The 53,768-nt window shown below is 64.8% G+C and carries 44 protein-coding genes (1 of these 44 running past the window's edge); 36 read left to right on the top strand and 8 right to left on the bottom strand.

Features of this window, described 5'->3' with window-relative positions:
• Positions 1–166 precede the first annotated feature (166 nt).
• The 9 genes from GT613_RS09605 (at position 167) to GT613_RS09565 (ending at position 10,212) form a co-directional block, all read left to right on the top strand.
• Positions 167–592, top strand: coding sequence for a 6-carboxytetrahydropterin synthase (locus tag GT613_RS09605; RefSeq protein WP_009305907.1), 426 nt, complete (start codon positions 167–169; stop codon positions 590–592).
• Positions 589–1,209, top strand: a complete 621-nt coding sequence (locus tag GT613_RS09600) for an NAD(P)H-dependent oxidoreductase (protein ID WP_009305909.1) — start codon at positions 589–591, stop codon at positions 1,207–1,209. The genes GT613_RS09605 and GT613_RS09600 overlap by 4 nt, the downstream gene beginning before the upstream one ends.
• Positions 1,210–1,280: 71 nt before the next feature.
• On the top strand, positions 1,281–1,919 hold the full coding sequence (locus GT613_RS09595; protein ID WP_009608046.1) for an MptD family putative ECF transporter S component: 639 nt from the start codon (positions 1,281–1,283) through the stop codon (positions 1,917–1,919).
• Positions 1,919–2,647, top strand: a complete 729-nt coding sequence (locus GT613_RS09590) for an energy-coupling factor transporter transmembrane component T (RefSeq protein WP_009305913.1) — start codon at positions 1,919–1,921, stop codon at positions 2,645–2,647. The genes GT613_RS09595 and GT613_RS09590 overlap by 1 nt, the downstream gene beginning before the upstream one ends.
• Positions 2,647–4,128 (top strand): ABC transporter ATP-binding protein, encoded by a 1,482-nt coding sequence (locus tag GT613_RS09585; RefSeq protein ID WP_009608148.1) that lies wholly within the window; start codon positions 2,647–2,649, stop codon positions 4,126–4,128. Before GT613_RS09590 ends, GT613_RS09585 begins: the two co-directional genes overlap by 1 nt.
• A gap of 3 nt (positions 4,129–4,131) precedes the next feature.
• Positions 4,132–5,106 (top strand): AraC family transcriptional regulator, encoded by a 975-nt coding sequence (locus tag GT613_RS09580; protein WP_009305916.1) that lies wholly within the window; start codon positions 4,132–4,134, stop codon positions 5,104–5,106.
• Positions 5,107–5,205: 99 nt separating this feature from the next.
• Complete coding sequence (locus tag GT613_RS09575) at positions 5,206–6,489, top strand: ATP-binding protein (RefSeq protein WP_009305917.1); 1,284 nt, start codon at positions 5,206–5,208, stop codon at positions 6,487–6,489.
• 125 nt (positions 6,490–6,614) lie between these two features.
• The gene (locus tag GT613_RS09570; RefSeq protein ID WP_009305919.1) at positions 6,615–8,402 is read left to right on the top strand and encodes an ABC transporter ATP-binding protein; all 1,788 of its coding nucleotides are present in this window, start codon (positions 6,615–6,617) and stop codon (positions 8,400–8,402) included.
• A complete protein-coding gene (locus GT613_RS09565) occupies positions 8,395–10,212 on the top strand; it encodes an ABC transporter ATP-binding protein (protein ID WP_009305920.1) in 1,818 nt (605 codons plus the stop codon). The genes GT613_RS09570 and GT613_RS09565 overlap by 8 nt, the downstream gene beginning before the upstream one ends.
• Before the next feature lie 26 nt (positions 10,213–10,238).
• On the opposite strand, the gene GT613_RS09560 is transcribed toward GT613_RS09565, so the two are convergent.
• Positions 10,239–11,210 carry a helix-turn-helix domain-containing protein gene (locus GT613_RS09560; protein ID WP_009305923.1) on the bottom strand — a complete coding sequence of 324 codons (972 nt, stop codon included), beginning with the start codon at positions 11,208–11,210 and terminating at the stop codon, positions 10,239–10,241.
• Positions 11,211–11,431: 221 nt separating this feature from the next.
• Between GT613_RS09560 and GT613_RS09555 the strand changes: the two genes are divergently transcribed.
• The 3 genes from GT613_RS09555 to GT613_RS09545 are packed head-to-tail and all read left to right on the top strand — an operon-like array spanning position 11,432 to position 14,260.
• Complete coding sequence (locus GT613_RS09555; protein WP_009305925.1) at positions 11,432–12,043, top strand: MptD family putative ECF transporter S component; 612 nt, start codon at positions 11,432–11,434, stop codon at positions 12,041–12,043.
• Positions 12,040–12,756: an energy-coupling factor transporter transmembrane component T gene (locus GT613_RS09550; protein WP_009305927.1), complete on the top strand. Its 717-nt coding sequence runs from the start codon at positions 12,040–12,042 to the stop codon at positions 12,754–12,756. Before GT613_RS09555 ends, GT613_RS09550 begins: the two co-directional genes overlap by 4 nt.
• Positions 12,757–12,766: 10 nt before the next feature.
• On the top strand, positions 12,767–14,260 hold the full coding sequence (locus GT613_RS09545) for an ABC transporter ATP-binding protein (protein ID WP_009608063.1): 1,494 nt from the start codon (positions 12,767–12,769) through the stop codon (positions 14,258–14,260).
• A 54-nt stretch (positions 14,261–14,314) separates the two neighbouring features.
• Here GT613_RS09545 and GT613_RS09540 read toward each other — a convergent pair whose 3' ends face one another.
• The 6 genes from GT613_RS09540 to GT613_RS09515 form a co-directional block, all read right to left on the bottom strand.
• On the bottom strand, positions 14,315–16,048 hold the full coding sequence (locus GT613_RS09540; protein WP_009607971.1) for an ABC transporter ATP-binding protein: 1,734 nt from the start codon (positions 16,046–16,048) through the stop codon (positions 14,315–14,317).
• Positions 16,045–17,853: an ABC transporter ATP-binding protein gene (locus GT613_RS09535; protein ID WP_015759917.1), complete on the bottom strand. Its 1,809-nt coding sequence runs from the start codon at positions 17,851–17,853 to the stop codon at positions 16,045–16,047. Before GT613_RS09535 ends, GT613_RS09540 begins: the two co-directional genes overlap by 4 nt.
• A gap of 52 nt (positions 17,854–17,905) precedes the next feature.
• Positions 17,906–19,396, bottom strand: a complete 1,491-nt coding sequence (locus GT613_RS09530; protein WP_161172603.1) for an ABC transporter ATP-binding protein — start codon at positions 19,394–19,396, stop codon at positions 17,906–17,908.
• 5 nt (positions 19,397–19,401) lie between these two features.
• The gene (locus GT613_RS09525) at positions 19,402–20,163 is read right to left on the bottom strand and encodes an energy-coupling factor transporter transmembrane component T (protein ID WP_009608071.1); all 762 of its coding nucleotides are present in this window, start codon (positions 20,161–20,163) and stop codon (positions 19,402–19,404) included.
• A complete protein-coding gene (locus tag GT613_RS09520; protein ID WP_009305933.1) occupies positions 20,160–20,810 on the bottom strand; it encodes an MptD family putative ECF transporter S component in 651 nt (216 codons plus the stop codon). Before GT613_RS09520 ends, GT613_RS09525 begins: the two co-directional genes overlap by 4 nt.
• 137 nt (positions 20,811–20,947) lie before the next feature.
• Positions 20,948–21,562, bottom strand: a complete 615-nt coding sequence (locus GT613_RS09515; protein ID WP_009305934.1) for a TetR/AcrR family transcriptional regulator — start codon at positions 21,560–21,562, stop codon at positions 20,948–20,950.
• Positions 21,563–21,823: 261 nt separating this feature from the next.
• On the opposite strand from GT613_RS09515, the gene GT613_RS09510 reads away from it, so the two are divergent.
• The 3 genes from GT613_RS09510 to GT613_RS09500 all read left to right on the top strand — a co-directional run bounded on the left by GT613_RS09510 (position 21,824) and on the right by GT613_RS09500 (position 28,620).
• A complete protein-coding gene (locus tag GT613_RS09510; RefSeq protein ID WP_009607981.1) occupies positions 21,824–25,408 on the top strand; it encodes an ABC transporter ATP-binding protein in 3,585 nt (1,194 codons plus the stop codon).
• Positions 25,409–25,580: 172 nt separating this feature from the next.
• Complete coding sequence (locus tag GT613_RS09505) at positions 25,581–27,245, top strand: MDR family MFS transporter (protein ID WP_015759920.1); 1,665 nt, start codon at positions 25,581–25,583, stop codon at positions 27,243–27,245.
• A gap of 139 nt (positions 27,246–27,384) precedes the next feature.
• Positions 27,385–28,620 (top strand): sensor domain-containing diguanylate cyclase, encoded by a 1,236-nt coding sequence (locus GT613_RS09500; RefSeq protein ID WP_227101023.1) that lies wholly within the window; start codon positions 27,385–27,387, stop codon positions 28,618–28,620.
• Positions 28,621–28,629: 9 nt separating this feature from the next.
• Here GT613_RS09500 and GT613_RS09495 read toward each other — a convergent pair whose 3' ends face one another.
• A complete protein-coding gene (locus GT613_RS09495) occupies positions 28,630–30,066 on the bottom strand; it encodes a response regulator transcription factor (RefSeq protein WP_161172602.1) in 1,437 nt (478 codons plus the stop codon).
• A 217-nt stretch (positions 30,067–30,283) separates the two neighbouring features.
• Here GT613_RS09495 and GT613_RS09490 point away from each other — a divergent pair, with 217 nt between their 5' ends.
• The 21 genes from GT613_RS09490 to GT613_RS09390 all read left to right on the top strand — a co-directional run.
• Positions 30,284–31,954, top strand: a complete 1,671-nt coding sequence (locus GT613_RS09490) for an FAD-dependent oxidoreductase (RefSeq protein WP_114519687.1) — start codon at positions 30,284–30,286, stop codon at positions 31,952–31,954.
• 469 nt (positions 31,955–32,423) lie between these two features.
• Complete coding sequence (rplM, locus tag GT613_RS09485) at positions 32,424–32,858, top strand: 50S ribosomal protein L13 (protein ID WP_009305940.1); 435 nt, start codon at positions 32,424–32,426, stop codon at positions 32,856–32,858.
• A 3-nt stretch (positions 32,859–32,861) separates the two neighbouring features.
• Positions 32,862–33,254 (top strand): 30S ribosomal protein S9, encoded by a 393-nt coding sequence (gene rpsI / locus GT613_RS09480; RefSeq protein ID WP_009305941.1) that lies wholly within the window; start codon positions 32,862–32,864, stop codon positions 33,252–33,254.
• A gap of 277 nt (positions 33,255–33,531) precedes the next feature.
• Entirely contained in the window at positions 33,532–34,014 is a 483-nt protein-coding gene (locus GT613_RS09475) for a protease inhibitor I42 family protein (protein ID WP_009305942.1), read from the top strand.
• Positions 34,015–34,217: 203 nt separating this feature from the next.
• The gene (locus tag GT613_RS09470) at positions 34,218–35,087 is read left to right on the top strand and encodes a PASTA domain-containing protein (protein WP_370516125.1); all 870 of its coding nucleotides are present in this window, start codon (positions 34,218–34,220) and stop codon (positions 35,085–35,087) included.
• A gap of 171 nt (positions 35,088–35,258) precedes the next feature.
• Entirely contained in the window at positions 35,259–37,070 is a 1,812-nt protein-coding gene (locus GT613_RS09465) for a sensor histidine kinase (protein WP_181870455.1), read from the top strand.
• A complete protein-coding gene (locus GT613_RS09460; RefSeq protein WP_009305945.1) occupies positions 37,067–37,861 on the top strand; it encodes a response regulator in 795 nt (264 codons plus the stop codon). The genes GT613_RS09465 and GT613_RS09460 overlap by 4 nt, the downstream gene beginning before the upstream one ends.
• 93 nt (positions 37,862–37,954) lie before the next feature.
• A complete protein-coding gene (locus GT613_RS09455; protein WP_114519688.1) occupies positions 37,955–38,491 on the top strand; it encodes an N-acetyltransferase in 537 nt (178 codons plus the stop codon).
• A gap of 395 nt (positions 38,492–38,886) precedes the next feature.
• The gene (locus GT613_RS09450; RefSeq protein ID WP_009305947.1) at positions 38,887–39,393 is read left to right on the top strand and encodes a helix-turn-helix domain-containing protein; all 507 of its coding nucleotides are present in this window, start codon (positions 38,887–38,889) and stop codon (positions 39,391–39,393) included.
• A 237-nt stretch (positions 39,394–39,630) separates the two neighbouring features.
• Positions 39,631–40,332, top strand: a complete 702-nt coding sequence (locus GT613_RS09445) for an EthD domain-containing protein (protein ID WP_009305948.1) — start codon at positions 39,631–39,633, stop codon at positions 40,330–40,332.
• Between the two features lie 203 nt (positions 40,333–40,535).
• On the top strand, positions 40,536–41,837 hold the full coding sequence (locus GT613_RS09440) for an MFS transporter (protein ID WP_009305949.1): 1,302 nt from the start codon (positions 40,536–40,538) through the stop codon (positions 41,835–41,837).
• Positions 41,838–41,904: 67 nt separating this feature from the next.
• The gene (locus tag GT613_RS09435) at positions 41,905–43,287 is read left to right on the top strand and encodes a C4-dicarboxylate ABC transporter (RefSeq protein ID WP_114519690.1); all 1,383 of its coding nucleotides are present in this window, start codon (positions 41,905–41,907) and stop codon (positions 43,285–43,287) included.
• A gap of 271 nt (positions 43,288–43,558) precedes the next feature.
• Positions 43,559–44,260 carry an EthD family reductase gene (locus GT613_RS09430; protein ID WP_015759933.1) on the top strand — a complete coding sequence of 234 codons (702 nt, stop codon included), beginning with the start codon at positions 43,559–43,561 and terminating at the stop codon, positions 44,258–44,260.
• A gap of 70 nt (positions 44,261–44,330) precedes the next feature.
• The gene (locus tag GT613_RS09425; RefSeq protein ID WP_009305952.1) at positions 44,331–46,430 is read left to right on the top strand and encodes an FAD-dependent oxidoreductase; all 2,100 of its coding nucleotides are present in this window, start codon (positions 44,331–44,333) and stop codon (positions 46,428–46,430) included.
• Between the two features lie 28 nt (positions 46,431–46,458).
• Positions 46,459–48,519 carry an FAD-dependent oxidoreductase gene (locus GT613_RS09420; RefSeq protein WP_009305953.1) on the top strand — a complete coding sequence of 687 codons (2,061 nt, stop codon included), beginning with the start codon at positions 46,459–46,461 and terminating at the stop codon, positions 48,517–48,519.
• Between the two features lie 184 nt (positions 48,520–48,703).
• Entirely contained in the window at positions 48,704–49,939 is a 1,236-nt protein-coding gene (locus GT613_RS09415) for an OFA family MFS transporter (RefSeq protein WP_009305954.1), read from the top strand.
• Between the two features lie 127 nt (positions 49,940–50,066).
• Positions 50,067–50,765: an EthD domain-containing protein gene (locus GT613_RS09410; protein WP_009305955.1), complete on the top strand. Its 699-nt coding sequence runs from the start codon at positions 50,067–50,069 to the stop codon at positions 50,763–50,765.
• A 64-nt stretch (positions 50,766–50,829) separates the two neighbouring features.
• Positions 50,830–51,726, top strand: a complete 897-nt coding sequence (locus GT613_RS09405; RefSeq protein WP_161172601.1) for an SDR family NAD(P)-dependent oxidoreductase — start codon at positions 50,830–50,832, stop codon at positions 51,724–51,726.
• A gap of 100 nt (positions 51,727–51,826) precedes the next feature.
• Positions 51,827–52,582 (top strand): SDR family NAD(P)-dependent oxidoreductase, encoded by a 756-nt coding sequence (locus GT613_RS09400; RefSeq protein WP_009305957.1) that lies wholly within the window; start codon positions 51,827–51,829, stop codon positions 52,580–52,582.
• Positions 52,583–52,608: 26 nt separating this feature from the next.
• Positions 52,609–53,358, top strand: a complete 750-nt coding sequence (locus tag GT613_RS09395) for an SDR family NAD(P)-dependent oxidoreductase (protein ID WP_009305958.1) — start codon at positions 52,609–52,611, stop codon at positions 53,356–53,358.
• Between the two features lie 12 nt (positions 53,359–53,370).
• Positions 53,371–53,768, top strand: partial view of a nuclear transport factor 2 family protein gene (locus tag GT613_RS09390; protein WP_009305959.1) — the 5' portion only. It continues 94 nt past the right edge of the window; the window shows 398 of its 492 coding nt (coding positions 1–398); its start codon is at positions 53,371–53,373; the stop codon falls past the right edge of the window.

The following is a 53,768-nucleotide window of genomic DNA, read 5'->3' as shown; positions in this document are numbered from 1 at the left end:
GGCCCGCTCCCGGCCCCCTGCCCCCCCACCGCGCCCGCCACCGCGGACGCCCGGCCCCTTTCCCGATGTTTCACGTGAAACATTCGTTCTATGCGCACAGGTGGGGTGCGACCGTGGGAGTGTGCTATCATGACGGCGAACACAGCGGCCATGCAAAGGAGCCATCATGTACGGATTGAAAACCGAGGCCAGCTTCGACTCGGCCCACTTCCTGACCGATTACTACGGCAAGTGCGAGAACCTGCACGGCCACCGGTGGAGAGCGGTGGTGTACCTCGAGGTCGCCGACCTGCAAGCCGACGGCACGATGAAGGACATGGTGGTTGATTTCGGCGTGTTCAAGCGCGCGGTGCGCGACCTGGCCGAAGAGCTGGACCACACCTTCCTCGTGGAAGAGGGCTCGCTGGCCGCGACGACGCTGGCCGCCCTCGAGGCCGAGGGCTTCAGCCTGACCGTCCTGCCCTTCCGCACCACCGCCGAAAACCTGGCGCGCTACGTCTGCGACCGGCTGACGGAGCAGGGTTTCCCCGTGTCCCAGGTGGACCTGTACGAAACCCCCAACAACTGCGCCATCTACCGGAGGACGGCATGAACGTTTCGGTCATCCTGGGGCATCCCTACGACGGCAGCTTCAACGCGGCCATCGCCCAGACCGTGGTGCAAACGCTGGAGGAGGACGGCCATGCGGTGGCGTTCCACGATTTGCACGCGGAGGGCTTCAACCCGGTGATTCCCCCGTCCGAGCTGGTCAGCGATGTGCCGGCCGACGATCTGACGGCCCTGCACCAACGCGAGATCAAGGAGGCCGACGGCATCGTCGTCGTGCATCCCAACTGGTGGGGACAGCCGCCCGCCATCCTCAAGGGATGGGTCGACCGCGTGCTGCGGGAGGGCGTGGCCTACGGGTTCGCCGAGGGCGATTCCGGCGGCGGCCTGCCCATCGGCCTGCTGAAAGCCCGCGCGGTGCTCGTGTTCAACACGTCGAACACGCCGGAAGCGCGCGAGCTCGAAGCTTTCGGCGATCCGCTGCAGCGGCTGTGGCGCGACTGCATCTGCGACTTCTGCGGCGTGACCACGTTCGATCGGGTTATGTTCCGCGTCGTTGCCGACAGCACGCCGGCCGACCGCCGCACGTGGCTTGAGCAGGCGCGCACCATGACGCGCGAAAGTTTCCCGTCCGAATGGAACAGCGCTGCCCGATCGGACTAGAACCGTCTGCCCCGTTGCCGCATACTGTCTCCGATATAAGTAACCCTTGGCTAACAAGTAAGGAGACCTTCATGGCAAGCAGCGTCGCATCGACGGCGAGCCCGGCACCTTCCCCGAGCGAGGGGAAGGTGCTCAAGGGCCGCGACCTCATCAACATCGGCATCTTCACGGCCATCTACTTCGTCATCCAGTTCGTGTTCATGCTGTGCGGTGGCATCCATCCGGCGCTGTGGGTGTTCATGCCGGCGCTCGACGGGTTGTTCGCGGGCATCCCGTTCATGCTCATGTGCGCGAAGGTGCAAAAGCCCGGCGCCGTCGTCATCATGGGGCTCATCGTGGCGCTCATCTACTTCGCGACGGGCATGTTCACGCCGCTCATCCTGGCCATGATGGCGGCATCTTGCGTTGTCGCCGAGGTCATCCGCGCGGTTGCGCGCTACCGCAGCTTCCTCGGCAACGCGGTGGCGTACGCGGTGTTCGGCCTGGGCATGTGCGGAAGCCCCCTGCCGCTGTGGGTGTTCCACGACTCGTTCGTCTCCCAGATCGCCGAGCAGGGTATGGGCGCCGACTACCTGGCGTCGCTTGACGCGCTGTCCACGACGCCGATGCTGATCGCCATGTTCGCCGTCACCATCGTGGCGGGCCTCGCGGGCGCGTATATCGCGCGCTGCCTGTTCAAGAAGCACTTCGAGAAGGCGGGGCTCGTCTAATGCAGGCCACCTACGCGCTCGAGGATCGTCGCGTGCTGGGCCGGGCGCCGCGCTCCGGCGTGCTCGACCTCGACCCGCGCACCATCATGGGCGTGCTGCTGGCGGCGTCGGTGGTGGCCTTCATGTCGAAGAGCCTCACGGTTGAGCTGGGCCTCGTGCTGGGCGTGGCGCTGCTGCAGGCGCTGACGGGGCACGTGAGGATGGCGCTTGCGTTCGCGGGCGGCTACGCGGTGCTGTGGGCGGTGCTCAACCTCGTGTTCCCGCACGTCGGAGGCGTTGCAGCCACCATGTTCACCATCAGCTTCACGTTCTCGCGCAAGATCTTCCTGTGCCTCATGGTGGGCTCGCTGCTGGTGGCCGAATGCTCGGTGCACCGTCTGACGGCCGCGCTCGAGCGCCTGCGCGTGCCGCAGGTGGTGCTCATCCCGCTCACGGTGACCATGCGCTACTTCCCGGCGCTCAAAGACGAGATGGCGCACATCCGCGACGCCATGCGCCTGCGCGACATCCCCGCTTCCGAGCGGCTGGAATGCTTCGTGGTGCCGCTCATCATGTCGGCCACCACCACGGCCGACGAGCTGTCGCGCGCCGCGACCTGCCGGGGCATCGAGAACCCGGTGCGCTCTACCGACACCGAGCGGCTGCGCATGCACGCCGCCGATTGGGCGGTGCTCGCGGCGTCCGCGGCGGCGGTCGTGGTCGTGGCGCTGTGGGGAGGGGCGTACTGATGGCGGCGGCTCGGCAGTGCGCTGAGGCGCGCGGCGGCGGGCGCGCCGCGGCGCGCGGCGACGAGGCGCCGGTCGTCGTCCGCCTGCGCGATGCGTCCTGCCGCGGGGCCGGCGACGCGCTCATCCTGGACGGCGTGGACCTCACCGTGCGCCGTGGCGAATGCGTGCTGCTGTGCGGGCGCTCGGGCATGGGAAAGACCACGGTGACGAAGCTGATCAACGGCCTCATCCCGCAATTCGAGCCCGGGGTCGAGCGCACGGGCGAGGTGGAGGTGTGCGGCTTCGATCCGGCGCGCTGCGCCATGCACGAGCTCGCGCGGCACGTGGGCAGCGTGTTCCAGAACCCGAAATCGCAGTTCTTCAACCTCACCTCCAACGATGAGCTGGCGTTCGGCCTGGAGGCGGCGGGGGTCGACGCCGACGCGATCGAGGAGCGCATCCGGGCGACGGTGGGGGCGCTGCACGTCGAGCACCTGCTCGACCGCGGCGTGACGAAGATGTCGGGCGGCGAGAAGCAGAGCCTCGTGTTCGCCTCGGTGGACGTGATGGACCCCGACGTGTACGTGCTGGACGAGCCCACCGCGAACCTCGACGCGCGCGCGATCCGCGTGCTGCACGACCAGATCGCCGCCATCCTCGCGCGCGGCAAGACGGTGATCGTCGCCGAGCACCGGCTGTACTTCGTGGCCGATCTCATCGATCGCGCGGTGCTCATCGAAGGGGGCCGCGTCGCGCGCGAGTTCTCGCCCGAGGACTTGCGCGCGCTGTCGGAGGAGGAGCGCGCCCGCCTGGGCCTGCGCGCAGTCGACCCCGCCGTCGCGATGGCCGTGACGTGCCCGGCGGCCCCCGCGTGCGCGACGGGTGCGCTCGAGCGCGGGCTGTCGCTGCGCGGTTTCGCCAGCCTGCGCAAGAAGCGACGCGTGTTCGCCCCGGTCAGCTTCGACGTCCCGCGCGGCGCGGTGGTGGGCGTGACGGGCGCGAACGGCGTGGGGAAGTCGACGCTCGTGCGCGCGATGGCGGGCCTCGAGCGCGCGACGGAGGGGGAGCTGCGCTTCGACGGCGCACCGCTCGATGCCCGCGCGCGCCGCCGCCGGTGCTCGCTCGTCATGCAGGACGTGAACCATCAGCTGTTCAGCGACAGCGTGCGCGGGGAGTGCGAGCTGTCGGCGGGCGGCGTCGACGCGGCTCGCGTGGACGAAGTGCTGGCGGCCCTCGACCTGGAGCATCTGGAGGCGTGCCACCCCATGGCGCTGTCCGGCGGCCAGAAGCAGCGGCTGGCCGTGGCCTGCGCCCTGCTCGCCGGGCGGGAGGTGCTGCTGTTGGACGAGCCGACGAGCGGGCTTGACTTCGGGCATATGGTTGAGGTAAGCCGGTTGGTGAAAGGGCTGGCTGAACGGAACATCTGCATCGTCGTGGTCACGCACGACTGCGAATTCCTCAGCCGCAGCTGCGATTTCGCGTACGAATTGGAGGCGGGCTGATCGATGGGCGAGGCGGGCGATGTGCTGTCGTGCGTGATGGCGGGTGGCGAAGGCGTCGTGGAGGAGCGGCCGGGAGGGGCCGTGCTCCGTGTGAAGAACGACACGGGCGAGGGATCCATGGCCTTCTGCCAGGTGTTCGACGGCGTGGGACTCTCGTTCAACGACTTCCGGCTGGACGCGTACGATTCGGGGTTCGTGGCCGGCCCGGACATGCTGTGCATCGACCACTGCCGCGAGGGGCGCATCGAGCAGCCCGTCGCGGGCGGCGCTTACTCCTACGTGGCGTCCGGCGACCTCAAGATAGACGACCGCTCCCGCCATACCGGCATGTTCGTCCTGCCGCTGGGTCACTACCGCGGCATCACCGTGTCCTTCGACCTCGCCCGCGCCGAGCGCTCCATCGCCCAAGCGCTCGGCGGGTTCCCGGTTGATCTGCGCGCGCTGCGCGATCGCTTCTGCCGCGGCGGCGACCCCTTCATCATGCACGACGCACCGGGCGCGGAGCACATCTTCTGCGAGCTGTACTCCGTGCCCGACGAGATCCGCGCGACGTACTTCCAGCTCAAAGTGCTGGAGCTGCTGCTGTTCCTGCAGGTGCTCGATCCCGGCCCCGTGCGCGAGCGTCGGCCGTACTTCTACCGCGCGCAGGTGGAGAAGGTGAAGGCGGCGCGCGACTTCATGGTGTCCGACCTCACCGTCGAGCACACCATCGACGAGCTGGCCGACCGCTTCGATCTGCCGCCCACGGCGTTCAAGACCTGCTTCAAGGGGGTGTACGGCCTGCCGCCGTACGCGTACCTGCGCACCTTCCGGATGGAGCGCGCCGCCGCGCTTCTGCGCGAAACCGACCTGCGCGTGGCCGACATCGGCCTGGCCGTGGGCTACGACAGCCCCTCCAAGTTCACCGCCGCCTTCAAGGCCGTGATCGGCCAAACCCCCACCGTCCACCGCCGCGACCGCGCAAGGTACGTGCGATAGCGCGATAACAAGTTGCTTTTTGACTGATTTGTAACTTGCTATTTGTATGATATACTCATTGCGAAATACTTGATTGCCGTCGGTTTCGGAGGGATTTCCATGACGCTCACACCCACGGGGTATAGACCTCGCGTTATCGATGCAGAACTTGCGCGTTGCCTCAAGTTGTTCGGTGCCGTGGAGATACGTGGGCCGAAGTGGTGCGGCAAAACATGGGCAGGACTCAATCAGAGCGTCGACGAGGTGTACATCGCCGACCCCTCGGATGGCTACGTGACGCGTCGACTTGCTCGGCTCGATCCGGATTCCGTGCTGCAAGGCGACCATCCGCTCCTTGTGGATGAGTGGCAGGCTGCGCCAGGCGTATGGGATGCGGTACGCGCCTCGGTGGATCGTGCGCCCGAGCCTGGTCGGTATATCCTCACTGGTTCGGCGCAACCGCTTCTCAAGGACACCGTGCACAGCGGAACCGGGCGAATCGTCAGCATCGATATGCGGCCGATGACCCTGTTCGAGTCGGGCGACTCGACGGCCGAAGTGTCGCTCGAGGAGCTTTTCGACAATCCCGGGAAAAAGATACGAGGGCGCTCTTCCCATAAACTTGACGACATCATCGCATTGGCTGTTCGCGGTGGATGGCCCCGCGCCGTTGGCCTTGATCCGGGGGACGGTGCTCTCATCGCACGGCGATACATAAAAAGCATCGTCGGCGGCAAGGATGTGGAGTTTGAAGGCGTGCGGTACTCGCCTGCCAAGCTTGAGGTGCTGCTGCGCTCCTTATCTCGCAATACGGCCACCATGACGAGCATGTCCACCATTCAGAAAGACGTTTCGAGCGTCGATGCGAACGGATTGTCGCGATCGACAGTTCTCGCGTACGTTGATTATTTGCAGCGCATCTACATGATATGGGAGCAGCCTGCATGGCGGCCGGAATTGCGTTCGGCAACGCGCCTGCGAACCACGCCCAAACGCCACGTTACCGACCCCTCCCTTGCGGCTGCAAGCTTGAAGGCGGGGCCGAATAAGCTCAAGAGCGATTTGAACACGTTCGGGTTCGTTTTCGAGACCATGGCGGCGCGCGACTTGCATGTGTACGCGCAGAGCCTGGGGGGTCAGCTGTGCCATTATCGTGACAATTCGGGCTTGGAGATCGATTCGATAATCGAGCTCGACAACGGGGGCTATGCCGCTATCGAAGTGAAGCTCGGGGCCGATCAAGAGGATGAAGCGGCTGCGAACTTGATTCGTTTCGCTAGAAAGATGGAAGCGGGAGGTATCGATGCCCCCGCTTTCCTCGCTGTGGTGGTGGGTACTGGAGGGTTCGCTTACACGCGTTTGGACGGTGTGCATGTTGTGCCTATCGGATGTCTCGCGCCGTAGAGAGAGGTAAGTCTTAGATAACTTCCCACCTGATTGGAACAGGGCTGGCTTGATGGAGCGGAACGTGCCTGCTGGGAGCCGTATAGTCAGGAGCGTTCGCATTCCCAACTGAGAAGGTGGTTTTGGTGGCTCCTGTGACAGAAACGCCCGCGAAGGCATCGTGGCTGGCCGTGCTGCTTTCGTACGCCGGCCGCTGCCGGGGGAAGATGGCGGTCTCGCTGCTGTGCTCGGTGGCCAGCGTGGCGGCCGGGCTCGTGCCGTTCTACGCGGTGTACCGCATCATCGACGAGGTGATCGCCCCCGCGCCCGACGGCGGTGCCGTGCTGGCTTGGGTGGGCGCGGCCGCGGCGGGCTACGTGGCGTCGAAGGTGCTGTTCGGCGCATCGACGCTGCTCTCGCACGTGTCCGCGTACACCATCCTCGAATCGCTGCGCGACGACGTGGTGGAGAAGCTCATGAAGACCTCCCTCGGCACCGCGGCGTCGAAAAGCATCGGCCAGATCAAAAACGTGTTCGTCGATCGCATCGAGGGCGTGGAAGTGCCGCTGGCGCACATGATCCCCGAGCTTTCGGGCAACGTGCTGCTGGCGGCTGCCATCGCGGTGTGGATGGCACTCATCGACTGGCGCATCGCGCTTGCGTGCCTGGTCACCGTGCCCATCGGGCTGGTCGTGTTCGCAAGCGGCCTGGGGGCGTACAACAGGATGTACGCCGCCTACATGGCCGAGGGCAACCATGTGAACAGCGTGATGGTGGAGTACGTGGAGGGCATCCAGGTGATCAAGGCGTTCAACCAGGGTTCGAACTCCTACCAGAAGTACGCCAACGCCGTCCGCTCGTTCAAGGACTTCACCCTGGGCTGGTTCAAGGCCACCTGGGTCAGCATGAACCTCGCGTTCTCCATCCTGCCGACCACGCTGCTGGGCGTGCTGCCCGTCGGGCTGGCGCTGTACCTGGCGGGAGACGTCACCCCGGCCGAGCTGGGGTTGGAGTTCGTGCTGGCGCTGGCGGTGGTGGCGCCGCTCATGAAGCTGTCATCGTTCCTCAACGAGGCGAAGGCGATGGAGTACGCCGTGGCCGACGCGAGCGAGTTTCTCGACCTGCCCGAGCTGCCGGAGCCTGCGCAGCGCGCGGCCGTGCGCGACGAGGGCGTGGAGTTGGCGAACGTGTCGTTCTCCTACGAGAGCGGGGAGGAGGTGCTCCACGACGTGAGCCTGCGCGTGCCGCGCGGGTCGTTCTGCGCGCTCGTGGGGCCGTCGGGCTCGGGCAAGTCCACTCTGGCGCGCCTGATCGCGCGGCATTGGGATGTGGGCGCGGGCGCCGTGCGCGTGGGCGGCGTGGACGTGCGCGACATGCCGCTGGACCAGTTGTCGCAGCTCGTGAGCTTCGTGGCGCAGGACAACTACCTGTTCGACTGCTCGCTTCGCGAGAACATCCGCATGGGCAAGCCCGACGCCACCGACGACGAGGTGCTGGCCGCCGCGCGCGCCGCTTGCTGCGACGACTTCATCGGCCGCCTGCCGCATGGCTACGACACGCCGGCCGGCGAGGCGGGGCACGCGCTGTCGGGCGGCGAGCGCCAGCGCATCTCCATCGCCCGCGCCATCCTCAAGGACGCGCCCATCGTGGTGCTCGACGAGGCCACGGCCTTCACCGACCCGGAGAACGAGGAGCGCATCCAGCAATCCATCGCCCGGCTGACGCGCGGCAAGACCCTGCTGGTCATCGCGCACCGCCTGTCCACCGTGGCGGCGGCCGACGACATCGCGGTGGTGGATCACGGGCGCATCGTCGCGCACGGCACGCACGACCGGCTGCTTGCCGCCTGCCCGCTCTACGCGTCCATGTGGCAGGCTCACGTGTGCGCGAAGGCGTGGTCTGCCGTTTCCCGAAAGGAGGCCCTCGATGCTTAAAGCGCTCAAGCGCATCATCGCGTGGACGGGACCGTACCGGCGCAACCTGTACCTGGGCTGCGTGTGCTCGTTCTTCATGACGTGGGCCACGGCGGCCCCCGTGATGCTGGCCGCGTGGATGCTCGCGCAGGTGGTGGACGACGCGCGCGGCGTCTCGACGCTCGACCCGTCGGCGGTGTGGCTGTCGCTGGCGGCCATCGTCGCGTGCATCGCCGCCCGGTTCGCGTTCTCGTACGGCAAGAACCGTCTGCAGGAGAGCATCGGCTACGAGGTGGCGCCCGAGGTGCGCATCCGCATCGGCACCATCCTCAAGCGCGTGCCGCTGGGCTACTTCTCCCGCATGAAGACGGGCGACATCCTCGCGACCACCACCACCGAGCTGGGCATGCTCGAGCTGAACGGCATGAAGATGATCGACGCCGTGGTGAACGGCTACGTGTCGGTGGCGGCCGTCATCGCGTTTCTGGCCGTGATGGACTGGCGCTGCGCGCTGGCGGCGCTGGCGGGCGTGGGGCTGTCGGCGCTCGCGCTGGCGGGCATCAACCGACGCAGCCGGAAGCTCACGCCGGCCACGCACGAGGCTTCCGAGCGCCTGTCCGGCGCCATCGTGGAGTTCGCGCGCGGGCTGGGCACGGCGAAGTCGTACGGCCGCGGCAGCTCCGCGCTGCAGCCGATGTACGCGGCGTGCGCCCAGGCGAAGAAGGCCCGCGTCGACGTGGAGTTCGGCTTCACGCCGTTCAACGTGGCGCACCTCGTGGCGCTCAAGCTGGCCAGCGTGGCCCTCGTGGGCTTCGCGGCCTGGGCGTGCCTCGGCGGGACGCTGCCGCTGTGGATGTTCTTGGCCATCGCCCTGCTCTCGTTCACCATCTTCGGCGGCGTGGAGGGCGTGGCCGACTCGGCGCACATGCTGGGCGACCTGAACGACGTGCTGGACCGCCTCGACAAGATCGAGCAGGCGCGCTTCATCGACGAGGACGGGCGCGCGCTCGACCTCGACCGCTTCGACATCGCGTTCGAGGACGTGGCGTTCTCCTACGACGAAGGTCCCGAGGCGCGCACGGTGCTGCACGACGTGAGCTTCGCCATACCCGAGGGCACCACGTGCGCCATCGTGGGCCCGTCCGGCTCGGGCAAGACCACCATCGCGAACCTCATGGCGCGCTTCTGGGACGTGAGCGCCGGCAGCGTGCGGGTGGGCGGCCACGACGTGCGCGAGTTCACCTGCGACAGCCTGCTGGCGAACTTCTCGATGGTGTTCCAGAACGTGTACCTGTTCAACGACACGGTGGAGGCGAACATCGCGTTCGGCTGCCCCGGCGCCTCGCACGACGAGGTGGTGGCCGCCGCGAAGCGCGCGTGCTGCCACGGCTTCATCGAGGAGCTGCCGCAGGGCTACGACACCGTGGTGGGCGAGGGCGGCAGCAGCCTGTCGGGCGGCCAGAAGCAGCGCATCTCCATCGCGCGGGCGCTGCTGAAGGACGCGCCCATCGTCGTCCTCGACGAGGCCACCGCCAGCGTCGACCCGGAGAACGAGCAGCTCATCCAGCAGGCCATCGGCCAGCTGACGGCGGGCAAGACCGTCGTGGTGATCGCGCACCGCCTGGCCACGGTGGAAGCGTCCGACCAGATCCTCGTGGTGGACGGCGGCACGGTGGCGCAGCGGGGCACGCACGACCAGCTCATGGCCGAGGGCGGCACGTACCGCCGCTTCGTGGAGATCCGCCGGCGCGCCGAGGGCTGGCGGATCGCGAGCGACGACGCGGTCGCTCCTGCGCCCGCGGAGGACGCGCCCATGCCCGCGGCGTCCTAGCGGCTCCGCCCCGGCCGCCGCGCCTCCTACCGCTCCAGTCCCCGGCGGTACTCGCTGGGCAGCAGGCCGGTCTCGCGGCGGAACAGCTCGCTGAAACGGCTGGCGCACGTGTAGCCCACCGCGTGCGCCACCTGCTCGATCGACAGGTCGGGCATCCGCAGCAGCCCCTCGGACTGGCTGATGCGGCGGCTCTGCACGTAGCGCGTGAGCGTGGAGCCGGTCACCGCCTTGAAGCACTCCTTGAACTTTGTGGGGCTCATGCATGCGGCCCGCGCGAGGTCGTCCACCGTGAGCGCGCTCGCGCAGTGGTCGTCGATGTACAGCGCCACGGCCTGGATGCGCTCGCGGTCCTCGGGCGCGACGGCGCGTCCCGACGTGTCCCGGCGCGCTTTCGTGCGCTCGACGATGAGCCCCATGGCCTCGAACACCTTGCCCTCGTAATACAGCTGGCTGCGATGCTCGTCGCCCGGGCGGGGCCACAGCCCGGCCAGCAGCGCGCGCAGCTCGGGGGAGTCGCCGTCGTCGCTCAGCGAGGCGAACGCGTCGCGCACGCGCTCGAACTGCCCGTCGTACTCGCGCTCCAGGTACGCGCGCGACATCTCGGGCCGCACCTCGATGGACACGGCCTTCACGGGCACGCCGCCGTGCACGAGCCCGCGCCAGCCCCCGTCGCCGCTGTAGAATCCCCAGATGCTTTTCGCCCGCAGCCGCCGATACGGCGTGAACTCCTCTCCCGAAATGGACTCGTACCAGGCCACGCTCAGGTATTCGGGCAGCTCGAACTCCATGACGGTGTCGTGGAGCAGCGTGAAGTCGTGGATGGCGATCTGCCAGCGATCGGAGGGTGCGAGGATGTGGAAGCTGCCGGACGTTTCGCCTTCGCCCCGGTACGAGCGCCACAGGGGGCAGAAGCCCTCCGGCGGCTCATATTCCTCGAAGCCGATCTGCTCGAGCGACGGGGCGTGGATGATGTCGTGCGAGGGCGGGCGGTGCTCCATGGGTTCTGCTCCTTCATGCGGTTGCTCGCGGCGGCGCGGCGGTCGGCCGCAGGGACGTGCGCCGCAGGGGCGTGCCGCGTGCGACGATCGGACGCGGCGGTGCGACGTTCGGACGCGCGGGCGCGCATGCGCGACGTCGTTTCCGCCCCTCCGCGTATGATACACCATTGTTAACCGAGGCTATCTTTTCCGCATGAAAATGAATCAGAAGGAGGTCTGTCATGCGTTCAGCCATGCAATCCGACAAGAAGGGGCTCACCGCCCGCGACCTGGTGACGTGCGGCGTGTTCATCGCCCTGTACTTCGTGTTCATGATGGTGGGCAGCATGCTGTTCGCCCCGAACCCCGTGCTGACGTTCCTCATGCCGGCGGGTGCGGCCCTGCTCACCGGCCCCATCTACCTGCTGCTGGTGGCGAAGGTGCCCAAGCACGGCCCCATCATCATCCTGGGCGTGGTGGAGGGGCTCATCATGTTCGTGACGGGCATGTACTGGCTGTGGGCGGTAGCGCTCGTCGTGCTGGGCGTGGTGGCCGACCTCATCGCCGGCGCGGGCCGGTTCCGCAACAAGAACCTCAACCTCGTGAGCTTCCTCGTGTTCTCGCTCAACCCCATGGGGTCCTACCTCATGCTGTGGATCGATCCGTCGGGCTACACCTCCTACCTGGCCGGGAAGGGCACCGAGCAGGCGTACCTCGACACGATGGTGTCCACGGGCGCGGGCTGGGTGCTGCCGGGCATGATCGCGCTGACGCTGGTGTGCGCCCTGGTGAGCGCGCTGGTGGGTCGCCGTCTGCTGAAGAAGCAGTTCGAGAAGGCGGGCGTCACCGCATGATCGATCGCGCGTTCCGGCCCGATCCGCGGGCCAAGCTTGCGCTGCTTCTGCTGTGGGCCGTCGCGGTGTTCCTGTCGCCCGGGCTGTGGTTCGAGGCGCTCCTGATGCTGCTGAGCGTGGCGCTGGGCATCGCGCTGGGGAAGGGGCGGCTCGCGCTGGGCATGCTGGGGCTGTACGCGGTGATGATGGCGTGCATGCTGGCCACGGCGCAGCTGGACACCGGCGTGCTGAAAACGATGCTGTCGTCGTTCTTCATGCTGGTGCGCAAGGTGTTCCCGTGCGGGCTTCTGGCGGCCGTCATCGTGTCCACGACGCACGTGAACGAGTTCATGAGCGCGTTCTCGCGCATGCGCGTGCCACGCCAGGTGACCATCCCGCTGGCCGTGATGCTGCGCTACGTGCCGGCCATCCGCGAGGACTGGCGCTTCATCTCGGACGCCATGCGCATGCGCGGCGTGAACGCCAGCCTGGCCGGATTCCTGCGTCGACCGGGCATGACGGTGGAGTGCCTGTACGTGCCGCTCATGATGAGCGCGTCGAACGTGGCCGACGAGCTGTCGATGGCCTCGGTGGCGCGCGGCATCGAGAACCCGGCGCAGCGCACGTGCTACACGCATATCGAGTTCCGCGCGTCCGACGGGCTGCTGGTGGCCGCCGGCGTGGCCGTGGTCGTGGCGGCGCTTGCGTGCAGCCTGTTGGGCGTGGGGAAGTGAGGTCGAGACGATGATCGAGTTTGACGATGTGAGCTTCGCGTACCGCGCGCCTGCGGAAGGCGCGGGCGCGCCCGAGGGGGTGCGCGGCATCGACCTGCGCGTGGAGGCGGGCCGGTGCGTGCTCGTGTGCGGCGCGTCCGGCTGCGGCAAGACCACGGTGACGAGGCTGGCGAACGGGTTGGCGCCCTCGTTCTTCCCGGGGACGCTCGAGGGACGCGTGCTGGTGGACGGGCGCGACGTGGCCGACCTCGAAAGCTGGGAGGTGGCCGCATGCGTGGGCTCGGTGTTCCAGAACCCGCGCACGCAGTTCTTCAACGTGGATTCCACGGGCGAGGTGGCGTTTTCGCTGGAGAGCATGGCGTGGCCCGAGGAGCGCATACGCGAGCGCACGCACGATACCATCCGCCAGCTGGGGTTGGAGGAGCTGGCCGACCGCAGCATCTTTTCGCTGTCGGGCGGCGAGAAGCAGCGCATCGCGTACGCCAGCTCGTGGGCGCCCCATCCGGCGAACCTCGTGCTGGACGAGCCGACGTCGAACTTGGACGAAGCGGCCATCGCGGCGCTGCGGCGCTACCTGCTGGACGCGAAGGCGCAGGGCGCGGCCGTGCTCGTGGCCGAGCATCGCCTGTGGTGGCTGGCCGACGTGGCCGACGAGGTGGTGGTCATGGAGGAGGGGCGCATCGCGCGGCGCTTCGACGGCGCGACGTTTCGGGCGCTGCCGTCGTCGGAGGTGCGCGACCTGGGGCTGCGGGTGCGCGCTTTGGCCGACGAGCGGGCGCGCGAGCGGCGGGCGCCGGGCGATGCGCGCGAGCCGCGGGCGCCCCTCGTGCGCCTGCGCGGCGTGCACGCCTCGTACGGCAAGCGCGAGGTGCTGCACGGCGTCGACCTCGACCTGCGCGAGGGCGAAGTGGCGGCGCTCGTGGGCGCCAACGGCGCGGGGAAGTCCACCCTGTGCCGCACCATCGTGGGGCTGCATCGGGAAAGCGCGGGCACGACGACGATCGACGGTGAACCCGCAGGGCCCAAGCAACGCCTGCGCGCCTGCTCGATGGTGTTCCAGGACGTGAACTACCAGCTGTTCGCCGACAGCGTGCGCACCGAAGTGAGCTTCGGGCTGACGGACGCTGAGGCGCCCGACGCCGCGCGCGTGGACGAGGTGCTCGACGGCCTGGGGCTGGCGGCGTACGCCGAGCGCCACCCCGCCACGCTGTCGGGCGGCCAGAAGCAGCGCCTCGCCGTGGCGGCCTGCATCGCCACCGGCAAGCGCCTCCTCGTGTTCGACGAGCCCACGAGCGGGCTCGACCTGGGCAGCATGCGCACGGTGGCGGCGCTCGTGCGCCGGTTGGCCGACGAGGGCCGCGCCGTGCTCGTGGTCACCCATGACCTGGAGTTCATCGGCCAAGCCTGCGACAAGGCCGTTCGCGTGGAAGCCGGCCGCATAGCCGCCGAAGCCGTCGTGGAGGGCGACCTGCAAGCGGTGAGAGAGCTGTTGGCGAAGGGGTGATACGAGGGTTGCCGAGGGAGCGCGGCGCTTTGCCCCCCCGCTTTCCTGTGCTTCTTATGCCGTCCAGCTGCGGGCTTTTTCCTGTTCGGCGATGGCGTGGGCGTACCAGCCGCCCTGCGCGAGCAGCTCGTCGTGGGTGCCCCGCTCGCGTACGCGACCGTCGTCCAGCACCAGTATCTGATCGGCGCGCTCCACGGTGTCCAGGCGGTGGGCGATGACGATGACGGTCTTGTCCGCCATGAGCACGTCGAGCGCCCGGTTGATCTCGTGCTCGTTGTCGGCGTCCAGGCTCGAGGTCGACTCGTCCAACAGCACGATGGGAGCGTTCTTGATGAGCGCTCGCGCGATGGAGATGCGCTGCTTCTCGCCGCCGGAAAGCGTGGAACCGCCTTCGCCCACCAGGGTGTCGTAGCCCTGCGGCAGCGCCTCGATGAAGTCGTGGCAGTGCGCGGCGCGGGCGGCCGCTTCCACTTCCTCCTGCGTCGCATCCGGCTTGCCCACGCGGATGTTGTTCGCCACGGTATCGGCGAGCAGGTACACGTCTTGGAACACGACGGCCACCTGCTCGGCCAGCGCGTCGGGCGCGATATCGCGCACCTCGTGCCCGCCTACGCGCACGCTGCCGCTGCTCGCATCCCAGAACCGCGAGATCAAGCTGATGACGGTGGTCTTCCCGCTGCCCGAAGGCCCGACGAGCGCGGTGCGCGTCCCGGGCTGCGCCGTGAACGTCACCCCGTGCAGCACCTCCTTGCCGTCGGCGTATCCGAACCGCACATCGTCGAACCGCACGTCGAAGCTCGTGAAACGGGGGTTGCCGTCGCGGTACGCAAGGGGGCGTTCGGCCTGTATTCGCTCGATGCCCTCCGCCGCTTTGGCCAGGTAGTTCAGCTCGGGGTAGATCACGCCGAGCGTGGTCATCATGCTGGAGATGGATACGGCGATCATGACCGCCGCGATGAGGCGGGGCGCGTCGAGCTGGCCGTCCATGAACATGAGCGTGCCCGCCACGAGCCCGAGCGGAACGATGAGCGAGGTGGCCACGGAGAACAGCACCGAGAACGGCATGATGGACAGCTCCATGCGAATGGATTCGCGCTTCAAATCGGCGAAGCTGCGGTCGAGCCGCTCGAAGCGCCGGCCGGTGAGATTGTAGAGCTTGAACGTCTTGATGCCGTTGATGTACTCGATGATGCGGGATATGACCGCGTGGACGCTTTCGCGATAGCGGACGCCGCCCTTGCTTGCCGCGCGCCCGCCCAGGCGCGCAAGCGGCAGGGAGGCGACGACGATCGCGAGGATGATCAGCCCGTAGAGCCAGTTGATGGCGAAGGCGAACGCGCATGCGAGCACGCTGAAGCAGACGACCTTGAAGAAGCTCGCCAGCGAGGTGGTGATGGTCTGCTCGAAGTCGCTCACGTCGGTGGTGAGAACCGATGCGAGCTGGCCGATGCTGTTCTTGTCGAAGTACCCCAGGTTCAGCCTGCGCAGGTGGTTGCCGATCGAGAGTCTCAGGTCGGCGGTGATGTCCGCGCCCCGGAACTGCGTTTGGGCGTAGTTCGTCACGTACAGCGCGGCGCGCACGACGAACAGCACGACGAGCGCGCCGCTGTAGAACGCAAGCAGCTCGGCGTTGAACGCGCCGGCGACGAGGTTGATGATGGCTGCGATCATGACGGCGAACATGCCCATGTGCAAAAGCGAGTCCGCGCAGGAAAGCGCGATGGGCAGCACGAGGGTCTTGGCTTTGTCGCCCGCTACGGTTCGGACGGTTTTGATGAGCGTTATCATGCCAGCGACTCCTTCTTCTCCGTGCGGTGCGTGTAGGCGTCCCACATGCGGGCGTAGGCGCCGTCTTGCTTGATCAGGGAATCGTGCGTTCCTCGTTCTCGCAGGCGGCCGTGGTCGAACACGCATATCTGGTCCGCATGCACGATGGTGTGCAGGCGGTGGGCGATCATGATGCAGGTCTTGTTCGTCAGCAGGTGCGAGAGCGCAAGCTGGATCCGGTGCTCGTTCTCGATGTCGGTGAAGCTGGTGGCTTCGTCGAACACGATGATGGGCGCATCCTTCAAGATGGCGCGAGCGATGCACACGCGCTGCCGCTCGCCGCCGGACAGCTTGACGCCGTTCTCTCCCAGCAACGTGTCGTAGCCGTTCGGCAGGCCCTCGATCGTGTCGTGGATCTGCGCGGCCCGCGCGGCGGCCTCCACCTGCTCGCGCGTGGCGTTCGGTCGGCCGAGCCTGATGTTCTCGTACAGGGTGTCGTCGAGCATGAAGGCTTCTTGGAACACGAAGGACACCAGATCCATGAGGTTGTCGGTGCGCAGTTCGGACAGGGCATGCCCGTCGATGCGCACCGCGCCTTGGCGCGTTTCCCAGAACTTGGGGATGAGCTGGGCTGCGGTCGTCTTGCCGGCGCCCGAGGGGCCCACGAACGCGGTCAGGCTGCCGGCGGGCAGATCGAGGCTGACGTCGGTGAGCGCGTTGGTCTCGGCGGCGCCGTAGCCGAACGTGACGTGATCGAACGCCACCGCGTGCGGTTTCGCCGGATCGAGCGCGAGCGTGCCTTCGGAAGCCTCGGGCAGGTCCATGATGTCCTGTATGCGCTCCATGCCGCTCATGATCTGGTTGAACGTCATGGCGAACGTGAGCAGGTTCAGGAGGCTGGACAGGAACACCATGCTCATGATCATGAAGAACAGGTAGTCGGCGGCCGAAAGGGAGCCCTGCAGGTACAGCACGCCGCCCAAAGGCAGCACGAACAGGATGCCGCTTTCCACGATGGCCACGAACACGCCGTAGGAGTAGCCCTGGCTCTTGGTGCACTGCTTCCAGAACTCGTTGTACTCGGTGACGGCGTCGGCGTACTCGCGGTAGCCTTTCGCGTCCAGACGGTAGGCCTTCATCACGGGCATGCCGTTGATGAACTGCATGATGGCCGCATTGAGCTTGGCGAGCAGCCGGTGGTACGTGGGCATCTGCTTGCCGGTGGCCGCCATGGCGAACAGCTGCACGGCAACGCCCAGCACCACGGGGACCAGCATGCCCAGAGCCATGGGCACGTTCAAGGTGAGCAGGTAGCAGAACATGATGGCGGGCGTGCAGGCGGCGGCGACGATGTCGGGGATCTGGTGGGCGAGAAACTTCTCGATGCGCTCGACGTCCTCGATGATCACCTTTTTGAGAGCGCCCGAGGTCGTTTGATCGAAGAACCCGAGGTTGACCTTCGCGATGTGCCGGCTGATCTGCGCACGCACCTGGTACAGGGTGTTGAAGGCCCCGATGTGCGAGCACGCGCCCGAGGCGATGGCGAACGCGAACTTGCCCACGATGGCCACGGCGGCGATGATGCCGTACTGGAGCGCCGCGCCCGCGTCGGCGTTCCCCTCGATGAGGAACAGCAGCACCTGGTACACCATGACGAACGGCACGAAGGAGCACAGGGCGCTCATCACGCTGAACAGCGCAGACAGCGCCAGATGAAGGCGGTAGCGTCCTGCCAGGTGGAGCAGGTAGGCCATGCCGGAGCGCCGCTTGGCGGGTTGCTCGGCTTCGGGGCGTTTCTGGGTGCGGGCGTTCTCTTCCGGGTGCATGGTCGCACCCCCTTTCTCGATGGGGTAGGGGCGTTGGAATCGGATGGCGCGGTCACCGCATGGCGGCGAGCAGCTCTTCGGCGTCGCGGAGGGGGACGTCCTGCGCGACCCGCCCGTCGCGCAGGTGCAGGACGCGGTCGCACGTGGCAACCGCGCACTCCACGTCGTGCGTGATCATGAGGATGACGCGGCCCTCGTGCGCGAGCTTCTCGATCTGCCTGCCGACGGAGCGCATGCTCTTTCCGGCCAAACCGCTCGTGGGCTCGTCGAGCACGATGACGGAGGCGTCGTGCATGAGCGCGACGCCCAGGGCGAGCCGCTGCTTCTGCCCTCCCGAAAGCGTTGCCGGGTGGCGGTCGGCAAGCGCGCCCAGGCCCAGCGCATCGAGCACCTCGTCGGCGCGGGCCGTCCGCTCGGGCGTTGCCTTCTGCCCGCACAGCAGCTCGTCGCGCACGCTTTCGCCGAACAGCTGGCTGTCCAGATCCTGCATGATGTACCATATGCGTCCTCGGCGCCGTCCGGACGCGAGCTTCTTCCCCTCCACGCGCACGGTGCCGCCGTCCTCTTTCACGAGGCCGGCGAGCAGCTTTCCCAGCGTGCTCTTCCCGGTGGCATTGGGGCCCACCACGGCGACGATCTCGCCGGGGCGGCAGGCGAAGCTCACACCGTCGGCCACGATCCGCTCGCCGAAGGACTTGCGCAGCCCCTCGACTTCGAGCAGCGGCGGCACGTGCGGGGCCGCGCAGGTCCGTTTCCTGGCAGGTGCGGTCAGGCCCTCGAGGTTCGCGCTGCGCAGCCCGAGGGCCTCGATGCGCGCGGGGTCGAGGGCGACGAGTTCCGCAGGCGTGAACGAGTCGGCGATGCGGCCGTTGGCGAGGTAGACGATGCGGTCGGCGATGCCGCGCAGATAGTACAGGCGATGCTCGGCCAGGAGCACGGTCTTTCCCTGCTGCTTGAGCGCGCGTATCAGGTTGCCGAGCTGCTCGGTGGCCTCGTGGTCGAGGTTGGCGGAGGGCTCGTCCATGACGTAGAGGGGCGGGTCGATGGCCTTCGCGGAGGCGATGGCCACGCGCTGGCGCATGCCGTACGACAGCAGGCGCACCTTCTCCTCGAGCAAGGGGGCGATGTCCAGCTCGCTTGCCGCCCCGTGCACGCGCTCGACGATCAGCTCGTGATCGAGCCCGTAGTTCTCGCACCCGAACGCGATCTCGCCCGCCACCTCGTTCGCGAAGAACTGGCTGCGGGGGTCTTGGAACACGTTGCCCGCCGCGAGCCCGCGTTCCCACGAAGGGATGTCGTCGACCTCGCGCCCGAACAGGCGCACCGTCCCGGTCAGCTCGCCTTCGTAGAAGGACGGCACCAGGCCGTTGACCACGCGGGTCAGCGTGCTCTTGCCTCCGCCCGAGGGCCCGGTGAGCACCACCACCTCGCCGGGTTGGACGGTCAGGTTCACGTCCTCGAGCTGGGGAGCGGAGCCTTCGTAGGCGAAGGTCAGGTGCGCGAGTTCGATGGCCGGCGCCTGCGGGTCGTGGTTCGGCATCATGTCGCTCACCCCACCACGATCAAGATCGAGGCGATCGCGAACCCCGCCATGAGCGCTCCGTCGCCGATCCGCATGCCGTGCGCATAGTAGCTCTGCTTCGCGCAGGGGCTCTCGATGCCGCGCACGATGCAGGATGAAGCCAGCTCGTCGGCGATGGTGAGCGAGCGGAACACCATGGGCACCACGCCGAACTCGAGCGTTGCGAGCGGATGCGCCAAGACGTGCGCCGGCGAGCGGAGGAAGCCGCGGGTGCGCATGGCGTCGCGCACGTCGGCCAGCTCGGACAGCATGGTGGGCATGAAGCGCAGGATGACGATGACGGCGAGCAGCACGGGGGAGGGGATGGGCAGCTGGCGCAAGCTTGCCATCAGCTTTCCCGAGGGAGCTTGCACGAGCAGGTACACCGGCATGAGGAGGGGTAGCATCTCCAGGACGAAGGTGAACGCCATGGGCGAGGGGAACCCGATGTCGAAACGCACGTTGAGGGCGAGCCATGCGTGCGTCACCGCGAACGCGAGCAGAAACCCGGCGCCGGCCCTTGCGAAGCCCATCGCGGCCATGAGCACGAAAAGGGCGCAGGTGAACGCGACGTGCAGCATCGTGCTGGTGGACAGGAAGGTCACGGCGCACGTGCACACGATGATCGCGAGCAACGAGAGGACGTTGACCTCGCGGATGCGGGCGTGCTGCCGGGTTGCCCCGTCCCGACGGGTCGGCGCGCTCAGAGCGGCCTCGGCTGGCGCGGCAGGGTGCACGGCGCCGCTCATTTCACGATACCCGCCTTCTTGAAGTGCTTCCTGAGCAGGCGGTTGCCGAACAGGCATCCAAGCACGGCCAGCACGGCGGTGATGGCGCAGGCGCCCAGCAGGTGCAGCGGGTTCGACAGCAGGTCGAGCTGCATGGTCAGAACCGGGGCGGTGAAGCCGTCGGTCGTCGCTTTCGCCACGTAGGCGTCCCACGCAGCCCAGACGGGCACGGCATTGCCGATGACCATGCCGACCGCCCAGATGGTCCAGCCGACGGTGTTGCGCACGGGGCTGCGGTACGCATCCTTGCCGATCATGGCCAGCTCGCAGATCGCCGCGACGCCGGCGAAGTAGGGAAGCAGGAACACGTAGCCTGAAAGCGCGAGCACCGTGCCGTACACGATGCCCCACACGAGGAAGACGCCATGCTTGTTCAGGCGATTCGCCACGACGAGGTAGAACGTCGCGCAGAGGAACATCTGGATGCCGGCGCACAGGTACAGATACACGAACGGGAACGGCATGGTCAGGGGTCCCGTGACCATGCATACGAGGAACGTCAGCACCATCATGGCCGCGACGGTCATGACGTCGCGGGTTGCGATGCTCTTCTTGGAGGCGCGCCCGCGTGCGCCTCGGGTGGTGTCGATGGTTTTCTCGGTGCTCATGCTGCTCTCCTTTCGGGTGGGCCCGTCGGGCCGGGCTGGTGGAAATCGGGCGCACGAAGGAAGGCCCGTCGTGCGCGGGTGTTCGAGCGGACTGCTTTTGTTAGTTTGAGCTAACTAGTGGTCATGGAAAGACGGCATCACCCGCCGAAGAGGTTCTCCCAGCCGGGGCGGAAGAAGTCGACGATGAGTTTGATGCGCGCAACGGCGTCCTCTTTCGAGGTGTCGTGGCGAACGATTTCGAAGAATGCGTAGTATTCCGCGCTCACGAGCGCATGGAGGTCGTCGTGGGACGGGCTCGCGCAGGCAAGGCCGCGCTCGCGCATGGCGTCCAGGTAGGCGAGCGATTGGCTGACTTCTTCCTCTACGAGATCGTCGAGGAAATGCTCGTAGCCGCTTCCCGCCGCGTGGTTTATCAGCAGGTCGAACGGCTCCTTGTGCTCGAAGATGTAGTCGACGATGCGGGTGATCACGTCTTCGGAGGTGCTCCACATGTCTTCGGGGCGCCCTTCGTCCAGCTGCTCGAACCCCTGGTCGTTGCCCGTGCGGAAGAGCCCGAGCAGGTGCGCGGACACGGGCTCGACCAGCGCGGCGAACAGCGCGCTTTTGTTCGGGAAGCGCACGTACAGCGCGCCGGTGGTCACGCCGGCGTTCTGCGCGATGCTGCGCAGACTCGCCTTCTCGTATCCCTTGTCCAGAAACTCTCGCTGCGCGCTTTGCAGCACGAGACCGCGCGTTTCCTCAACCTGCTTCACATCCTGATCCCTTCTCATCAATAACAATGTTATCGATAACGACGTTACGAATAATGTCATACACGGTTAACTCTGTCAAGGAAAAGATGGGCGATCGTCCTCGAATCGCGGCGTCTCCGTTGCCGGTGACGGAACGCTTCGGTACGACGATCGGACGGCGGTTGAGTTGCATCGGACGCGCGAAGTTGCAGTGGGCAAACTTCCTTTTCGCGTGTTCTATCCTTGCAGCCGAACGATATGTCACAGGTGCAAGGAGTCTGCATGAACAGTCCGATCAGATTGATATTGAAGTGGGCGGGACCCGACCGGAAGTACTTGATCGCGGCCGTCGTGTTCGCGTTCGTTTCGGGGCTTATGGCCATGGTGCCGTACTACGGCGTGTACGAGATCATGAAGGCGGCCTACGAAGGGACCTGCACGTGGGAGGTCATCACGTCGAACGCGCTCGTCGTAGCGGTGGGCGTGTGCATCCAGTACGCGTGCTTCGGATGCGCGGGCGCGCTGTCGCACAAGGGCGCGTACAACACGCTGTTCCGCGTGCGGTGCCGCGTCGTGGACCATCTGGCGCACGCGCCGCTCGGGCAGCTCGACGAGCGGTCGACCGGCTCCATCAAAACCGTCCTGTCGGACGACATCGAGAAGCTCGAGCTGTTCCTGGCCCACAACATCACCGAGGCGATCATGTACCTGACCGGCCCCGTCGCGGCGTTCATCTTCCTGTGCTCGGTGAACGTGCCGCTGGCGCTGGCGACGCTCGTGCCGTTCGCGGCGGCGTTCGTCGTGATGGGCGTCATCTTCAAGCGCATGGCCGGCGTGATGCCGCGCGCGAGCGCGGCGTTGTCGCGGATGAATGCGGTGATGGTGGAGTACGTGCGCGGCATGCGCGTCATCAAGGCGCTGAACATGGGCTCGAAGTCGTTTCGCCGCTTCCAGTCCGCCGTGGACGAGGAGCACGCCGTGTGGTGCGACATCGCGCGGAAAACGGGTCCGGGCTTCGCGGCGTTCGTCATCATCATCGAGTGCGGCATGCTCGTGATGGTGCCGCTCGGCGGCTTCCTGTTCTCCACGGGAGCCATCTCGGGCAGCACGTTTCTGCTGTTCGCGTTCGTCGGGTCGCTCTACCTGACCGAAATTCGCCTGCTTCAGGAAATCGGCAGCAAGTTCGCCCAGGTGAAAAGCGGGGCGATCAAGGCGCAAGAGCTGCTGGACCTGCCCGCCTTCGCCGGCGGCGCGCCGTTTCCCGCCAAGAGCGACGTGCGGCTCGAGAACGTGCGCTTCAGCTACGACGGCACGCGCGAGGTGCTGCACGGCGTGAACCTCGCCGTGCAGCAGGGCGAGCGCCTGGCCGTGGTGGGGCCCAGCGGCGCGGGGAAGACCACCATCGTCGAGCTCGTGTCCCGCTTCTACGATGCGACCGAGGGCACGGTGCGTATCGGTGGCGTGGACGTGCGCGACCTCGATTACGACGACCTGCTGGCGCACGTGGCCGTGGTGTTCCAGAAGACGTTCCTCACGAGCGGCAGCATCCTCGAGAACATCCGGATGGGCAAGCGCGCCACGCTGGACGAGGTGCGCGAAGCGGCGCGGCAGGCGCGCATCGACGACTTCATCATGGGGCTCCCCCGCGACTACGACACCGAGATCGGCACGCTGGGCGAGCGCCTGTCGGGCGGGCAGCGCCAGCGCATCGCCATCGCCCGCGCCATCCTCAAGGACGCGCCCGTGCTCATCCTCGACGAGGCCACCAGCGCGGCCGACCCCGAGAACCAGGTGCAGATCGACGAGGCCATCGCCAACCTCTGCGCGGGCCGCACGGTGGTCATCGTGGCGCATCGCCTGGGCGTGGTGCGCACCTGCGACCGCGTGGCCGTGGTGGAGGACGGCGGCATCTCGGCCGTGGGGACGCACGACGAGGTGCTTGCCGCGTGCCCGTACTACCGCAAGGCATGGGCGGACTACGAGCGGACGCGCCGCATCACGTTCGGGTTCGGCGCCGCGGCGGCGGAAGCGGAGCCGCGGCAGCGCGCCGCAAGCGATTCCGTCCACCGTGCCGCCGCGCAGCCGCAGGGCGCATCGTCGGCGCCCGCGCAAGCGCCCTCGAGCCCGACCCTGGATCCGGCCCCGGCCCCGGCCTCCGCCTCCGCCTCGACCTCGGTGTTCGCGAAGAACCGCGACTTCTCCGTCTCGGTGGCGTGCACCGTCATCGAGGGACTGCTGTCGGGCTGCAACTTCGGCCTCATCTTCCTGGTGATGCAGCAGGTGTTCAGCGGCGCGGCCGACTTCGGCACCCTGCTGGGATTCACCGGCGCCCTTGCGCTCGTGTTCGTGCTGCGGCTCCTCATCTACGGCTACGGCTACGTGCGCGGGCAGATCGGCGGGGCGCAGGTCAGCCGCAACCTGCGCCAGTACCTGGGCGACAAGATCAAGCGCATCCCCCTCGCGCGGTTCACCGAGCGGTCGAGCGGCGACTACCTCAACGCGCTCACCGCGAACGTGAACGATTACGAGCAGATCCTCACCCACCGCACCGGATCCGTCGTCAAAGACATCACGCTGGCCGTGATGCTCACCGGCTTCGTCTGCTGGCTCTACCTGCCGGCCGGCGCGGTCGTGGCGCTCTCGTTCGCGCTCATCGTGCCCGCGATGGCGCTGTCGTGGCACCAGGTGCGACGCTACGGCACCCGCAAAAGCGACATCTGCGCCGCGAACACGAGCCGCACCGTCGAGCACGTGACCGGCATGCAGACGCTGCGCGCCTACGGCATCGGCGGCGTGAAGAACGAGGCCATCGTGGACAGCATGCGGGAGTACTCGGACGTCAGCTTCTGGTACGAGGCGGCCCTCATCCCCCTCGGCGCGGTCATGTCCATCATCGTGGGGCTGTGCCAGCCGCTGCTGTTCCTCATGTGCGGCGCGGCGTACCTCGACGGGGCGCTGGGCGCGGTTCCGTACCTGCTGATCATCATGCTGCCGCTGTTCATGAACAAGGTGTGGAACAGCATCTTCGTGAACCTGACGGCCTACAAGAACCTCATGATCGCGAAGCGCCGCATCCAGGCGGTGGTGGACGAGCCGGAGGAGGCGGGCAGCTTCGACGCGCTGCCGGCGACGGGATCGCGCATCGAGTTGGCCGACGTCGGGTTCGCCTACTGCAAGGGCGAGCCGGTGTTCGAGGGGCTGCGCCTGACGTGCGAAGACGGCAAGCTGACCGCGCTCGTGGGCGACTCGGGGTGCGGGAAGTCCACGGCGCTCAACCTCATCGCCCAGTACTACCGGCCCGCGCGCGGCACGGTGCGCATCGGCGGCGCGGACACCGCGGCCTACGCGCCGGAAAGCGTGCTGGCGGGCGTGTCCGTCGTCGATCAGAACGTGTTCCTGTTCGACGATTCGGTGATGGACAACATCCGCTACGCCCGGCCCGGCGCCACCGACGACGAGGTGCGGGAGGCGTGCCGTCTCGCGAACGCCGACGGGTTCGTGCGCGCCCTGCCCGAAGGCTACGCCTCGCGCATCGGGGAGAACGGCGGCCGGCTGTCGGGCGGCGAGCGCCAGCGCCTGTCCATCGCGCGCGCCATCCTGCGCGACGCGCCCATCGTGCTGCTGGACGAGGCGACGGCCTCGCTCGACATCGAGAACGAGCTGGCCGTGAAGGAGGCCATCGCCAACCTGCTGGCGAAGCGCAAGACCGTGGTGATGGTGGCGCACACGCTGGCCATCGTGCGCGGGGCCGATTCGATCGCGGTCGTCGGCGACGGCCGCGTGCTCGAGCAGGGCACGCACGACGAGCTGGTGGCCGCGGGCGGCAAGTACGCCCGCATGTGGGCGGCCGATCGCGAGCTGGCGTGATGCCGCCCGCTTCCCGCCCCGCGGGAGTCGCGCTGAACGGAACCGCTCACCTGCGGTAACGAGCGGGCAACAGCCCTTGACGCGCGTTCCTCCCCTCTGCAAAGCTTGCCCGACTGGATGGGCGCTCCGGCGCCGTGGACGAGGGCGCAGGCGAGCGAGGACGGAGCAGGCGATGGCGAACGACGGGCAGGCGGAGGAGGGGAGCGTCTCCGGCGGCGGCCGGCAACCCGCCGCGGGCGGCGGCTGTCCGACGGCTCTCCCGGCTTCCGATCCGCCGCTGTCGCGGCGCTCGGTCGCCGCCGTGTTCGCGGGGCTTCTGGTGGCGATGACCGTGGGGACCCTGAACCAGACCATCGTGGCCACCGTCCTGCCCACCATCGTGGGCGAGCTGGGCGGCGTGAACCGCATGCTGTGGGTGACCACGTCCTACGTGCTGGCCGCCACCGTCACCATGCCGTTGTACGGCAAGATGGGCGACCTCATCGGCCGCAAAGGGCTGTTCATCGGCGCGCTGGCCCTGTTCGTGGCGGGCTCGGCCGCGTGCGCGCTGGCCCCGTCGATGGAAGGGCTCGTGATCGGCCGCGCCGTGCAGGGCTTGGGCGGCGGCGGGCTCATGGTGCTCTCGCAGGCCATCGTGGCCGACGTGGTGCCGCCGCGCCGCCGCGCGCTCTACCTCAGCATCATGGGCGTGGCCTACGCCGTGCCCATGCTGGCCGGCCCGTTGCTGGGCGGATTCTTCGCCGACGCGGTGGGCTGGCGCTGGGCGTTCTGGTTCGACGTGCCGCTCGCGCTGGCCGCCATCGTCATCGCCGCCGTCTTCCTGCCGAAACCGCGCCGCACCGCGGAGAGGGCGCCGTTCGACGTCGGCGGCGCCGTGACGCTCGTGGCCGCCGTGACCGCGCTCACGCTGGCAACCTTGTGGGGCGGCAACGAGCACGCGTGGACCTCGCCGACCATCATCGGCCTGCTGGTTGCCACCGCGGTTGCGAGCGCGCTGTTCGTGCTGGCGGAGCGCCGCGCACGGGAACCGCTCATGGCGTTGTCGCTGTTCAAGAACAGGAACTTCGACATCTCCATCGTCGCAAGCTCCATCACGATGTTCGTCATGATCGGCGTGCTCACGTACCTGCCCACGTACTTCCAGATCGTCGACGACCTGAACGCCACCGCCGCCGGCTACCTGGTGGCGCCTATGAACGCGGCCTGGTTCGCCGCCTCGCTGCTGTCGGGCTACCTCGTGAACAAGCTGGGCACGTACAAGAAGCTCATGGTGGTCAGCTTCGCCGTGCTCGTGGCGGGCATGGTCGGGTTCATTGCCGTGGACCAGGACCCGTCGGCGGTCGTCGTCGGCGGCCTGCTGGCCGTCATGGGCTTCGGCGTGGGCCTGAACTTCGAGATCCTCGTGCTGGTGGTGCAGAACGAGTTCCCGGCCTCCGCCGTGGGCATGGCCACGGCGGCGACGGGCTTCTTCCGCAAGGTGGGGTCGGTGCTGGGAACCTCCGTCGTGGGCGCGCTGTTCACGAGCGGCCTCGCGCGCGCCCTGGCCGAGCGCCTCGCGCCGGTCGGCGGCGTCGGGGCGCTCGGCACGGACGCGAACTTGCTCACGCCGGCCATCGTGCACGCGCTGCCCCCGGACGTGCGCCATGCGGTGGGCGCCGCCTACAGCGACGCGCTCGCGCCCGTGCTCTGGCTCGCGTTGCCGCTGGCCGTGGCGGGCCTCGTGCTCATGCTGTTCCTGCGCGAGACGCGGCTGGCCACCACCGTGGACGGATCGGGGCATGGGGCCGACGAAGGCGCGGACGACCCCCGGCGGCGGCAGGGCGCGCGACGCCGCTAGCCCGCGCGGCCGGCGCGGGCGTCAACCTACGCTCACAGGTCAAGGTTGTGGTTGCTCCTGTGGCTTGGGGGGGGGGTATACTACTTTTATGAGCGAACTGTTTTTTGATACGATCGACGAATCCGAAATCCCCGCAGGGATGGCCCGCGTGCGATACGAGGCGGGCGCGGTCGAGCCGCTGTACGCCAACGACGAGTTCTTCAGCCTGCTGGGCTACCAGCGTCGATCCCCCGACGATTTCTACCCCCTCGACGTGCGGAACTCGCACGGTTGGCGCGCGTTCTGCGGCCAGCTGCGCGCGCATATCGAGGCAGGCGAGACGGACTTCGAGATCGAGGTGAACCAGGAGACGGCAACCGGCACGCTGCTGTGGACGATGGCGCGGTGCCGTCACGACGCGCGGCGCGGCACGGTCACCTGCCTCGTGCTGGACGTCAGCTCGTGGATGGACACCTCCGAGCGCCTGCGCATGAGCGAGGACGCGTTTCGCATCGCCGCGCAGATGAGCGGCAAGAACATCGCCACGTTCGACCTGGCCGACCGCGCGCTCACCATGCAGGGCGCGGTGGAGGGCTACCTGACGGCGCCCGCGCGCATGGTGAACGTGCCCGACAGCGCCATCGCCGCCGGCATGATCGCGCCTGAGCACGTGGAGCTGTACCGGTCGCTGTACCGCGACATGGAGACGGGCGTGCCGCGCGGGGGCGTCATGCTGCGCATGCGGGACTTCGACACGCGGCGGTTCCGCTGGTACCAGGTCGATTACTCGCTCGTGTTCGACGGCGAGAACCGTCCGGTGTACGCCGTCGTCGCGTTCGGCGACACCACCGAGCGGCACGAGCGCGAGCTGGTGCAAAAGGCGCGGGCCGAGCGCGACGCGCTCACGGGCGTGCTGAACCGCGCGACGTTCGAGGACGGTTGCACGCGCATCATCGAGCGGTCCGAAGTCGACCACGGGCACGCGCTCATCATGGCCGACCTCGACCGCTTCAAGACGACGAACGACCGCTACGGCCACGTGGCGGGCGACCGCGTGATCGTGGAGTCGGTGGCGGGCGTGGTCAGCGCGGTGCGCGACGACGACCTCGTGGGACGCGTGGGCGGCGACGAGTTCATGGTGTGCCTGCGGGGCATCTCGTCGCACCTCATGGTGGAGGCCGTCGCGCAACGCATGTGCGCGGCGGTGCGCGAGGCCGCCGAGGCCTCCGACGACGACCACGGGCCGGTGTCCATCAGCCTGGGCATCGCCCTGTATCCGCAGGACGGCGTCACGTACGAAGAGCTGTACCGCAAGGCCGACAAGGCCCTGTACTGCGCCAAGCGCGCGGGCGGCGGCACCTACGCGTTCTACCGCGACGAGCCGGCGGCGTCCTAGCGCCCGGCGCTACTCCCAGCCCGGCTTCCCCACGCCGCCCTGCTCGATGGTGTCGAGCAGCCCTTGGCGGTCGAACACGCCCACCTTGCGGTAGATGTTGCTCACGTGGTGCTTCGCGGTGCCCTGCGCGATGGACAGCTCGTCGCAGATATAGCGCACGGTGCGCCCGCGGGCCAGCAGCACGAGCACCTCGGCCTCGCGGTTCGTCAGGCGGCACATCCGCGCGATGGCGGCGCACTTCTGCTCGAGGCTGGCGTCGGCGGTTTCCTCGCGCGAGGTGGCGTAGAGCTTCTGCACGTCGGTTTGCGTGAAGAACAGCATGCCCACCAGCACGAGCGCCAGCACGCCCACGAGGAACACCTCGGAGCGCAGCGCCTCCGACCACAGCGCCGCGTTCAGTAGCTGGTCCGCGGCGAACGACCCGATGAGCGTGCCGGTGCGGGCGCAGAGGATGACCAGGCCGAACGACAGCGCCACGGGTATGCGCCCGCGGAACGCCACGTCGGTGGACACCAGCATCATGAACATGTCGAGGCAGTACACGCCCATGATGACCAGCCCCGCGCCCAGGAAGCGGTACGGCGCGGGCAGCAGCAGAAGCAGGATGAGCCCCGCCACCATCGCGGGGATGACGGGGCGGTACAGCGCGATGGGCTCGGCGGCCGAGGGCGCCACCATCATCGACAGCGTGATGGCGGCCAGCGCGCAGCCCGCCAGCAGCAGCGCCTTCGCGGTGAACGCGGCATCGCCCTCGGCGAACGTGTTCACCATGCCCTGCGAGGCCCCGTACACGATGCTGATCACGAGGATGCAGGCGAAAATGCGCCCCACGGGGATGGTGCGCACGTCGAGCGGCAGCACCGAGGGCTCGCGGCGCGGCTCGCGCTTGCAGGCCACCAGCACCGCGGCCGACACGATGGGCAGCGCCGCCGTGAACGCCACGGCCGCCGCCTCGGGCAGCGCGTACGCGACGAAGAACAGCACGAACGCGAACGTGTACGACACGTACAGGTGCCGCCCGACGCGTCCGGTGGCCAGCGCGCTCCACAGCTCGCCCCACATGATGAGCAGCAGCGCGTTGCCCAGCGACAGCGACACGGTGCCGGCAAGGAACCAAGCGAACCCCGCGGCTCCTGAGCCCAGCGTCAGCGCGATGGGCAGCGTCACGGTGCCCGCGGCGGTCAGGCCGCCCGCAGCGAGGAAGCTTGCGCGATGCGTGAGGAACGGCGAGAGTCGCCGTGCGAGCGCCACCACCACGAGGTAGCCCACGGTGGTCAGCACGAGCACCCACAGCGTGGTGTTGCCCGCGAACGGGAAGCGGTCGGTGGTGGGCAGCAGCACGTCGGTGCACATGCTGATCATCCACCAGGCTTGCCAGAATCCCAAACCCAGCAAGCGCCAGCCGGAGAAGCCAACGTGGTCGTCATCCTGCGGTTTCGTGCGCATCGCTCCCCATTCCCATCCCTCGTCGCGTCGCTTCAAACCTAGCAAAACAGGCGGGGGAGCGCAAGCGGGAACCCTGGTTGAGGCATGGGCCGCAACGGCCCATGTTGCGGGTTTCGGCGAAAATGGGCCGCTTCGCCAGATGCCCGCGCGCGGCCGTTCGGCCAGGATGGGGCTATGCGGAACAAGGGATTCCGCTCATCGAGGGAAGGGGTTTCCAATGACCGACATCATGAAGAACGGGCTGTCCCGCCGTGCGTTCCTGGGCCTGGGCGCAACCGCGGCCGTCGCCGCCGGCGCGGGCCTAGCCGGCTGCTCGCCCGCGGCGAGCGCAGGCGATGTGAAGGCCGGCGGCGACGCGGCCGGAAGCGCGGCGGCCGGCGGCGAGACGCAGTACGCGTGGGAAGTGGTTCCCGATCCCATCACCGACGTCACGTCGACGGTGGACACCGACATCCTCGTCATCGGCGCCGGTTTGGCCGGCTGCGCGTGCGCCGCGGCGGCGGCCGAGAAGGGCGGCAAGGTGACCGTCGTCGAGAAGACGTCCAGCTGGAACGGCCGCGGCGGCGGCTTCGGCGCCATCAACTCGCACTACATGGACGAGCTGGGCATCGAGGTGGACAAGGTGAACGCCAAGCAGCACTGGATCGCCCAGTGCGCGAGCCGCGCGAACGAGGACCTCATCGTGAAGTTCTTCAACAGCTCCGAAGAGGCGTCCAACTGGCTGCTGGCCAAGGCCGAGGCCGTGGGCGGCTCCGCGATGGTGGGCGCGTTCTACAGCCACGACGACGTGTACGCCGAGCAGCCGGGTTACCACATGCTCATGATCCCCGAGGAGGCCGGCCTCACCTCGACGGGCTTCGCCGGCGCCGAGCTGTGCTACAACGACGCCGTGAAGGACGGCGCGGAATTCGTGTTCGATTCGCCGGCCGTGCAGCTGGTGAAGGACGGCACGAAGGTGACCGGCTGCATCTGCGAGGGCAAGGACGGCTACGTGCAGTACAATGCCAGCAAGGGCGTGGTGCTGTGCACGGGCGACATCGGCGGCGACCTCGAGATGTGCAAGGCGTACGCCCCCATCTGCGCCGAGTACGGCCAGCCGCGCAGCCAGTACACGCCCGTGGGCGTGAACACGGGCGACGGCCACAAGATGGGCATGTGGGTTGGCGCGCAGCTGCAGGACCTGCCGCTGCCCACGATGATGCACCCGCAGGCGTTCTGCTGGTTCCACGGCCCGTTCCTGTTCGTGAACGACAACGGCGAGCGCTTCATGTGCGAGGACACCTGGGTGCAGGGCAAGTCGCTGGCCATCAACCGCCAGCCGAACGGCGAAGCGTGGTCCATCTTCGATGCCAACTGGAAGACCGACCTGGTGAACGGCCTGCCGTACGGCGGCGGCATGTTCTGGGACTCGTTCCGCCCCTACGGCAGCGACCTTGAGCTGGCTCCCCAGTACTTCGAGACGCAGATCCCCGAGTACATCAAGCAGGGCAACGCCTACCAGGCCGATACCCTCGACGAGCTGGCGAAGCAGATCGGCTGCGACGCGGCCGTGCTCAAGGCCACGGTGGAACGCTACAACGGCATGTGCGAAGCGGGCGAGGACACCGACTACTACAAGAAGCCCGTGTTCCTGACCCCGGTGAAGGAAGGCCCGTTCTACGCGCTCAAGGTCGGTCCCGCGCTGCTGGCCATCCCCGGCGGCCTGCGCACGAACAACGACTTCCAGTGCCTCGATGCCGAAGGCGCGCCCATCGAGGGCCTGTACGCGCTTGGCAACGTGCAGGGCGATATCTGCGCTGTCGACTATCCCATCAACGTGGCCGGCAACAGCCATGGCCGTTGCATCACCTACGGCTACCTGCTGGGTCACGAGCTGGCCGGCGCGTAAGCGCCCGGCGCTCGCGGGCGCGCTCAGCCTGCAACCCTCCCCGAGCCCTGCGCCACCTCCCTCCCGGCGCAGGGCTTTTTCGCGCCCGCCCGCCCCAGCGTCCCACCCCAAATGTTTCACGTGAAACATTCGTTCGCTGGCGGGGCTTGGGAGGCTTGGGGACTTCGGACTCTTTGTGCAGATCGCGCGCAACGTGGAGGATTTCCGTTGACTTCTGGCGAAACACCCGTATACAATGCAAAGGTTCGCTTTCGAAAGCCCCGTGCATGCAGCGAGAAGCGGAAGCGCGAACGAGGGAGTCCAGACCCGAGGTTGCGCGTCGGCGTAGGAACCCGGCATCCGATCGACCTGCACTTTTGAAACCGATCATTCGCCGCATCGCGGTCGGCCCGGCATCGTTCGAGCCGCCAACAGGCGACGGAGACCCGCCCCGCACGGCGGGGTAGGACAAGATTTTTGGAGGAAGATAGTGAAGACGTATTACGCGAAGCCCAACGAAGTTGAGCGCGAATGGGTCTTGATCGACGCTGAGAACCAGGTTCTCGGTCGCGTCGCAGCCAAGGCCGCTCAGATTCTCAAGGGCAAGCACAAGCCGCAGTACACGCCGCATGTCGACACCGGCGACTTCGTGGTCATCATCAACGCGGACAAGATCCGCGTGACGGGCACGAAGGCTCAGACGAAGAGCTACTACCGCCACAGCGGTTTCCCGGGCGGCCTGAAGTCCGAGACCTTCGAAGAGGCCATGGCCAAGCATCCCGAGCGCGTCATCGAGCACGCCGTGAAGGGCATGTTGCCGAAGAACACGCTCGGCCGCGCCATGGGCAAGAAGCTCAAGGTGTACACCGGCGCGGAGCATCCGCACATGGCTCAGCAGCCTCGCGAGATCAAGATGGAGGGTTAAACAATGGCAGGTGAAGCTCTGTACTACGGCACCGGCCGTCGTAAGAACGCCGTCGCTCGCGTACGTCTCGTTCCCGGCACCGGCAAGGTCACGATCAACGGCCGTGAGGCGCTGGCGTACTTCGGTCGCGAAGCGCTCGTGAACTACGCTCTGACGCCGTTCAAGGTCACGGACACGACGGATCACTTCGACGTCATCGCCACGCTCAACGGCGGCGGCATCTCGGGTCAGGCCGGCGCGCTGCGCCACGGCATCTCCCGCGCGCTGCTGTCTGCTGGCGACTACCGCGCCGAGCTCAAGAAGGCCGGCTACCTCACGCGCGACTCCCGTATGGTGGAGCGCAAGAAGTACGGCCTCAAGAAGGCACGCAAGCGCCCGCAGTTCTCGAAGCGCTAGGAACAGCCGCTCGCATTCGCGAACAGCACGTTTTCTGCAAAGCCCGTCTCTTCGGAGGCGGGCTTTTTCTATGGATCCGCAGCCGCAACGGGCGTGGCGGGAAGCGTGCGGCACCGTCTTGGCAGAATCCTTCTCTCGCGGGTTGATCCGCGGGTTCCAAAGCGTCTCCCGCTTTTCAACCAGGATGCAAATTATGGTGTTGACCTGGTGTGCTTGCATTGAAATGGAGATGATATGCTGGTGGAATACCGTTTCCCGACAAGAAAGAGGGGGATCGATGAAGCATCTGATCCGCTTTGCAAGCATCGCTCTGGCCTGCGGTTTGCTGGTATGCTTGGCCGGGTGCAGCTGCTCTTCGACGCAGCAGGAAGCGCAGAAGCCGGTTCCCGCGGAAACCGACGAGGGAACCACGATCGACCTCGATGGCGGCTGGGTCATGTACGCGGAATCCAACCTGCTGGTCGTGCTGGACGAGAACGCGACCACGGGGTATTCCTGGACGTCGGCGATCGAGGGTTCGACGCTGGCGCTGTACACCGAGAAATCCATCAGCGCCGAAGAGGCGTATCCGACCGAGGACGCGAACCGCGTAGGCGCGGAAGGCAGCCATCTGTTCTCCTTCAAGGGGATGGCCGCCGGTGACGGCACCATCGCGCTTTCGTACGAGCGCTCTTGGGAGCAGACCGACGATGACAAGAAGATCGTTCTCCAGGTGAAGACGGGCCAGAACGGTGCGATCGAGTCGGTGAGCGTTGGCTAGCCGACGGAGGGGAGCTTACATGAGCGGATTCAGCATGCACGGCGAGAAGGAAAGCGCGAGCGCATTCGCGCTGAAGCGCGCGCCGGATCGCGGCGATTTGCATTGCCGCGCTGATGGCGTTCGGCGCGTTGGGTCTGGCTGGGTGCAGTTGCAGCAACACCTCGGCCAAAACCGACGACGACAACAACGTGAAAAAAGAGCAGGTGAGCGACAAGAAAGACCCCACCAAGACGGTTCCGAACGTGGTCGGCATGACGAAGGACGATGCCGAGCGCGTCATCAAGGATGCCGGGTTCGCCGTGGGCACGGAGACGGAGGAGGCGAGCGAAACGGTGGTCGCCGGCGCCGTCATCAGCCAGAGCGTGAAGGCAAAGTCGGAGGCGAAGGCGGGAAGCTCCATCGGCATCACGGTGTCGAAGGGATCGGGCAAGCCCGCGAAGCGCGTGTCGGTGCCCAGTTTGATCGGCATGACGCAAACGCAGGCGGAGGACGTGCTGGCCTCGCTGAAGCTGGTGTCGAAGGCCGAAGACCCGGTGTACTCGGAGGACGCGAAGCCCGGAACGATATTCAAGCAGTCGGTGGCCGCGGGCACGGAGGTCGAAGAGGGTTCGACCGTCAGCTTCACCGCGGCGTTGGGCAAGGACTTCGCCATCGTGCCCCGCGTGATCGGATTGGATAGGGACGGCGCATTCGATGCCTTGAAGAAGGCGTCGTTCAATGTGGACATCATCGAGGCGTACAGTGGAAACGTCGCCGCCGGCAAGGTCATGTACCAGAATCCCAGCGAAGGCGTTCAGTGCGTCAGCGGCACGAAGGTGACCATTACCCTCTCGAAGGGAGCCGCTCCCGCGCCTACCGAGCAGGTGGCCGTGCCGAATGTGGTAACTCTGACACTGGAACAGGCGCAAGGCGTGTTGGAAAGCGCAGGGCTGGCATGCAAGTTCGCCGGGGAGGAAGAGGGCATGGTCGTCGAGCAGAGCATTGCGGCAGGCACCAAGGTCGATCGCGGGTCGACGGTGACCGTCAAGCTCGAGATTCTTCCCACCGGTTCGGCGGAAGGGCAGGCTGCTTGACGTCGTGCTCGTATAAGAGCGCGACGCGGGGACGGGCGAATGGCTGAACAGGATAACGAACAGGCAGGTGAAGCCCTGCTGCAAAACGCTCGGCGAACGCTTCGCGAGCAGCCGCGCCGAGCGATCGCAGGTTTGTGCGTCGTTTTGCTGCTCGGTTTGTTGACGGCAGCTTTGGCGAGCTCTTTGCAGCGGGTGTCGGCAGACGATGTATGCGCCGACGCCGTTGCAGGGGCGGTGAAGCCGATGGCGCTGAGCGGGTCGTACGCCGTAGACGGCGGCGAGGAGCGGCCTTACGCGGCTCGTCAAGCTCTTGATGCGAAGGGCATCGGCGTGGAAGCGGTGACGGTGCGCGGAACGCTCGAAAACGACGTCGCCGCAGGCGAGCTCGTCAACATGCGCCTGAGCAGCACGGCGTGCACGGTGCGCGTCAACGGCGAGACGGTGTTCTCGTTCGACGGTATCGGCGATTCGGAGCCTGCGGGCGAGCCTTTGCTCGGCTGGATCGGGTTCCGTTCGCCAGGCATCTCGACACGTGACGAAGTGGAGATCGCGCTTTCCAGCGCGGCATCCTACAGCGTGCTGGGCGATTACGTCATCGTTTTGGACAGCCTGTGCACGGGTGAGCCCGATGCTCTGTTCGTCGCCTCGGTCGCCAGCCATCTGCCCATGTTCGTTTCGGGAATCCTGGTGCTGATCGCGGGGCTGATCCTGCTGCTCATTGCCAGCGTCGGTTATCTTATCGGCGTTCCAAAGGAAACGGGCGGCCTGCGATTCGCCTTCTACGTGCTCATCGGTGGCGTTTGGATATTCTTCTGTTTCGATTACATCACGTTGCTCATCCCGTTCCCTGCGTTCACCACCACGGTGAGCTTGCTGGCGCAAGACGTGCTGGCGCTGCTGCAGCTGTCGTTCATCGCTTCGCGCGCCACGGGATACCCGCGCAGGTTGGCCACGCTGCTGCTGGCGGCGTTGTCCCTGATGCTGGGAGTGTGCATCGTTTTGAGGCTCGCGGGGGTGGCGTCGCTGTACGAGGCGAACGTCGTCATCATCCCGCTGTTCGTCATAGGCGTCTTCTTCGCCGCGCTGGCGCTTGCCGTCGAGGCGCGCGAGAGCCGCGACCGGATGGCGGTCGATGCGACCCTGGTCGTGATCCCGTGCACGATCGGATCGGTCGTGGAGGGGCTGTCGTTCCTGTTCGGCGGGGTGACCACGGGCCTGTGGCTGTGCGCCGGCATCCTGTGCGCCGTGGTGGTGCGCTTCGTTGCGCTGTTCTCCTACGCGCGCAGCCAGATCGTTCAGGCGGAACGCGCGCATCGCATGGAGGCCGAGCTTTTGCAATCGCGCATCGCTGTGATGCTATCGCAGATCCAGCCGCATTTTCTGTTCAACGCGCTGAACACCATCGAGTACCTGTGCGAGGAGGATCCGCCGGTCGCGGCGCGCGCCACCAACGATTTCGCGCGTTATCTGCGGGGCAACATGGATTCGCTCATGGGGTCGCAGATGGTGTCTTTCCGAAACGAGCTCGAGCACCTGGCCCACTACGTGGCCATCGAGCAGCTGAGGTACCCTTCCATCAAGGTGGAGTACGACGTGCGCGCGGACGATTTTCTCGTGCCGTCGTTAAGCGTGCAGCCGCTGGTGGAGAACGCCATCAAGCACGGCGCTTCCCGGCGGGCTGGCGAGGGCGTCGTGAAGGTTTCGTCGTGGCGCGAGGGGCGGTCGTTCGTCGTGCGCGTGACCGACAACGGCCCCGGATTCGACGAGCGCTCGATCGCGCGGTTCAAGGAGGGCGTCGACGTCGGCATACCCGACAATCGGCCGCCGGGCGAAGCGTCCGCGCGCAACCATGTCGGGCTGGCGAACGTCGCGGCCCGCGTCGCCGCGACCTGCGGCGGCACGATGCGCGTGGAGAACGAAGCGGGCGGCGGCGCCAGCGTGACGATGACGGTTCCCTATGAGGAGGACGGAGGTTCGCGATGATCAAGCCTATCGTGGTGGACGACGAGCGGATCGCTTTGGATGCCTTGGCGAAGAAGCTGACGTGCATTGACGGCGTTGAAGCGCCGGAGTTGTTCGAGACGGCTGCGGAAGCGTGCGCGTTCCTCGAGGGCGCTGCCGCGGACATCGCCTTCCTGGATATCAGCTTGCGAGATTCCGACGGGTTGGAGCTTGCCGAACGTGTGCGCGAGCTGTGCCCCGGATGCGCCATCGTGTTCGTGACCGGGTATGCGGATTACGCTGTCGACGCGTTCAGGATCCATGCGGACGGGTACGTCCTCAAGCCAGTTTCCGTCGAGGACTTGGAGCGCGAGATCGCCCATGCGAGAGAACGCCGAGCGCCTGCCGAACGAGCGCTTGTGCGCGTGCAGACGTTCGGGGGGTTCGAGGTGTACGCATGCGACGTGCCGGTGCATTTCAAGCGCAGCAAGAGTAAGGAGCTGTTCGCCTTCCTTGTCGATCGGCGCGGCGCGGGAGCGTCGAACGTGCAGATAGCGCGCGCGTTATGGGATAACGTGTACTACGACGTCTCGCATCAGAAGATGCTGCAGACCATCATTGCGGACATGATGAAGGCGCTGCGGGAAGTGGGCGCGGAGCAGACGGTCGTGCGCCGTCGCAACCATCTTTCGGTGCGGTCTTCGATGATCGAGTGCGACTACTACCGGCTGCTCGAAGGCGATTCCGCCTTGAAGGGCGTGCCTTTGGGACCGTATCTTCCGGATTACGCATGGGCATCGAAAACCGCTGCGGCGCTGGAGCGTGCGCGCTGAATTCGGCAGGATGCGGGCGACGGTCGACGGATCGCGGGGGATCCTCTGGTATCGTATGCGCAGAAGAACAACCGCGATTGGGGAGGACGTCCGATGCTGAAGGTGCGGCGAGCGCGAGCCGACGAGTTCGACCAGGTGCTGGACTTCTACACGAACATGATCGACGGGATGCGCGGTACGGAATTCGACGTGTGCTGGGAGCACGACGTGCACCCGTCGTCGGCGTTTTTGCGCGCATCGGTGGATGCGGGAGAGGTGTACGTGGGGCTGGTTGAGGACGGCGAGGGCGCGACCTGCATCGCGTCGGCCATGGTGCTGAACGGCGAAGGCGATGCCGGTTACGAAAGCGTTTCCTGGCATGTGGCGGCCGCGCCCGACGAGGTGCTGGTGGTGCACGTGCTGGGAACGCTGCCGGCCTACCACGGCCGCGGATTCGCGCGCGCTATGATGGAGGCGGGCATCGATGTCGCGCGGGCGGCTGGCAAAAGAGCCGTGCGCCTCGACACGTTCACCACCAACGTGCGCGCGCAGAGCCTCTACGAGTCGTGCGGTTTCGCGAATTGCGGCGTTTGCGAAGGCTTCTACGACCGCCTCGGCCGCTCCGCCGTCATGTACGAGTACGCGGTGTAGAAGATCGCGTTATGCGTCGGCGGCTTTCCCGATCGACCGTATTCAGGACCAGCTGCTCTCCGTCCTTGCGGGTGCAAGGTTACTTTCAAGTGCGTTCTTGCGCGGCTCGCGCTCGCTATAGATACTTACTTTAGGGTAATGCCTTGATTTGCGTCCTAGTGGACATCTATAAGTCGCCTCGCGCCTTCTCGGGGATCTGAAGCGCTTGGCGAAAAGACGTCGGCGGTCGATGGGGAACTTTGAGAAAAGCCGGAGAGCGCGTTTTCGCTTAACCGGCATCTTGTCGGTTATAGTGCGGTTTTCTTGCCGACGGAATCGCTAGCTTGGCGATCCTCCGTCTTCTCTATAATCAACCACGTTGCCCGTTGAATCGTTAATCGAGGGAAGTAGGTCGTATGCTCGAGAAAATGGATGATTTAACTTCATGCTCCCTTTCCTATGTCGCTTCGATACTGGGAGGCAAATGGAAGCCCTTTATCGTGTGGTATCTGAGCATGGCTCCCGGCAAAAGGGCGCGCTACAGCGAATTGAGAAAGCGCATCCCTTACGATATCTCCCACAAAATGTTCAGTCAGCATTTAAGCGAGCTGGAGCAAGTGGGGATCATCGAACGTATCGTCGTGGAGGTTAAGCCGCTTCGGGTTGATTATCTTCTCACGGCGAAGGGCGTAAGCTTCGCGAACGTCTTGTATTTCATTCGGGATTGGGGGGCGGCGTATGGGGGATTCTCCGCAGAGACTCTGCAACGCACGAAAGGCACGATGGGTGATGGCGTGCTGATGTACGGCAGTGCCGCGAGCGACGCCGAACAAGGTAGCGGCGAGCGCATCATTTGGCAATTCGACCCCTCTACGTTCGACGTGCGCGGTAGCGCGGGCGAAGAAGATACGGACGAAGCGTAATCTTCGCCTGTCGAAACAAGGGAAAGCCTTCAATAATTTTCGCATTATGCCGACCGCCTTGCGGTTCTTGTCCTCGTTCTCTTCGATTGTCCGTCTGCCTCACTTTCAAGTAAGAAGCGCACTTATAAGTGCATTATTGCGCTGACAACCCTGCGTCAACAGAATACGAGGTAGGAACCGCATCTCGAAGTGACTTGCGGTGCAAGGACGGGGTACGTTTCAGAAAGGATGATCGGCATGATTTCGAGAATCAACTTGCTCAAACGGAAAGAGGGGCTGTCTGCTGAGGAGTTCTCTGCGTATCTGACGCAGGCTCACGCAGGGCTTCTGGCCACGATGCCCTACCTCAAGGGATGCGAGACGAACGTGGTGGTGGACAACGAGCAGCGTTCGCCGTTTGATCGCGGCTCGACGGAAATCGACGGTTACACGGAGATGTTCTTCGACAGCTACGGCGACATGGTGCGTGGCATGGCTGCGCTCGAGGAATCGCTTGCAGCCGATTACGCCCAGTTCGCGGCTCCCGATATCCCGGCGCTCGTGGCGGTGAAGAAGGTCGATACACCGGTTCCCGCCTTTCTCGACGGCGTCAAGCTGATCAAGCGCATGTCCTTTCTCGGGCGAAAGGACGGTGTGAGTGCGGCGGTGTTTCAGGACGAATGGTGGCAGATGCATTCCGCGCTGGTCAAGACCATGACGGGCTATGCAGGCTACAATCAGAACCTCGTCATCGACCGCATTGTGGACGGGGAGTCCGTGCCGTTCGAAGAGCTTCCGATCGAGGGTGTCGTGGAGTTCTGGTTCGAGAACATGAAGGCGTTCGACGAGTGCTACGGAACTCCTGCGTTCAAGCGCACGGGTGCGCACGGAGCTGAGTTCATCGACAACATCACGACATACCTGGTTGAGGCGAAGCCTATCGCAATGGAGCAGGCCTAGTCGAGCTTTATGGCGGCGTGCCCGATGAGGGCCGCCGCCATGCCGGATATTTCGAAAGGTGCAAGGGGAAACCTCCGGAGCGAGCGTTGTCCGCGTTCGCTCAACCCGACGTTCTTGCAGATGCGCCGCATCGTGGCAAGGGCGCCATCAGACCCATTGCGAGCGACGCGGTCGTCTCGGGCTTTTTCGGGAGAGGATGAAATATGGTGGCAACTGAAAAGAAAAAAACTTCGTTGGCCAGGGCGGTGTTCTCGGGGAGCCTTGGAAATATGCTGGAGTGGTTCGACTACGGGCTGTACGGGTATTTTGCAGCGATCATTTCCGCAGATTTCTTCGTTGCCGACGATCCTATCGTCGGCCTTCTGCTCAGCTTCCTGGTCTTTGGAACGGGCTTTCTCGTCCGACCTATCGGCGGCATCCTTATCGGCGCATACGCCGACAAGCACGGAAGAATCAAAGCATTGACGTTGACGATCTTATGCATGGGCGTATGCACCATGCTCATGGGATGCTTGCCAACGTATTCCCAGGTGGGTATTCTGGCGCCGATCCTGCTCACGGTGCTGCGCCTGCTGCAGGGCTTGGCGACGGGAGGCGAATTCGGCTCTTCGCTGACGTTCATCTCGGAGTACGGGACGCCGAACAACCGGGCTTTCCTTTGCAGCTGGCAGCCGTTCAGCGTTGGCTGCGGTCTGCTTTTGGGCTCCGCTGCCGGTCTGCTCGTCACGACGCTCCTGCCCGAAGCCGCTCTGTACGATTGGGGGTGGCGCGTTCCGTTCCTTTTCGGCATCTTGATCGCTTTTTACGGCATGCATATGCGCAAGAACGTTCCCGATTCCCCTGAGTTCCTGAAGGCGAAGGCGGAAGTGAAAGAAGAGGACCATACGCCGGTCAAGGAGCTGTTCCTGCGCTACAAGAAGTCCATCATCACGGTCATCGGACTGCTGGTCGGCTCGAGCGCGACCTACTATATTCTGATCACGTATATGCCGACGTATATCTCGCAGTTCATGGGAACCTCGTTCTCGAGCGCGTTCATCGTCAACACGTCGGTTATCGCGATCAACCTGCTGCTTTGCCCTGTCGTGGGCATGCTCATCGATAAGGTGGGAAGGCGGAGGTGCCTGATCGTCGGTTGCCTTGGGTTCCTTATCTTGTCCTATCCGGTGTTCTACATTTTGATTCAGCAGACCAACGCCGTCTTGATGATCGGCTTGCTGGGGATACTCATCGTATTCCAGACGATTTTGGCTGTCGCCATCGTGGTGGTTTCGGCCGAGGTGTTTCCCACCAAGCTTCGCAACAGTGGGATCGGTTTCTCTTACAACATCGCGGCCGCGGTCTTCGGCGGTTTGGCGCCCCTTGCTGCAACGGCGCTTATCGCTGCCACGGGCGATAATCTGTCCATCACCTACTTGATGATAGGATCCGTTCTCGTAACGCTGTTGACCTCGGTGTTCCTTTTGAAAGGGTATTACGTCAAGGGAAAGAGGGTATCCGATTAGCGAGAAGGGCGCGGGAGGCGACCCTCCCGTGCCCTTTTTAGTTGGGGCGGGTTAGGAAGAAGACGGCATGACCGACGTGAGAGGTCTCGTTCGCACGGCGAGAAGCGCAGCCACCTTTTGTTTGGGCGTCAGCTTGATAGCAAACGTATTCCTTGCATCGTCGATGCTCGACGATTTGAACTTGATGTTGATGGTTGGCGTTATCGCGCTGAGCTTTGCAGCGTCGACCGGGTCGTCGAGAGTCATCGGGATTCTGCTTTTCGCTTCGAGCATAGCTTTGTTGCTGCATTCTCAAGCGCCGCTTGATGTGTGGAAGCAGGCGTTACGGGAAAACTCGTACCTCATCGCCATGTTCGTCCTGGTGCCGCTTTTGAGCATTCCTGTGCAGCATGGGGGATACGGCGAGTCGCTTCGCGAGGTGTTCGTCCGTTACGCAAACACCGACAGCCGTTATTACGCGCTGGTAAGCAGCATGGCTGCGTTCGTCGGAGTGCTTATCAGCATCGCGGCGGTTCCGTTGACCTATGAGGTGTCCCGTGCGAGCGGCTGCAACTACGACGAAAAGCTTCTGGCTTCGGCTCTCAGCCGAGGGTTCATCACCTGCATGATATGGGCGCCGACGTCGGCAACGATTGCTTTGGTTGTCCAGCTGACGGGAGTCGATTGGGTGGCGTTCTTTCCTTTTGCTATCGCATGTGCGCTTATCGCCGGCGCCGTTGGTTTTCTGATGACGTTCGTAAGGGATGAGGCGGCGAAGGCCTCTTCGGATGAGGCGGAGGCGCCTGCGGGCAAGATTGATGCGGGGAAGGTCGTCGAGCTTAGCGCGTTCGCTTTCTTGCTCGTTGTTTCCGTAGCGGCGACGTCCCAGCTGGGCGGGCTTTCCGCCATTGTCGTCGTTGCCATGGCATCGCTGGTTTTCCCCATTGCATGGATGGCTGCCATCGGGCGCCTTCCGACGTATGCGCGGGAATTCAGGGGGGACTACTTCAACAACAAGCTTCCCCAGTCGAAGAATCAGATCGTCTTGTTCGCCGGGGCTGGGTTCTTCGCGCAGAGCATCGGCTATTCCCATCTGGGTGATGCTCTGGTTGGATCTCTTTTGCATATGACGGGGCAAAGCGTGCTGTTGTTGACCGTTGCGATCATCGGTATCACGCTTGCGACGTCGGCGGTCGGTATCCACCCCATTGCGGTCGTTGCCGTGGTGGGAGGGACGATGGGCGCTTCTCAATGGGGCGTTTCGCCCATCTACCTCGCTCTTGTTTTGTCGATCAGCTGGGCGATGGGGAATGCGCTTTGCCCTGCGTCTGCGAATGTCGTGGCCGTTTCCGACATGGTCGGGCAATCGCCGATCAAGGTCAGCCTACGGTGGAACGGTCCGTACGTGCTGGTTGCGACCGCGGTGCTCGTGCTCGTGCTCACCATGGCGAGGATGGGTGGATTGCTGTAGCGGCGATTGCGATCGCCCCTTCATGGAAATGTATCGAAACCGCTGATCAAAGGCTTGATATTGGAGGCTTTGGCAGGGGGTTGCCGCTTACTTATAAGTGCCCTTATGACTTTAAAGTGCGTTATTGAGGCTGATTTCAAATGATCATAGTATGCGGTTATGCGGAGTTCGTAGGCGGTGGTTACAGCGGCGATGCTCATGCAGGCGAGGCGCAGGGGAGCTGCCGAAACACGGGGCCATTTGCACGTTCGATTCAAGGAGGGTGATCACCATGATCAGCAGATGCGGATTGATGCAGAAAAAAGACGGCATGGGCATGGAGGAGTTCAAGGACTACTGGCTGAACGTCCATGGTCCCATCGCAAGCAAGATGGCGAATCTGCGCAAGTACGACCAGCACGTCGTAGTCGATGCCGAGCATCGCCATGCTATCGGACGGGGTTCGGTGGTTATCGACGGGTATTCCGAGCTGCAATTCGACAGTTACGGCGACATGGTCGAGGGCGTGGAGTCGCTGCACGGCGAAGGAGCGAACGATGTCCCGATGTTCGCCAACCCCCATTGCCAAATTCTCGTGCTGGCCAAGCGCGAAGTCATTCGGATCCCGGAGTACCTGCGCGGCAGGAAGCTCATCAAGCGCGTGTCGTTTCTCGGTCGCGCCGACGGCGTTACTTCCGAGCAATTCGTCAAAGAATGGTGGAACGTGCACGACCGCTTGGTGCAGACCGTTCCCGGGTGCGTAGGGTACAACCAGGATCTCGTCATCGACCGCATCGACGGCGGCGTATCCGTTCCGTACGAGGAGCTTCCTGTAGAAGGCGTCGTGGAGATGTGGTTCGAAACGAAAGAAGCGTTCGACGAGTACTACGCTTCCCCCGAATTCGCGCGCGCCTCTGCGCACAGCTCGGAGTTCATCGGGGCGATCAACACCTACCTGACCGAAACCTATCCGGTTGCCTTGCCGTCTGCATAGGAGCCTGCGATCTTCCGTCAAAAAAGCTGCGTTTCAGTAAAGAAGAAGCACGAGAAAAAGGATCAACGATATGAAAGCTTACGAGAAGTTGCTAGAGCCGATAACCATCGGTACCCACCAGTGGAGAAATCGCATGGTCAAAGCGCCGTCGTCCGCGATGTCGTGGGATCCGGGCCAGTTCTGCAACGAGAGGATCATCGGTCTGTACGATGCGATTTCCAAGGGCGGCGCTTCGGCCATCATCTTGGGCGGCATGATCTGCGACGATCCCGCCACTTTGATCGACGATGCCGACGGCGGCGTGTACACCGTGGAAACCTACCCGCTGGGCGGTTTGTACGATGACAAGTTCATTCCCGGCCTTTCTCAGTTGGCTGACGCCGTGCACGGGAACGGATGCGAGCTCATCGCTCAGATATTCCAGAACGGTGCCGCTATCAAGACCAAGGGCGGAGCCTGGTGCTCTTCTACGTTGACCGCAGACGAGCTCCCGAGCCCCGAACCGTACTGCAATCCCACGCGCGGCCTTTCGCTTGAAGAGATCGAGGCGTTCAAAGAGCGCTACTTCGCAGCGGCCGAGCGCGCCAAGAAGGCCGGTCTCGATGGCATCGAGGTGCACGCGGCGAACGGCTACTTCCTGCTGAGCTTCGTGTCGCGCGTGTGGAACCATCGCGACGACCAGTACGGTTGCCAGTCCGTCGAGAACCGCACGCGCTTGGTATGCGAGATCATCCGAGGCGTGAAGGAGCGGTGCGGCGAGGACTTCATCGTGGGCGTTCGCACGAACGGCCAGGAATACGGGCATCCCGATGCCATCACCATCGAAGAGGGCGTGGAGATCGCGAAGTTCTACGATGCTGCCGGGGCCGACTACATCAGCGTGACGGGTTACGGCTACGGTCCGGTTCCTATGCAGTTCGCTCTGGACTACTGGATGTACCCGTCTCCCGACGAGGACATGAAGCAGTTCCTCGATCGTCTGGACGGCGAAGGCCTCTCCATTCCCCCCGCTGCCGCCATCAAGCAGGCCGTGTCGGCTCCGGTGTTCGGCGTCGGCTTCGCAACGCCTGAAAAGGCCGAGGCGGCGCTTGAGAAGGGCGAGATCGACCTGGCGATGTTCGCACGCGCTCTGTGGGCCGACCCCGACATGCCCAACAAGATCGCGGAAGGGGCACCCGAGGACATTCGCCGTTGCAACCATTGCGCAACGTGCGACGAGCTGCGCATGAACGAGACGCCGCACCGCCGTTGCCGCGTGAACCCGGCGTTCCTGCGCGAGCGAGAAATGGCCGTCGTGCCTGCGGAGACTAAGAAGAAGGTGCTGGTGGTAGGCGCTGGCGCCGCGGGTCTCGAGGCTGCCCGCGTCGCCGCCGAGCGCGGCCATGAAGTCACGCTGTGCGAGAAGGAATCCGTCCTGGCCCTCGAGCTCAACCTGGCCACCATGGTGAAGGGCACGGTGTGCGAGAACGTCCCCGCGCTCATCGATTGGCTGACGTCTCAGGCCAAGAAGACGCCGGGGCTTACCATCAAGACCAAAACGACGGTGACGCCTGATTTCGTGCGCGCCATGAAGCCCGATGCGGTCATCGTCGCGACGGGAGGCGTGTACGGCGCGCCCGACGTTCCGGGCATCGACTTGGGTATCGTCTCCACGGTTCCCCAGCTCACCCGCTTGGCCGAAAAGCCGCTCAAGCTCTTCGGCGCAAACGCCATCAACAAGCTCTCCCAGATCGCCCTGCCGGGCATCGGCAAGAACTGCGTCGTCCTCGGAGCTCAGATCGAAGGCGTGCAAGGCGCGATCTTCCTGCGCAAACGCGGAAAAAACGTCACGGTGCTCGAAGATTTGGACACGGTGGGAGAGGGGTTGCCGCCGCGGTACAAGAGCAGGTCGCTTAAGTGGCTGCGGGAAAACGACGTGGAGACGATCACCGGCGTCGAGTACCGCTCGATCGACAAGCGCGGCATCACGTACGTCAAGGACGGCGAAGAGCGCTATCTCAAGGCCGACAGCATCCTGGTGTTCAAGTCTCCCGGTTCCGGCCTGAGCTTGTACGACCAGCTGAAAGACCTGGCCCCCGAGGTGTATCCCATCGGCGCATGCCAGGGACCCGGATCCACGCTCATGGTCGACGCGGTGGGCCAGGGCCGAGCCGTCGCCCTGAAGCTGTAATCGCGAGACGAAGGGAGGGGAGTTTGCAATGAAAGGCTTCGAGAAGCTTTTGTCTCCGATTGAGATAGCGCCGAATTTCGTGTTGAAGAACCGGATGATCAAGGCTCCTCAGTCGTCGTGGCGCTGGAACGAGGACTGCACCGCCGACGGCAGCGATGCCATCGCCATGTACGAGAACATGGCGGAAGGGGGAGTTGCGGCTATCGATGTCGCGGCCATACTGTGGGAACCTGCGGGAGGCATCTACCTGGGCGCTTACGACGACAGGTTCATTCCCGGCATGATCGAGCTCAACGAGGCCGTTCACAAGCACGGGTGCCTCACCATCGGTCAGTTGCATCATATCGGCCCTTCGGCCGGCCCGACCCCTGACGGGCTTCCCCCGATCTCGTCCTCTACGTTGTCCGAGGACGAGATGCCGGTTCCCAAGCCGTGGTGCCAAGCCCCTCGCGGCCTGACGGTCGAGGAGATCCACGAGAAGCAGCGCTTGCAGATCGAGGCTGCCGTGCGGCTGCAGAAGGGCGGGTTCGATGCCGTCGAGGTGCACGTGGCTCACGGGTACTTTCTCGACAGCTTCGTCAGCCCGCTTTGGAACAAGCGCGATGACGAATACGGTTGCCAGAACGTCGAGAACCGCACGCGCATCGTACGCGAGATCATCGAAGGCATCCGCGAGGCGTGCGGCCCCGACTTCGTCATCGGCTGCCGTCTGAACGGGCGCGAATTCCATCCCACGAAGCAGGGTATCACGGCCGAGCAAGCTGCCGAGAACGCCCGAGCGTTCGTGGAGGCCGGCGCCCAGTACATCAGCATCGCCGGATACGGGTACGGTCCCACGCCGTTTCGCTACTGCCCCGACTACTTCCCGTACCCGGAACCCGATCCGTTCATGGAGCCCTTCATGGACGAGTACCGCGGGGTGGGTCTGTGGACGGCCGTTGCTCGGCGGATCAAGGATGCTGTGGACGTGCCGGTCATCACGGCGGGCCGCATGGACGAGAACTTGGCAGAGCGCGTGCTCGAAGCCGGCGATGCCGACGTCATCGCGCTCGGCCGCACGCTGTGGGCCGATCCGTGGTTCGCGCGCAAGGTGGACGAGGGGCGTATCGACGAGATCATGCGTTGCACGCGTTGCGCGAGCTGCGAAGATCCGGTCACGCAACCGCGCATCTGTCGCGTGAATCCCACCTTGGGTCAAGAGCGCCAACTAGCCGCCAAGCCGGTGGCGAAGAAGAAGCGCGTGATGGTGGTGGGCGGCGGTCCGGCGGGCATGGAATGCGCGTGCACGCTCTCCGAACGAGGGCACGAGGTGACCTTGTACGAGAAGGCGGGCGCTTTGGGCGGACGCATCAAGCTGGCGGCCATGATCAAGAGCGGCGGATGCGAAGAGGTCATGCATATCTTCAACCACTTGACCGCCATGATCGAGAAGTCTGACGTCGAGGTGAGGCTGAAAACCGAAGTTGACGAGCAGCTCATCCGCCAAGAAGCTCCTGATGCGGTGGTCGTGGCCGCTTCGTCGCCGTATCGCATCCCCGATATTCCGGGCATACATCGCAAGAACGTGTTCACCATCCCGATGATGTCGAAGCTTGCGCAGGTACCGCTCAAGATGTTCGGTCCGGACAAGCTTGCTTCGATGAGCGAGAAGTTCTTCCCCGTAGGCAAGAGGATCGTGATTTGGGGTGCAGGCGCCGAGGGCGCTCAATGCGCCGAGTTCATGCGCAAGCGCGGCAAGGACATCGTGCTGGTCGCCGAAGATGGGGATGTGGGCGGTTTGATTCCGCTCAAGTACAAAGAACGTATCGAGCCGTGGTTCAATCGCGCAGGGGTTCGTGTTGTACGCGATGCCACAGTGGCTGAATTCGGCAAGCAAGGGGCGCTGCTGAGGTTCTCGCAGGGGGGAGAAGAGCTGGTGCCGTGCGATTCCATGATGGTCATGCTGCCTGAGCAGCGCGACCCGGCGTTTTTCGACATGGCCGCGTCGCTCGTCGACGAGGTGTACGAGATAGGCTCGACGCTCGGCGGCGAGAACGCGTTCCTCAAGCATGCGTTCGCCGACGGACGCCGCGTGGGCTGTCTTCTGTAAGGCATCATCCCGTGTCCCGTCGTGTCAATGCGCGCGACTCGGCGGGACACGGAGTGCATGAAGGGAAACCGGAAGCGACGCGAACCGAGGGAGGTGACTGCCGGGCGAAGCCAGGGTTTCGCACGAGACGGACCGCTGTTCGTTTCGGAATGCAATTTCGAAGGTAAACAAGGAGGAAAGAACAATGTCGGTTAAAACTTATCGTCGCGGGGTCATCCTGATCTGCGCGGCCTTGTGCGGTGCGCTGACGGCGTCGTTGAATATTTGGAGCATCTTCCAGAAGCCCCTGATGGAAGCTTATGGCTTCTCGCCTCAGTCGGTGTCGTTCGCCTACACCATCGTTATCGCTATGATCGGTTTGAGCGGTCCCATCGGCGGATGGCTGCAGCGCAAGGCGCCTGCGCATATCATCATGACCGTTGCCGGCATCGGCTTCGGCCTGGGCTGGTTCCTGACGGGCTTTGCCAGCACCATCCCGGTGCTATACATATCGTTCGGCCTGCTGGTAGGCGTGTGCGACGGTATTTGCTACAACCTTGCCCTCGCTATCGCTACGCGGTGGTACCCTGACAAGCGCGGTTTCGCCAACGGCGTGGCTCTGGCCATCATGGCCATCTACCCGTTGTTCACGGCTCCTATGGGCAACATGATCATCGAGAACTTCAACGTGAGCATCGCGTTCAACATCGTGGGCGTGTTCTGCATCGTCGGCTTCATCGTGCTGTCCCGCTTCCTCAAGATGCCTGCTGCTGATTTCAAGCCCGAGGGTTGGAATCCGCCGGCCGAGAGCGATACGAAGCGCGTGAAGAACTACACGTCCGGCCAGATGCTGAAGACCCCGTTCTTCTGGACGCTGCTGCTGTTCTTCGGCACCGTTGCCTGCACCGGTTGCGTGATGCTGTCCACGGTTTCGCTGGTGGGGCAGGTCCAAGCCGGCATGGATGCTGCGACGGGCGCGCTCATGGTGGGCATCTTCGCCATCGCCAACGGCACGGGCCGTTTGGGTCTCGGCGCCATTTCCGATAAGTTGGGGCGTTTCCAAACCATGTTCGTCGCCGTTGCGGTGACGGCGGTCATCCACCTGTTCCTGTTCGCTAATGCAACGAGCACCGCGATCTTCATCGTGGAGGCATGCATTCTGGGTATCTGCTTCGGCGGCATCATGGCCATCATGCCGTCGGTATGCGCCGATGCCTACGGTCCCGGCAATGCGGGCCAGAACTACGGCTTCATGTTCATCGGCTACACGCTGGCCTCGTTCATCGGCCCGGTGGTTTCCGCCAACGCGCTTGCCACCACGGGCAGCTACAGTTCTGCATTCCCGTTCCTCGGTGCGCTCTGCATCGTCGGTCTCGTGCTGCTGTCGCTGGCGTGGATGTTCTTCAAGAAGATGAAGGCTAAGGACGCCGCTGAAGCGTAAAACGCGTATGTGCTGGTCGGATGCATCTTACCAATAAGTGAGTTGCGCACTTTCAAGTGCGTTGTTGAAGGCGCCCAACAGCTGCCGGATACTAAAATTCCCGAACGATCTGAGGAAGGGGTAGGACATGATTTCCAGGATTAGCTTGCTGAAGTGCAAAGAAGGGGTTTCCGAAGAGGCGTTTCGCGAGGGCATGATGGGGGATGTGCGCGACGTGATCGCCCGCATGCCCCAGCTGCGGAAGTGCGAGATCGATTTCGTGACCGATCGCCAGCAGCGCTCTCATCTGGGTCGCGGCGCCATCGACATCGACGGCTTCATCGAGATGTTCTTCGACAGCTACGGCGACATGCAGCAGGCGATGGACGAAGCGGGGGATGCTCTGTTGGCTGCTCTGGAGCCGCTCGTGGAAGAGCCCGTTTCCACGCTGGTTGCGGTGAAGAAGGTGGACACGCCCGTTCCCGCCTACCTCGACGGCAAGGCTATCAAGCGCGTGTCTTTCTGCGATCGCGCGGAGGGCGTCGATGCCGCGACGTTCCATGACGAGTGGTGGTACACCCATTCCCTGCTGGTGAAGCTGATGAGCGGGTACTGCGGCTACAACCAGAACCTGGTCATCGACCGCATGGTCCAAGGCGCGTCCGTCCATTACGCCGACCTGCCGGTCGAAGGCATGGTGGAGTTCTGGTTCGAGGACATGGACGCGTTCGACGAGTGCTACAGCACGGTCGGTTTCAAGCTGCGCGCGAGCGTGCACGCAGCGGAGTTCATCGGCACCGTCACGACGTATTTCGTCGAAGCCGTGCCTGTGGAGCTGCAGAACTAGACGAAGTTCGGACTGCATCGCGAACTCGGCGTGATGCAGTCCTTTTTGGAAGGGGAGCGTTGCTATGAAGTCAATGCGAGCAGAGTTTTTCGATGATGCCGTTGTCTCGGGTCCTGATCAAAAGGCTTTCGAGGAGAAGATCTACGCCGAAGCGCAGGCCAAACGTTGGCCGCGCGTAGCGGAAGGCACGGGTAAATTCGAAGGTCAGGTGGTCATCGTGACCGGCGCCGCGGGCGGCCAGGGCGAGATGGAAGCCAAGATGATCGCCCAGCAAGGTGCCAAGGTGTACATGGCCGACATCGAAGAAGAGGGATTGAAGCGGGTCGAGGCTGCCATCATTGCCGACGGCGGAGAAGCCGTGGCGTTTCCGATGGACGTTGCCGACGAAGGCTCCTGGCAGGAGCTGGTGAAGAAGGTCGTGGACGAGAGCGGTCGACTGGACGTGCTCGTCAACAATGCCGGGATGTGCCAGAACGGCACCGTCCTCACCGAGACCCGCGAGTCCCTGAACCGCATCATGGACGTGGATTGCTGGGGCGTGTACAACGGCATGCACTATTGCGCACCCGCCATCATCGAAGCGGGCGGCGGCACCATCGTCAACACGTGCTCCTACCAAGGCACGCATTTCGGACCCGGGAGCTTCATCGGCTATGCCATGGCCAAGGCCGCAGTCATGGGCATGACGCGCGCCGCCGCCACCGACCTCGGGACCTACGGCATACGCGTGAACGCCGTGAACCCCGGCCTTGTGCTTTCGGGGATGACCTTGCCGCGCGGCCAGAACCGCAAGGGTCTGGTGGACGCCTCGTCGATGAAGCGTTACGCGCTGCCCGAGGAGATTGCCTCAGTGGTCATGTTCCTTGCTTCGGACGATTCCAGCTTTATCAACGGCGAGTTCATTGCCGCCGATGGCGGTGCCACGACGTATCTTCATCTGGCGACGGCCGACGCAAAGTAACGGCGCGTTCTGCGTCGATGAAGGCGTGCGCCAAAGGGGGAGGGTTGGCGCACGCCGATCGGCGCGCTCGCGGTAACTCATTAAGGAGAAGGGGTGTGTCATGGCTCGGTTCGATAACAAGATCGTGCTGGTCACGGGTGCGGCGAACGGTATCGGGCGTTGCATGGTCAAGTGTTTCCTTGCGGAAGGCGCCGAGAAGCTGGTTGCCGTCGACATCGAGCACGATACGTTAGAGGATGCGTTCGGCGACGAGGATCGCGTTCATACCATACCGTGCGATATCACCGATTACGATGCCGTGCACCGCATGGTCGACGAGGCCGTCGAACGCTTCGGCCGCATCGACATCCTCATGAACAACGCGGGCATCAGCATCAAGGACGGGCAGAAGTACGGTATGCTCACCTGTCCTAAAGATGCTTGGGATCGTGTGATCGCCACCAACGTGAACGGGTCGTTCTACGTGGCGCAGGCCGTTGCCCAGGCCATGGTGGCGAAGAAGACGAAGGGCGTTATCGTGAACACGTCTTCGAACACCTTCCGTTTCATACCGAAGTACCTTGGCGCGTATCCCGCATCCAAGGCGGCCATCGCCGTGTTCACCAAGCAGTTCGCAAAAGAGCTTGCCGAATACGATATACGCGTCAACGCGTTTGGACCCGGCACGACGAAAACCCGCATGAGCGAGCCGACGCGTTTGAACCCGCACATGAACGAGCAGTTCTTGAACGATATTCCCATGCACCGCTACGGCGAAGTGAAGGAGGCCGTGGATGCGGCGCTGTTCCTCGCTTCGGAAGAGTCTTCCTTCATGTTGGGGGAGATCATCTTCGAGGATGGTGGGCAGAGCCTCTAGCTGTGCGTTAGATTAGGAGGACGACAATGGAAAGAGAGCGGTTTGTTGACAAGATAGCCCTGGTAACCGGCGGTGCCAACGGTCTTGGGCGCGGCATGGTCGAGCAACTCGTGAAGGAGGGTGCCCAGGTTGCCATCTTCGACATCGAGGACGATACGATGGAAGAGGTGTTCGGGGGCAACGATCACGTTTTCTGCGTGCACTGCGATGTGCGCGACTACGATCAGGTGCAGGAAAGCGTGCAGAAGGTCATCGATCGATACGGGCGTATCGACGTTTTGATGAACAATGCCGGCATCTGCCATCGGGAGCCGTTTCTGGAGTGCAGCAAGGAGGGATGGCTCGATGTGATGGCCACGAATCTGAACGGCGAATTCTACGTCGGCCAGGCTGTTGCGCGCACGATGGTCGAGCTTGGCGTGAAAGGCTACATCGTGAACACGAGCTCGAACAGCTCCCGCAAGACCATCGGCGGCATCACCCCCTATTGCCCCTCGAAAGCCGCCGTCAAAATGCTTACGCAGGTGATGGCGCTCGAGCTGGCGAAGTACGGCATTCATGTGAACGCGATAGCTCCCGGCACGTCGAAAACGCGCATAGCCGCCGGGACGATCAACGATCCTGAGCGGAGCGCTGCGTTCTTGGCGAAGATGCCCTTCGGACGCTACGGCGAAGTTCGCGAGACGGTCGACGTCGCGCTGTTCCTGGCTTCGGAAGACGCTTCGTTCATTACGGGCGAAACCATCTACAACGAAGGCGGTTTCAGCTTGACCTAGGAAGAGGGAGTTATGGCAACTGTTGAGGAGCTTGAGAAGCGCATCGGGGACTTGGAGGACATGAGGGCGATCGAGCGGTTGCAGGCCGAGTATTGGGATACCCTCGATGCCAAAGACTGGGATGGCCTGCGGGCATGCCTTGTGGAAGATTTCGTGTTCGCCAACAACACGACAGGAGGGCTCTACGAAGGACGAGAGGGGATGCTCGCCACGATGCGAGCCAAGTTCGCAGACGGCGTCACGTCGAGCCATCAAGGACACCATCATTGGATCGAGCTGACGGGCGAAGAAACGGCGCGTTCGCATTGGTCGCTCCAAGACGATCTGTACGATGCACAGCGCGGAGGCGAGTTCGTGGGTCGTGCCCATTATGACAACGAGTACGTGAAGATCGACGGACGATGGTACTT

Source organism: Eggerthella sp. BIOML-A4, assembly GCF_009875575.1.
Taxonomy (GTDB): Bacteria; Actinomycetota; Coriobacteriia; order Coriobacteriales; family Eggerthellaceae; genus Eggerthella; species Eggerthella lenta.
The sequence above is the reverse complement of the archived record's forward strand: the minus strand, read 5'-3'. Positions and strand labels throughout refer to the sequence as shown.

Bases quoted from the DNA above. Each gene is read 5' to 3' on its own strand.
- GT613_RS09605 (WP_009305907.1), top strand. From the start codon at position 167: ATGTACGGATTGAAAACCGAGGCCAGCTTCGACTCGGCCCACTTCCTG.
- GT613_RS09600 (WP_009305909.1), top strand. From the start codon at position 589: ATGAACGTTTCGGTCATCCTGGGGCATCCCTACGACGGCAGCTTCAAC.
- GT613_RS09595 (WP_009608046.1), top strand. From the start codon at position 1,281: ATGGCAAGCAGCGTCGCATCGACGGCGAGCCCGGCACCTTCCCCGAGC.
- GT613_RS09590 (WP_009305913.1), top strand. From the start codon at position 1,919: ATGCAGGCCACCTACGCGCTCGAGGATCGTCGCGTGCTGGGCCGGGCG.
- GT613_RS09585 (WP_009608148.1), top strand. From the start codon at position 2,647: ATGGCGGCGGCTCGGCAGTGCGCTGAGGCGCGCGGCGGCGGGCGCGCC.
- GT613_RS09580 (WP_009305916.1), top strand. From the start codon at position 4,132: ATGGGCGAGGCGGGCGATGTGCTGTCGTGCGTGATGGCGGGTGGCGAA.
- GT613_RS09575 (WP_009305917.1), top strand. From the start codon at position 5,206: ATGACGCTCACACCCACGGGGTATAGACCTCGCGTTATCGATGCAGAA.
- GT613_RS09565 (WP_009305920.1), top strand. From the start codon at position 8,395: ATGCTTAAAGCGCTCAAGCGCATCATCGCGTGGACGGGACCGTACCGG.
- GT613_RS09560 (WP_009305923.1), bottom strand. From the start codon at position 11,210: ATGGAGCACCGCCCGCCCTCGCACGACATCATCCACGCCCCGTCGCTC.
- GT613_RS09555 (WP_009305925.1), top strand. From the start codon at position 11,432: ATGCGTTCAGCCATGCAATCCGACAAGAAGGGGCTCACCGCCCGCGAC.
- GT613_RS09550 (WP_009305927.1), top strand. From the start codon at position 12,040: ATGATCGATCGCGCGTTCCGGCCCGATCCGCGGGCCAAGCTTGCGCTG.
- GT613_RS09545 (WP_009608063.1), top strand. From the start codon at position 12,767: ATGATCGAGTTTGACGATGTGAGCTTCGCGTACCGCGCGCCTGCGGAA.
- GT613_RS09540 (WP_009607971.1), bottom strand. From the start codon at position 16,048: ATGATAACGCTCATCAAAACCGTCCGAACCGTAGCGGGCGACAAAGCC.
- GT613_RS09535 (WP_015759917.1), bottom strand. From the start codon at position 17,853: ATGCACCCGGAAGAGAACGCCCGCACCCAGAAACGCCCCGAAGCCGAG.
- GT613_RS09530 (WP_161172603.1), bottom strand. From the start codon at position 19,396: ATGATGCCGAACCACGACCCGCAGGCGCCGGCCATCGAACTCGCGCAC.
- GT613_RS09525 (WP_009608071.1), bottom strand. From the start codon at position 20,163: ATGAGCGGCGCCGTGCACCCTGCCGCGCCAGCCGAGGCCGCTCTGAGC.
- GT613_RS09520 (WP_009305933.1), bottom strand. From the start codon at position 20,810: ATGAGCACCGAGAAAACCATCGACACCACCCGAGGCGCACGCGGGCGC.
- GT613_RS09510 (WP_009607981.1), top strand. From the start codon at position 21,824: ATGAACAGTCCGATCAGATTGATATTGAAGTGGGCGGGACCCGACCGG.
- GT613_RS09505 (WP_015759920.1), top strand. From the start codon at position 25,581: ATGGCGAACGACGGGCAGGCGGAGGAGGGGAGCGTCTCCGGCGGCGGC.
- GT613_RS09500 (WP_227101023.1), top strand. From the start codon at position 27,385: ATGGCCCGCGTGCGATACGAGGCGGGCGCGGTCGAGCCGCTGTACGCC.
- GT613_RS09495 (WP_161172602.1), bottom strand. From the start codon at position 30,066: ATGCGCACGAAACCGCAGGATGACGACCACGTTGGCTTCTCCGGCTGG.
- GT613_RS09490 (WP_114519687.1), top strand. From the start codon at position 30,284: ATGACCGACATCATGAAGAACGGGCTGTCCCGCCGTGCGTTCCTGGGC.
- rpsI (WP_009305941.1), top strand. From the start codon at position 32,862: ATGGCAGGTGAAGCTCTGTACTACGGCACCGGCCGTCGTAAGAACGCC.
- GT613_RS09475 (WP_009305942.1), top strand. From the start codon at position 33,532: ATGAAGCATCTGATCCGCTTTGCAAGCATCGCTCTGGCCTGCGGTTTG.
- GT613_RS09460 (WP_009305945.1), top strand. From the start codon at position 37,067: ATGATCAAGCCTATCGTGGTGGACGACGAGCGGATCGCTTTGGATGCC.
- GT613_RS09455 (WP_114519688.1), top strand. From the start codon at position 37,955: ATGCTGAAGGTGCGGCGAGCGCGAGCCGACGAGTTCGACCAGGTGCTG.
- GT613_RS09450 (WP_009305947.1), top strand. From the start codon at position 38,887: ATGCTCGAGAAAATGGATGATTTAACTTCATGCTCCCTTTCCTATGTC.
- GT613_RS09445 (WP_009305948.1), top strand. From the start codon at position 39,631: ATGATTTCGAGAATCAACTTGCTCAAACGGAAAGAGGGGCTGTCTGCT.
- GT613_RS09440 (WP_009305949.1), top strand. From the start codon at position 40,536: ATGGTGGCAACTGAAAAGAAAAAAACTTCGTTGGCCAGGGCGGTGTTC.
- GT613_RS09435 (WP_114519690.1), top strand. From the start codon at position 41,905: ATGACCGACGTGAGAGGTCTCGTTCGCACGGCGAGAAGCGCAGCCACC.
- GT613_RS09430 (WP_015759933.1), top strand. From the start codon at position 43,559: ATGATCAGCAGATGCGGATTGATGCAGAAAAAAGACGGCATGGGCATG.
- GT613_RS09425 (WP_009305952.1), top strand. From the start codon at position 44,331: ATGAAAGCTTACGAGAAGTTGCTAGAGCCGATAACCATCGGTACCCAC.
- GT613_RS09420 (WP_009305953.1), top strand. From the start codon at position 46,459: ATGAAAGGCTTCGAGAAGCTTTTGTCTCCGATTGAGATAGCGCCGAAT.
- GT613_RS09415 (WP_009305954.1), top strand. From the start codon at position 48,704: ATGTCGGTTAAAACTTATCGTCGCGGGGTCATCCTGATCTGCGCGGCC.
- GT613_RS09410 (WP_009305955.1), top strand. From the start codon at position 50,067: ATGATTTCCAGGATTAGCTTGCTGAAGTGCAAAGAAGGGGTTTCCGAA.
- GT613_RS09405 (WP_161172601.1), top strand. From the start codon at position 50,830: ATGAAGTCAATGCGAGCAGAGTTTTTCGATGATGCCGTTGTCTCGGGT.
- GT613_RS09400 (WP_009305957.1), top strand. From the start codon at position 51,827: ATGGCTCGGTTCGATAACAAGATCGTGCTGGTCACGGGTGCGGCGAAC.
- GT613_RS09395 (WP_009305958.1), top strand. From the start codon at position 52,609: ATGGAAAGAGAGCGGTTTGTTGACAAGATAGCCCTGGTAACCGGCGGT.